The organism is Bacteroides sp. AM41-16, from assembly GCF_003603495.1.
Classification (GTDB): Bacteria; Bacteroidota; Bacteroidia; order Bacteroidales; family Bacteroidaceae; genus Bacteroides; species Bacteroides uniformis.
Genome location: NZ_QTNE01000007.1, coordinates 1324 through 58994 on the forward strand (window position 1 = coordinate 1324; position 57671 = coordinate 58994).

A 57671-nucleotide genomic window follows, 5' to 3' on the forward strand; every position below is an offset into this window, starting at 1 on the left:
CTTCTGTTTCCAGCTTGGAGAAAGACAGAGCTTTCTCCAGCTCTTTAATGCGCTTTTTTAATTGGGCATTTTCATCTTTGTAGGCTTCCTTGCTGCGATTGGACATATCTGGTGATTCTTGTTCAGAAGGCAAAGATAGCTCTTCTGCTAAATTTGAATACTTTTTAATCCAACTATTTAGCAAGGCAGGGCAACAAATGCCATGTGCCCGGCAAAAGGCATGCTTACTCATACCTGATTGGTAGTAAGAGTGAAGAAAAAACAGTTTTTCATCTTCACGATAAAGCTTTCGTTTTGAAGTCATAATAGTAACACATTTATTAGTTTGTAAATGTGTCTACCTATATCAGGATAAGACAGTAAAAACCGTTACATTCTGGAGTAACGGCTTTTACATTATAGGGTAAACATCCGGTAAATATAATCTGCTGATTATTAGCTTATATATTGTCGGTCGTAACCTTTAGATGCCTTTCGCTTTGAAGGCCAGCGCATACATTCGCATCTGCTTTACCATAGACAGCAGTCCGTTGCTACGGGTGGGCGACAAGTGTTCCTTCAGTCCTATTTTATCAATGAAATAGAGGTCGGCGTTCAGTATCTCATCCGGTGTGTGCCCGGAGAGTACTTTGATAAGCAGTGAAATGATTCCTTTCACAATCAGTGCGTCGCTTTCGGCCTGGAAAATAATTTTTCCGTCCACTTCGTCTGCCTGCAGCCATACGCGGCTCTGGCAACCTTCAATCAGGTTTTGTTCCGTCTTGTATTTTTCGTCGAGCGGTTCCTGCTCGTTTCCTAAATCAATAAGAAGTTGGTACCGGTCCATCCAATCGTCGAAATCATTGAATTCGGCAATTACTTCATCTTGTACTTCGTTGATACTTATCATGGAATTTACTATTTACGATTTACTATTTGATTGTCTATTTCTCATTGTAGATGACTTCGAGCAAGGTCTGTCCCACTGCGTTGAGAGTGCCCTTGTCGATGATGTCCATGGTGTCGTCTATCGTGTGCCAGAAGTCACCGAAGCCGGTGTCGCAGTTCGGGTCATAGTTGATGATGTCTACGCAGGGAATCTGCCGCAGGTTGTATACATACATATGGTCGTCTGTCACTTCGGTGCCTTTTTCTTTGGGGAAGAAGTTGCCGAAGCCCAGGCGGTGGGCTGTGTTCCATATCTTGTTCACGTACTTACCGGCGGTTCTTTGAGAGAACTGTTCCTTGTAGAAGGTGGCGTTCTTTCCACCCACCATGTCGAGCAGGATGCCGTAGCGGGCATTATAGCCGTCTACATGGGGTACTCGTCCCCAATATTGCGAGCCCAGGCACCAAGTGTCGTTCTTGTATGCACCTTGATAGAAGTAGGGGATGCCATAGTCTTCGGCGTCAAAGAAGATGATGTCGATGCCTATGGCTGGAGCCTGCTGCTGTAGTTGGCGGGCCACTTCGAGCAATACGCCCACACCGCTGGCTCCATCGTTCACACCCAGGATGGGGCTGTGATGCTTCGTCTTGTCGGCATCCTGGTCGGCATAAGGACGGCTGTCCCAATGGGCACAGAGCAGTACACGCCTTTTGCTTTCCGGATTATAGGCGCCGATAACATTGCGCGCTTTCAGGATGGTGTTGTCGTAAGCCACCAGGTCGGCATGCTGGTTGTATACTTTGGCGCCGAATTCTTCCAGCTTCTTGGCAAGGAATTCTCCGCAGGCTTTGTGGGCGGCGGTGTTGGGCACGCGCGGACCAAAATCCGCTTGGGTCTGTATGTATTGATATGCACTGTCTGCACTGAACTGAGGCACTTGGACAGTCGCTTTGGTCGCATCGCCCTCACTGTCATTATCGGCTGCAGACTTGCTGCTGTTGTTGCTGCATGCCACTATCGCTACAATCAGCAACAGCAGCAACGGGATGAATGTATAATTCCGTTTCATTCTCTTTCTGTATTAAAACTTAGTTTCACTTCTTTCTTTCCAACTTTCAGTGTTACCGCAGCGCCGTTTATCAGCGGTACATTCATGCTGACATGTCCGACGGGAAAATCGAAACATATCGGGTAATCGTATTCCTTCACCAAATCGGCCAATGCGCCATATAGGTCTTTTCCCAGGGACTTGTTCTCCTCGTATTCGGTGAATTGTCCGATGATGAGGCCGGAAAGCTTGTCGAGGACACCTCCCAGTTTGAGATTGTACATCATGCGTTCCACCGCATGTGGGCGTTCTCCCACATCTTCGATGAAGAGGATGGTGCCTTCGGCGGGAATATCGTAAGGAGTACCACGCAGCCCGTAGAACACAGACAAATTGCCGCCGCGCAACACGCCTTTTCCCTCTCCCTTATGATTTAGTTTGTGCCCCGGGCAGACATAACTGAATGCTTCGGTTCCTCCCAATGCCTGCCCGAATAGTATATCCTTCAGTGCTTGTGTGCAGAAGTCGTCTTCCGGTTCTACTGTGAGATGGCGCGCCATGGGGGCGTGCAACGACGCGAAGCCATTCTGCTGGAACAGATTATGGAGGGCGGTGATGTCACTGAATCCGATGAGCCATTTGGGATGCTGCCTGAACTTGGTAAAATCCAGTTTGCCTATCAGATGCACGGCTCCGTAACCGCCCCGACTACAGAATATGACTTTGGCTTCTTCATCGTCCATGGCTTCCTGCAGGTCCTCGAGGCGTTGCCGGATATTTCCTGCATACGTTCCGTTGGAACTCCCCGCGTGCTTTGCGAATACGACTTCCAGCCCCCAGGACTTCAAACGTTTGTAGGCGCCTTTCAGGAAAGATTTGTCAATCTTGCTGGAAGGGGAGAGAACAATGACACGGTCACCTTCCTGCAGATACGGAGGGAAAATAAGACTACCCATATATATTATCAATCTATTTTGGGCAAAAGTACACAATTCACCACAGATATCACAGATTAACACGGATTTTTAACAGAAGAGAGGGAGGTTATATATGATATATAATCAACAGAGTAATTCAAATTCTGTTCAAATCCGTGTCAATCTGTGTAATCTGTGGTGAACATATCAAAATGATATTAAACATATAAAATTTCAACGGGGCAAATGCTGTATTTCTCGACATTTTTTTAGATATTTGCTAAAAATCTAACGTTATGGAACCGATACGGAACTTTGCCCAGTTAACAGCCCACCTGAAAACCTTGAATAAGAGGAAACGTATTGCGGTAGTCTGTGCCAATGACCCTAATACAGAATATGCCATATCCCGTGCCTTGGAGGAGGGGATTGCGGAATTTCTGATGATTGGCGATTCTGCCATATTGGAAAAATATCCCACTTTGAAGAAATATCCTCAATATGTCAGTACCTTGCATATAGAAGATTCCGATGAGGCTGCACGTGAGGCGGTGCGTATCGTACGCGAGGGTGGAGCGGACATCCTGATGAAAGGCATCATCAATACCGACAATTTGCTACGTGCCATTCTGGACAAGGAACATGGTTTGTTGCCTAAAGGAAAGATTCTGACCCATCTGGCCGTGATGCAGATACCTACTTACGATAAACTGCTCTTTTTCTCCGATGCTGCGGTCATTCCCCGCCCGACACTGCAACAGCGCATTGAAATGATTTGGTATGCCATCCATACTTGCCGCCATTTCGGGATAGAGCAGCCACGCATCGCGCTGATTCATTGCACGGAGAAGGTTAGCGCCAAATTCCCCCATTCATTGGACTATGTGAATATTGTAGAACTGGCGGAAGCCGGAGAGTTCGGCAATGTCATCATCGACGGCCCGCTGGATGTGAAGACCTCTTGTGAGAAGACGAGCGGTAACATCAAAGGCATTGTATCACCGATTGACGGGGAGGCGGATGTGTTGATATTCCCAAACATCGAATCGGGCAATGCTTTTTATAAGGCTGTATCTCTGTTTTCTCATGCCGATATGGCCGGGTTGCTGCAAGGACCCTCATGTCCGGTGGTATTACCGTCGCGTAGCGATTCCGGTTTGTCCAAATATTACAGCATTGCCATGGCTTGCCTGACCAGCGGGGTGAAAGAACCTTGATTGTAATTAGTAATTTGTAGTTCGTAATTTGTAAATCGTAATCAATGAAAATACTGGCAGTAAATCCCGGTTCCACCTCGACAAAAATTGCTGTCTATGAGGATGAAACTCCCCGTCTGGTACTCAACATCCGGCATTCGGTGGAGGAGCTTTCCCAATTTCCCCGCATCATCGACCAGTTCGAATTCCGCAAGCACTTGGTGCTGGAAGCGCTGGAGGCCAATGACATTCCCTTTAAGTTCGATGCCATCGTCGGCCGTGGGGGATTGTTGAAACCCATTCCTGGCGGTGTGTATGCCGTGAACGATGCCATGTTGGACGATATGCTCCACGCCATGCGTACCCACGCCTGCAACTTAGGTTGTCTGATAGCCCACGAACTTGCCGCCATGCTGCCCGGCTGCCCCTCTTTCATAGCCGATCCCGGCGTGGTGGACGAACTGGACGATGTGGCACGCATCACCGGTTCGCCTCTGATGCCCAGCATCACCATCTGGCACGCCTTGAACCAGCGAGCCATCGCCCGGCGCTATGCTGCCGAGCGTAGTGCCCTGCAGCCCGAAGCTCCCGTGCATTACGAAGACCTCAATCTGATTGTCTGTCACTTGGGTGGAGGCGTTTCCGTAGGAGTCCACCGCCACGGCCGTGCGGTGGACGTGCCCAATGCCCTCGACGGTTTCGGTCCTTTTTCGCCCGAACGTGCAGGTACCCTGCCCGCCGGGCAACTGATAGACCTTTGTCACTCGGGGCGTTACACTACCGAAGAACTGAAGAAACGTATTTCCGGCAAGGCGGGACTTGCCGCCCATTTGGGTACTACCGACATTCCCGCCATAGAGAGGCGCATCGCTGAGGGAGACACCCATGCCGCTTTGGTGCTTGATGCCATGATTTACCGCATTGCCAAGGAGATAGGCGGTGCTGCTGTTGTGCTTTATGGCAAGGTGGACGCCATTCTGCTTACGGGAGGTATGGCACATTCCGAGTACATCACTTCGCGGTTGCAGGAGCGCGTGTCTTTCCTTGCTCCCGTCCACGTCTATCCCGGAGAAGACGAATTGGAAGCATTGGTAATGAATGCGCTGGGAGCTTTGCGTGGAGAGCTTCCGGTGCAGGTTTACCGATAATAATCATATCGCTTTTGTTCTTCATGAAAGTGTCATAACTCACCACAGATTACACAGATTCACACAGATAAATATGTCAGATATCAATAAACTAAAAAAATCTGCGTGAATCTGTGTAATCTGTGGTGAGTTATGACATATATGGAATCCCGGTTTACTTACCGTAATCGTCGTACATCATCAACAGATGTGAGGAGCTCCAGCTGAAATGGGGAGCTTTCAGGCGTTCGCCGGTATGGGTTCCGTAGTTCTCGTGGATGGGAGCACCCTCTTTCAGCCCACTCAGGCGGTCGAAGACTTGCAGCGTATATTCATCTGCCAGCCGGTTGTAGCCGTAGTTGCGCAGTCCGCGGATGGCAAAGTAGGTTTGGTCCAGCCAGATGGGGCCACGCCAGTAGCCGCGCGGATTGTATTTGGGATTGTCGGCGGCAATGGTCGGGAAGGGGATATACGTGGAGAACTTTGCCGTATCTTGAAGCATGGGCAGCATGCTGTCCACTTGCGCTTGTGTGGCAATCCGGGTCCACAACGGAGTGTAGGCTTCGCAGCCCGGCTCTTCGATGAATGAACCGTCCTTCAGGCGGCGATCGCAGAAGAAGTTGATGTTCTTGTCAAAGAAATAGTCGGCTACCTGGCTACTGTAGTCCGGTGCGTCGAAAGGTATCTTCAGCAGGCTGGAGAATTTCTTCAGCAGTTTGCATTCCAGTGCCAGATAAGCGTTCAAGTCCACACTCTCCTGATCCATACTCCAGGCATCCTCGTAGCCTTCGTTTTTCAGCATCACGGCGCCGTCAAAACGGATGGCGTTGTCCATGCCGCTTTCCCAGGCGGCAGCTTCCAGTGTTCCGTCGGTAGCACCGTACTCGCACATGCCATTGCGGTTGTGGTCGCGCTTCTCGTACCACCATCTATAATAGGAGAGCAGTTGCGGATACATCTCGGCAACGAAGGCGGTGTCACCCGTATGGGTAAATATTTCATCGACAGCCCAGCATACCAAGGGAGGCTTGCTGTCACGGGCATTGTTCTCGGAGGGGTCGGTGTAGATACAGTCGATAATCATGCCGTCCGGTTGCTGGTAGTCGAACATGGCTCGGATGTTGTTCTTGGCCAGTTCGGGGTCGAATTTGGCGGTTCCGGCACTGAAGCGCCAGCTATCCCATGCCCAAAAGCCGACGAAATAGCCTACGGCATGGCTCGGGATGATACCTTCGTGAAGCAATCCACCGCGGTGTGTCCGCCAATTGGAGATGAGCGTGGTGACGGCTTTCACGGCGATACGGTCATATTCGGGCTTCATGTCCTTGCGCAGTATCTTGGTGAGGTAACCTTCCCAACGTTCGGCATTGGCTTGCAGGGCGGGGGCGGGATTGTTGAGCAGGCTCGGCAGGTTTTGCAGGTTGGCAGTCATCTCTTTTTCGGAAGTGAAGAAAGAGATGGCTACGTTGACAGGGTAGCGCGGAGAGCGGACGAGGGCTGTATAGTTATTGTCGGTCTTGGCCAGCTCTACATTAGGAGTGAAGGTCACGGTTACGGTTTCGCCACTGGGATGACGGGCGATGACGGAGTTCTGTTCTACGCTGACGGTGATGTCTTTGCCCCATTGGCTACCGGAGAGCAGCAGGTCTTCAGCCGTGTCGGCTTCGATGCGCAGCAAGGCGGTCGAGGCACTTGTGAAGTTGAGCCGTTGCGTGATGCTCCCGTGGGTGGAATGTGCCGACATATAGAGCTCGCCGGGGTAATAGCAAGTGGAATCCGGAACAAAAATCTCTTGTGTATCTTTGGCAAAGCTTACGACGGCGGCTGACTGTGCCATCCACTGGCGGCGGAACATATCGAGGCTGAAGGGGCCGCAGAAGCCGTTGACCCATTGTTGCCGTTCGGGCAGCGTGAAGCCCATCCACGAGCCGGCGTCGGTGAACCAACCATAGCAGCGGTGCAGGGTGTCGGGAGTGTAGGAGATGTCCAGTATGTCGGCGAAGGCATACCGTTTCTCCGTAGTGCTTTTCATGCCGGGGGTGCAGGCTGCGATGCCTGCGGCCAACAATGTGAAGCAGAGTATGCGTATAAATTTGTATTTCATATGAATGAGGTATTTAACGGTTATTTGTGCGCTTGTTCCGCTGCATCATCCTCCGGTGCGAGAGGGGCGAGCGTGAAGCTGTATTTCCATTCGTGCGGAGTGATGGTGTACTCGGGATGAACTTGTGCTCCCCAGGTATTGTCACCGCCTACGCCCATCTGCTTGTGGTCGATGTTGAGCCATATCATATCTTTCTTCTGGATGCTTCCACCGTGGCGGCGCTCCATCTGTGAGGGACGGTATTCAATGTCCTCCATCGGGAAGTTCCAGGCGCTTACGCTCAACGGTTCCTCGCCCACTACCAGCATACCTTCACCGGCAGCATTGCGCAGGGCCACCCAGCGTACGTCACAATGATTGGCCGTCTCTTGGGCACGTACATACGGATGGAATTGTTCCCACACCGTGGCGTTGTAGAGGCCTATCAATGCTCCCGTCTTGCGGTCGGCGTACGTCTCTTGCGGACCACGGCCCAACCAGGTCATCATTTCATATTCGGCAGGGAGTATCATGCGCATGCCCAGACGAGGCATCTCGCTCAATGGCTTCTTGCCGGGGGTGAAGTGCATGGTTACCTGAACCTTGCCGTCGGGAGTGATTGTGTAGAGAGTCTGCAAATCAGCATCTTGTTCTTCCATGCGGTAGGTCGCAGTGACAGTAGCCGTTTGTCCGGCTTCTGCAACTTCGATGTTCTGCAGTTTGGCATCGCGTCCGGCGTTTCTCCAGGTGCCGCAGCGTATCAGGTGCCCATTTGGAATATCATTATCGGTCAACGGGCGCCAGAAGTTGGGTTGCAGCCCTTCCTTAATCAGATTCTTTCCGTTGTAGTTCAGCTCTGTCATTTCACCGTTTCGGGTAGAGAAAGCTACCTGGAAGTTATTGCCTTTCACGGTCAATGCTTCGTTGTTGCGGTTTACGGTCAACGTTCCCTCCACCGGCTGAACGGTTTTGGCTGACGGGACGGAAGGCAGTTCCCATTGTTCGATGGCAACCTCGTGTCCTTTCGGTACTAATGGCGCTTCGTGCTTGGTGAATGCACGAAGTGTGAGGAAATACTCCTTGCCGTCGGCAGGCAGCGCTTTCAGTGGCAATTCTATGTTGGCAGAGTTTTTGGGAGCAATCTTGGGGAAATCCATCTCACCGTTCTGAACGGTCTTGCCGTCGCATTCCACTGCCCAGCGGAGGGTATATCCTTCCAATCCGATGAAATCGTGCCAGTTGGTGACCTTTATCTTGTTCGGGGTGAAGGCAAGCGGTTCGAAGTGGATGTATTGCAATACCTTCTTCACTTCGTAGATGTGCGGGTGCGGGGTGCGGTCGGCAGCAACCAGGCCGTTGGCACAGAAGTTGGAGTCGTTGACGACACCTACAAATCCCATGTCGCCGCCAAAAGCCCAGATGTCGCGCTGGTTCTCGTCCTTGATGGCAAACGTCTGGTCCACCCAGTCCCAAATGAAACCGCCTTGCAGCTGGTCGTACTTGTAAATCAAGTCCCAGTAGTCCTGGAAGTTACCTACACTGTTACCCATGGCATGGGCATATTCGCAGAGAATCATGGGGCGGGCATCACGCTGGTTCACGTGTTGGCGCAACCTCCAGATGCGTGCGTACATGGGGCAATAGATGTCGCTCTTGGAGTTGTAGCCACCCCCTTCATATTGTACGGGACGGGTGGGGTCTATCTTCTTGGTATAGTCATACAGAGTTTCGAAGTGCTTGCCGTAGCCCGACTCGTTGCCCATGGACCAAGTCACGATGGCAGAGTAGTTGCGGTCGCGTGCAATCATACGGCTCATCCGCTGCATGAAAGGCACCTCCCAGTCGGGATAGTTGGCAAGGGTCTCATCCTTGTGGAACATCATGCCATGGCTCTCGATGTTGGCTTCGTCTACCATATAAAGTCCGAATTCTGTGCAAAGCTCGTACCACGCATAGTTGTTCGGGTAGTGGCAGTTGCGTACACCGTTCAGGTTGAACTGCTTCATCAGCTGGATGTCGTGTATCATGGACCCCACGGTGATGGTACGTCCCTTGTGCGGGTCGTGCTCGTGACGGTTCACCCCCTTGAAGAGGACGGCCTGGCCGTTAATCATCTGCATGCCGTTCATCATTTCCACGGTACGGAAGCCAAAAAGGTGCGTAAAGGATTCCTGCGGTTTCCCTTGTGCATCAAAGGTGCTGACTACCAGCGTGTAGGTGTTCGGTGTTTCGGCATTCCAGGCTCGTGCATTCGTGAACACTTGCTGCTGGGTAAACAAAGTGTCTGTGGCAGAGGTTATGGACTTTTTCCGGTCATAGATAACCTTGTCCCTGTCCATTACCTTCACTTCCACCGTTTCTCCGGCTTTAGGCTGATGGAGGAATACATCCAGCTTTAGTTCGCCATCCTTGTAGTTGTTTATCAGTTCCGCTGTCATCCGGAAGTCCTTGACGCGGCTCTGGGGGCGGGCGTAGAGATAAACACTCCGTTCGATGCCGCTGTATTTCCAGTAGTCCTGGCCTTCCAGGTAGGAACCGTCGCTATAACGGAATACTTTTACAGCTAGTCTGTTGTTGCCCTTCTTCAGCAGCTTGGTGATGTTGAAGTGCGACGGCAGGCGGCTGTCCTCAGCATAACCCGCCAATTCGCCGTTTACCCATACATAGTAGGCAGACTCCACTCCTTCGAAATCGAGGAAAACGTCCATGCCTTCCCAACCTGCCGGGACGGTGAATTCGCGGATATAAGCGCCTACGGGGTTGTAGTCGGCAGGCACGTAGGGCGGATTGGGTGGGAACGGATAACGGGTATCTGTATAGATGGGCGCATCGAACCCTTGCAGCTCCCAGCTTCCAGGAACTTCTATTTTGCTCCACTTGCGGGTACTGAATCCGGGCTTGTGGAAGTCTTTGGGGCAGAGGTCATTGTTCTTTGAGAAAAGGAATTTCCAGGTGCCGTCCAGCGTGATGCGGCGTTCTGTTGCAGGATTTACGTCGAACCGTACGTCGGCAGGCAAGGCACGTTGTTTCAGTGCGTTGGCTTCATTCGTGAATGGAGTGAAGTGGGCGTGCATCGGCTCTCTGTTCATTTCGTTGACTTGCGGGTTCTGCCACGGCTCGTTGTCGGCCAGGGCATCGGTGCAAAGCAGCGAAGAAAGGAGAAAGGTATAAAGTTTGGTTTTCATTATTAATAGGATTTAGTGATATAAAAATGGCTCTTGTCAGAGACCGGTGTCTGTCAAAAGAGGGTAAAAGCCCTATATCGAGCAGAACAATGTCACCAGGAACGGAACGCTGAAATCGACCACAAACCCGTGGAAGATGGAAACCACTACAAACTGCTGTCCGGCTGTCCGTGTGATGATGGGTAGTGTGGTGTCCATCGTCGTGGCTCCTCCGGCAGAGATGGGGGCAAGGTTTCCGAACCATCGTACCAGCAACGGGGCGGCTAGCAGTGTCAGAATCTCCCGGCTGATATTGGCAAGCAGGGCGATGGTGCCCAGCTCGGCTCCCTTGTATTCGGTAATGAAGATGCTGGAGAGCGAGTAATAGCCGAATCCCGAGCCTACGGCCAGACAGTCCGTTATAGAACGGTGTGTCAGAATCAGACTGACGGCTGCCGAACCAGCCAGTGTTCCCAGTATCGTCATGATGGGCAGGAATACCAGTCGCGGATTGAGTGAACGGAAGTTCTTCAGGGTCTGCGGGTCGTTGCCTACGCTCAACCCTACACTGAACATCAGCGCGCAAAGCGCGTAGTAGCTGATATTGGTTTCTGCAATATCAAAAGGCAGCAGATGGCACACACCACAAATCGTACCCAATACAAAAAAGCCCACAATGATAAGACTTCCTTTCATGCCCTGCCTCCTTTCCTTTTATACAAGGCTCTCCAGAGTGCCCAAGCAGCGATAACACTTCCCAAGGTCCCTCCCAGGGTGAGTATCACAGCTTCAAGACCTATGGTATGGAGCCCCTTGATGATTTGCTCGTTGCTTCCGACCTCGATGCCGAGGATAAACAGCAGCAGCCAGATGAGCAGGGTGATGATTTGGTGGATTTTCTTTAAGTCCCGTTTCCGTAAGAGATAGCCCAACAGCATTCCCGTGAGCATTAGTCCGATGATTGTAAACATATCTATGTCGTTTTTTAGTGGCAAAGATAGTATGGTCTATTTTTGCAGGTGCAAAGATAAAGCTTTCAAAGTAAACGAGGCGGCATTGCCGGGGCGAATGCCGCCTCGATATACTATTTGGAGAAAAGGATTATTCGTTTATTTCATTGTTGGTCTGAATCTCCATCAGAGGAATGGGCAGGAAGGAGTGGGTAGATGCACTGAATCCGGTTCTGCCGTCAGCCTTCATGGCTTCGTCCAGTTTGCCCCAACGACGGAGGTCGTAGAAGCGTGAGTTTTCCAGTGTGAATTCCACCAGACGTTCATGCTCAATTTGCGCTTTAACAGCAGCTTGGTCACTTCCGGTCATGGCAGGCAGCTTGCCGTGCACGCTACGTACTTCGTTAATCAATGGAATGGCTTTTTCTGGATGACCTTGTTCATTGTAGACTTCAGCCTTCATCAGCAATACATTGGCATAACGCATCAGTGGCATGTTGGTACCTACGTAGTTTTGTGCGTAGTCGCTCCAAGTTGAAGGCATGTATTTACGGTAATTATATCGGGTGGCGGAATTCTCATCATAGATGTCATCGTAATTGTACCCCAGGATGTGCCCGCCTTCGTAGTAATACGGATCATCAAACATCATGGAACCATAGGCACGGGCATCGTACATGTTACCTTCGGCAATGCGTCCTTCTTTCAGAAATTCGTTGTACATCATGTCGCTGACACGGATTTCGTCCCAACCGGACATGCTGCCCGGAGCCACCCAGAAGTGGAGTACGTGCTTGTGGAAAGTACCGTCGGCCGTACTGTTGGTAAACTGAAGTTCCAGAATGGACTCTTTGCAATTTTTGTTGGTTCCGTCGAACATGCTTCCGTAGTCGGACTCCAGTTCGTAGCCGGTCACTTTGTTGAAAGCGGCTTCTGCCAGCCCCAGGTATTCGGCCTTTTTGTCACTTTCTTCATAAGCACGGGTCAAGTAAGCCCATCCCAGGTAAGAGTAGGCTGCTCCTTTGGTTACACGTCCCGCTTCGGAAGAAGGGCGGTCTTGTGGCAGCATGCTGCCTGCTTTGTCCAGTTCAGTACAGATAAAGTCCCATGCTTCCGTTCTGGTAGACAATGCTTTGTGAGTCTGGGATTCTCCGGTCAGATATTCATTGCGGATAATGATTTTCTCCCAGCTCATAATCAGTTTGAAATGATAGTAGGCACGCAGGAACAGAGCTTCGCCCGTAAGATGGTTCTCGTCATCGGCACTCATCTTCTCACCGCTGGTCTGTACTTTGTCAATACCGTATAATACGTTGTTGGCGTAGTTGATGCCATTGTAATTGTTCATCCAGTATTCTTTGATGCTGGAGTTCTCATTGTTGTAGGTGAATCCGTACAATGCAGCCCATTCCGGATAGTTGTTGACGTCCTGGCCTTTTACCATCTCATCGCTACGGAAGGTTTCCACAACAAACTTGACTTCTGCAACCGTGTAAGAGCCGGTGCGGTTATCCAGCTGGCCATATACCGCTGATAGACCTGCCTCTACATCGGCTTTATCTCTCCAGTATTTGTCTGTAGAAAAGTCGGGAGACTCTGTCGTCAGGAAATCATCGCATCCTGCCAGTAAGGCGGCGCATAAGAAAGAGGCTATATATATAATTTTTTTCATTGTCTTCTTGTTTTTAATGGTGATTAGAATGTAACTTGCAGACCTACTACAAATGAGCGGGTGAACGGGTATACAAAGGAGTCTACACCGGTGTCCAGAATGCTTGAAGAGAATTCAGGGTCGATACCGGAATATTTAGTGATGGTAAAGAGATTCTCTCCACTGACATAGAGGCGGCATTTTTCAAGATACATTTTCTTAGCTAAAGCTCTGGACAAGCTGTATCCTAACTGCAACTGGCGAAGGCGGACGAAGTTACCGTTTTCGAGGAAGCGATCGGATTCACGGGTATTTTCATTCGGGTCACCCAGTACAGCTCTTGGCATACTTGTTCCTGCGTTTTGCGGTGTCCATGCATTCATGGTGCTTGTGAAGTAGTTTCTACCGGCGTCCATTCCTTCATAATACAGACGGTTTACGTTGTAGAGTTTGTGCCCCCATGCACTGCCAAACTGGAAGGAAAGGTCAAAGTTCTTATAGGAACCGCTGAATGACAAGTTGGCTTCCACCTTGGGAATACCGGAACCGGAATATACCTTGTCGCCGGAGTCGATGCTTCCATTGCCGTCTACATCCTTGAAGCGGATATCACCGGCTTTGGCACTCGGCTGGAGACGTTCGCCTGCACTGTTTACGTAAGCAGCAGCTTCTGCATCAGTCTGGAATATGCCGTCAGTCTGATACAGCCAGAAGCTGGCTACCGGATAACCTTTCAGTGTTTGGGTTACGAAGTGGCCGTCACCCTTCCAGGCAGAACCATAAAGTACCTGGTTCGGGTCTGCCTTCAACATTTCGTTGTGGATGGTAGAAAGGTTGAAACCGATATTATAGTCGAAACCGTTGATGTTGTCTCCATAGTTCAATTCAAGCTCGAAACCTTTGTTTACCATCTTTCCTACGTTGACAGTAGGATTGTAGATACCTGCAGAAGGCGGCATGACTTTTTCAATCAGTAAGTCTTCCGTTGTGTTGTAATAGTAGTTAAGGCTACCGCTCAACTTATTGTTGAAAAGACCGAAGTCGAAACCGATGTTTTTGGTATCGGTAGTTTCCCAACGCAAATCGTCGTTTACCAGATAGAGGTTGGACATGCCGGCCCAAGGATTACCACCTTGTATGTAGCTCATCCATTGGGTGTTGCTGTTACTCATTGTTGGCGCATAATAGTAGCCCAGTGCACTCTCGCTACCCAGGCGTCCCCAGCTGGCGCGGAACTTCAAGTTGCTGATAGGGGTGTTTTTGGGGAAGAAATCTTCCTCGCTGATTCTCCATCCCACTGCTACGGAAGGGAAGGTACCCCAACGGTTGTTTTTACCGAACTTGGAAGAGCCGTCGGAACGTACAGTCACTTGCAGCAAGTAACGGCTGGCGTATGAATAGTTGAAGCGTCCGAAGAAAGAAGCGCGGTTGTAATCGTAGAAAGTACCTGTGCCGGCAAATGTACCGCCGATACCTGCATCGATTGTGGGAGATGTCGGGTCGAAGAATCCGCCGGGAACCTCGCTGGAACTCAGACTGCCGCCTACTACATCATATTCGGTTTTCTTGCCTTCCACGCTGACAGAACTTTTATCCTGATGGGCGGAAATGATGGAGTTACCTACCATGGCAGTAACGGAGTGCTTGCCGAAGTCTTTCATGAAGGTCAATACATTCTCGAATGTTTGCTTACGATAGTATGAGTTGTACTCGTAGTTATAAGGATAGAGGCTCGGCTCTTGTGCATTGGCTTCGTATTTGGCACGATGATAACGGTCGTTGTAGTAGTAACCGTCGTACGTATAGCTTGTTTTGAATGTAAGCCACGGGGCGAGCTTCATGGTCAGACCGATATTGCCGGTAATGTCGTAGCCCGTATATTTTCTGTCTTTGTAATGGTCGTCTGCCATGACATTACGGTTGGTTGGGAATTCCATCTTGGTACCGTCTACCGACATGTCGGTCAGACCGTATCCGTATGTCTGGTTTTCGTCGTAAACGGGCACCAGTGGCGAAATGGAGTACATTTCTTTCAAGGAATACTGGGGCTGTTTGCTTTGTGTGACCTTGAAGTTCAAGCTCGCATCGAAATCAAAGATATATTTGTGCGCATTCAGTTTCAGGCGGGCATTATCCTGGATGTAAGAGTTACCCTTAAAGATACCCTTCTCGTCGGCATGCCCATAAGAAAGTGAATATTTGGCAACTTCAGAACCTCCGATGAGGTTTACATAATAGTTCTGTGCGATACCGGTACGGAGCATTTCATCCTGCCAGTTTGTATCGGCACCGGTAGGGTTCTGTCCATTCTTGTACGTAAGATAAGCGGGCTTGTTTGTTCCTGCATTCTCGTACATCATGTTGTGCACTTTCAAGTAGCCGTCTGCATTGAGCATGTCGAACTTCTTGGCTACCGAGTTGACCGTCATATACGTATTAAAGGAAACTTTCAGCTCTCCTTCCTTTCCGTTCTTGGTAGAAACGATGACTACACCATTGGCGGCCACAGAACCGTAAATGGCAGCGGCGGCACCATCTTTCAGGATTTCCATGGATTCGATATCCTGCGGATTGATGGTGTTGATGTCACCAGGATACCCGTCGATGATGTAAAGCGGCTCATTGTCACCCATAGTCTTGATACCACGGATTTTTACAGAAATGCTTGCACCTGCATTACCTCCCGATTTCAAAACGCTTACACCGGCAATTTTACCTTGCAGTGCTTCGGTTGCGCTGGTAGTGGCACGCTTCATCAAATCTTCCGCTTTCACCGAAGAAATGGCACCGGTCATATCACTCTTCTTCATCGTACCGTAACCTACGACTACGACTTCATCCAGCATTTCAGAATCATCTTTCAATGCTATTTTGATGTTCTTCTGCCCGTTGAGGGGAATTTCCTGGGTTACATAACCCACATAAGAGATTACCATAGTTGCTTTGGGAGAGACTGTCAACGTAAAGTTGCCGTCAACGTCGGTGATGCAACCATTACTGGTTCCTTTTTCCAGGACACTGGCACCGATAAGAGATTCTCCTTTGGTATCGGTTACGGTACCGGTTAGCTGGATGGTTTGCGCTAATGCACTTAGCGGCGCTAGACATACAAAGAGTAAGGCAAGTAGTAATACTCTTTGCATTGAGAAATACTGTTTAATTTTACCCATGTGTGATAAAGTTTTTTAAGGTTAATACTTTGTTTTTCACAAGGGCAAAGGAAGCGATATAATTAAAAGGTTGGCTATGACCTTTATCTATAAAATATCTACAAAGGGGGTTGAAAGTACTGTTATTTAATCTACAATCCGATTGCTAAATCGTTGAATAATAGTATTATATTCTAATATGATCTATCTACAAGAGAGCTTTTCTCTTTGGCTTCGTTTTTAGAAACTCTGAAGGTATTCAACCAAGTCTTCTTCTGTGGATAAGTTCAAAGATTTGCGTAAACGATACCGGTTCATATTGATTGTTTTGGGAATGGTACCGGTTATCATGGAGATTTCTTTGGTTGACAGATTGACGCGTAATAGAGTTGCTAGGTATTTTTCACCTTGCGTCAGATTAGGATGCTTTAGTGCGAGCCGGTCCAGGAATTCCTTGTTCTTTTCTTCTATATTCAGCAATAAGCTACTGTTTGTCTTATCTCCGCTTTGATATTGGCTGATGAAGGCATTCACTTTCTTCAGGTGGGGAATGAGTGTTTGGTTATCCATTTTATAACCCTCTTTAATCATTCCACGTATCTTGTCGAGTAGCTCATTGCGGCTTCTTAGGAACACGGCAAAGCTGGTAACCTCCTGGCGGCTGTCATCCAAAGCACTCTGCACGTTTTTCAGTTCCATTTCTTGCTGTTGTAGTTTCAGTTCGGATACTTCGCGTTCGGAGAGTTCCAGCTGATAGCGGGTTTCAATCAGTTGCAGGTCTTTTCTACGTTTATACCATTTATATAAGAAGATACTGACAGCCAAACCGAGAATAAGTATGCTGCCCAAGAGCCATAGATTGCGTTTCAGCAGTTCTATTTCATAGATTTGTTCCTGCATTTCAGTGGCATGCTTCTGGTCTTGATATCTTTTATAGGAGATTTCCTGCTCAATGTTACGCAGCTTGTTACTGCTTTGTAGCTCTTTGCTCAGGTGCTGCATTTTCTCCAGGTATTTATAGGCTTGGGCATAGTCACCTATAGCTGCATATACCATGGACGAATATTCGTAATTGTCGCAAATCAGTTCGCGGGCTCCGATGTTGTGGGCATACTCGTAGGCTTTATGCAAGGCTTCCAAGGCTTTGGAGTATTGCTTGTCATAGTAATACTGTTTCCCCATGTTGTTATAGTTTTCGCCAAGAGACCATTGGGCGTCCAGATTCTTGTTGATGGTGATGGCTTCCTGGATGAAAGAAAGTTTCTCTTCCGTATTTCCCCGGTACAGACAGAGGTTGTTCAGGTTGGTTGCAATCTCTTTCAGGTTTCGTTGGGCACGGTTGATGGCCAGCGCACGCTGGAAGAAACGCTCGGCAACGGTAAATTCACTCATGAAGTGGTGCATTACTCCACGTTCGTTATAGCATCCGGCCACAGAGGTGGAATCGCCGATGGATTTGAAGATGGAGGTTGCTTTGTCGTTCAGTTCAATGGCTTTGTTGTAATCGCCTAGTTTGCTGTATACACGCCCCATCAAGGAGCAGAGTTGTGCCATTTGTTTTTTGTTGGTGGGATGGATATATTTTTGGGTGTCATAAAGATTCTTGATACTTAGGTCGAAGTTCCCCAACAATTGTTCGGCTTGACAGTAGAGAATCATAGCTTGTGCGCGGACCTCACTGGGCTCATCTTCGGGAAACAAGGCAGAAGCCTGAGCTGCATAGTAGGAAGCTTGTTTGGGGTTGTTGTACAGGTATTTCTGTGCTTGGTCAATCAATTTCTGTGCTTGCTGCATGTCTTGAGCTTGCAGTGGGGCAGCTGCTGACAGAAGACATACGAGTAGTAGACATAGGTTTTTCTTCATGGCATCGTCTTGTTTCTGCAAATTTAATTAATTCTTCTTAGAAGTCCGGTTTCCCTCCAAAAAGATTTATCTTTGTGCCTCAAAGATAGCGATATATATGTTATTACCTTATTTGAATAAAGATTTGATAGAGGCAGGATGCGATGAGGCCGGTCGCGGCTGTCTGGCCGGTGCGGTCTATGCCGCTGCTGTTATTCTGCCAACGGACTTTAAGAATGAACTTTTGAACGACTCCAAGCAGCTGACGGAAAAGCAACGCTATACCTTGCGTGAAGTGATTGAAAAAGAGGCTCTGGCATGGGCGGTGGGCGTCGTCTCTCCCGAAGAAATTGACAAAATCAATATTCTCAATGCCTCCTTTCTTGCCATGCACCGTGCTGTTGACCAACTGAATGTCCGTCCGCAACATCTGCTGATAGACGGCAACCGCTTTAAAAAATATCGGGACTTGCCGCATACTACCGTAGTCAAAGGAGACGGGAAGTACCTTTCCATCGCTGCCGCCTCCATCTTGGCAAAGACCTATCGTGATGACTACATGAACCGCCTTCACGAGGAATATCCGTATTATGACTGGAATCATAACAAGGGGTATCCCACCAGAAAACATCGTGCCGCCATTGCCGAGCGGGGCACTACACCCTATCATCGCTTGACGTTCAATCTTTTGGGGGATGGGCAGTTGTCGCTGAACTTCGGACAATGATGCTGTTTAGAACCACTTAATCCTTCTGAACCATACGAATGTCACTGCTGATAATATTGCCGACAAAAGTATGATGAAAATAAACGCGTGCGGAAAACTCTCCAGGTGGATGTCCACATTCATGCCGTAGAAACTGGCTATCAACGTGGGAATCATCAGTGTAATGCTGAGGCTTGTCATACGTTTCATGATGGCATTCACATTGTTGGAGATGATGGAGGCGAAGGCGTCCATGGTTCCCGTCAGAATATCACTGTAGATGTTCACGGTATTGTATGCCTGCTTCAACTCGATGACCACGTCTTCCAATAATTCCAAATCCAGATAATTGGTGTCCTGAAAGATGTTTTTCAGCCGTCCTATCATCACTTCATTGCCACGGATGGAAGTGTTGAAGTAGACCAGCGTCTTCTGCAGCTTCATCAGTTGCAGGAGGTCTTCGTTGCGGATGCTTTTCTCCAGCTCTTTTTCGGCGGTGGCCACGTCGTTGTTTATCTGTTTCAGATACTTCAGGAACCAGACGGCGGAAGAGTAGATGATTCGCAGAATCAAATCCAGTTTATTGTTGACGACTATGTTCTTCCGGCGTGTGTGCTGGATGAAGTCCGGTATCAGCTCCGTGTGGTGATAGCAGACAGAAACGATGATTCCGTCATTGGTGATAATGCCGATGGGCACGGTGATGAACGGCACGCCGCGTTGGTTGCTCTGCATCGGGATGCGGAGGATGGTCAGCAGCCAGTTGTCTTCTGTTTCCGTACGCGGGCGCTCGTCCACGTCGGCTATGTCTTCCAAGAATGATTCGGGAACTTTCAGCTCTTCGGTAAGGAATTTGAAATCATCGTTGTCCGGGCATTCTACGTTGACCCAGCAGTTGGGTTGCCATTCGGCCTTTTCAGTGAAGCCGTTTTCACTGTAGAGATACTTTCTCATTGTTTGCCTCCTTTCAGCTTGGAACAGAGGCATTGCAGTCAACGTCTCCGTTCGTTTTATTGGTGAATACTATTGCACGTTCGTGGGTTTGAATCGTCCATATTTCTTGTTTTTTATTTTTTAAGCGTGGCAAAAGTACATAAATCATTTGAAACAGTACGCTTTAACAGCTGTTTTTTGTACCTTTGCAGCGCAAAAACAGGTTCCTACTATAAAGAACGTTTGTATCATACAAAAAGATTATACAATTAAATTCGATTAATATTATGAGTAAGAAAGCCCTTTTAATGATTCTTGATGGCTGGGGCATCGGCGATCAAGGTAAAGATGATGTGATTTTCAATACACCTACTCCGTATTGGGACAGTCTGTTGGCAGCTTATCCGCATTCCGAGCTTCAGGCAAGCGGTGAAAACGTTGGTTTGCCCGACGGACAGATGGGTAACTCTGAAGTAGGTCACCTCAATATCGGTGCCGGACGCATCGTTTACCAGGATTTGGTGAAGATTAACCGTGCTTGTGCCGATGGCAGCATCCTGAAGAACAAGGAAATTGTTTCTGCTTTCTCATATGCAAAGGAAAACGGCAAGAATATCCACTTTATGGGACTGACCAGCAACGGTGGCGTGCACAGCTCTTTTGACCATTTGTTCAAACTCTGCGATATTTCCAAGGAATACGGCATCGAGAATACCTTCATCCACTGCTTTATGGACGGTCGTGATACCGACCCGAAGAGCGGTAAAGGCTTCATTGAGCAGCTGACTGCCCATTGTGAGAAGTCTGCCGGCAAGATTGCTTCCATCGTGGGACGTTTCTATGCCATGGACCGTGACAAACGTTGGGAGCGTGTGAAGGTTGCTTACGACTTATTGGTAAACGGTGAAGGAAAGGTCGCTACGGATATGGTCCAGGCTATGCAGGAGTCCTACGACGAAGGCGTTACGGATGAATTCATCAAGCCGATTGTGAACGGTGGCTTCGACGGTACCATCAAGGAAGGTGATGTTGTAATCTTCTTCAACTACCGTAACGACCGTGCCAAGGAATTGACCGTTGTCCTCACCCAGCAAGATATGCCCGAACAAGGCATGCAAACCATTCCGGGCCTGCAGTTCTACTGCATGACTCCGTATGACGCCAGCTTCAAGGGTGTACATATCCTTTTTGATAAGGAGAATGTACAGAACACATTGGGCGAATATCTTGCTGCCAATGGCAAGACCCAGCTGCACATTGCCGAAACAGAGAAGTATGCACACGTGACTTTCTTCTTCAACGGTGGCCGCGAGACTCCCTACGATGCTGAAGAGCGCATCCTGGTTCCTTCTCCGAAGGTTGCCACTTACGACTTGAAGCCTGAAATGAGTGCGTACGAGGTGAAGGACAAGTTGGTTGAAGCTATCAAGACCCAGAAGTTCGATTTCATCGTGGTGAACTACGCCAATGGTGATATGGTGGGACATACCGGTATCTACGAAGCTATCGAGAAGGCAGTGAAAGCCATCGACGAATGTGTGAAAGACACCGTTGAGGCTGCCAAGGCAAACGATTATGAAGTAATCATCATCGCCGACCACGGTAATGCCGACCATGCTCTGAATGAGGATGGTACTCCGAATACTGCCCACTCTCTGAACCCCGTTCCTTTCGTTTACGTTACTGCAAACAAGGACGCCAAGGTTGAGAACGGTGTATTGGCTGACGTAGCTCCTTCTATCCTGCATATCTTGGGTATGGAGCAGCCGGCCGAAATGACTGGTAAGGATTTGATTAAGTAAGGCGTCAAAGCCGTAACAATATTTAGACGCGGATTATACGGATTCCACGGATGCTCTTAAAGTTGAGTCTGTGCAATCCGGATAATCCGCGTCTTTTTTCAATAGAACGATTATGATACAGATTGGTGATGTTGTGGTTTCTTTCGATGTCTTGCGCGAGAAGTTCTTGTGTGACTTGGGTGCCTGCCAGGGGATTTGTTGCATTGAGGGCGATGCCGGTGCTCCCGTAGAGCTGGACGAGGTGGAGAAACTGGAAGAGGTGCTTCCGCTGATTTGGGACGAGCTTTCTCCCGAAGCTCGCACCGTGATAGAGGAGCAAGGTGTGGTCTATACCGATTGTGAAGGTGACCTGGTGACTTCTATTGTGAACAACAAGGATTGCGTCTTTACCTGCTATGATGATAAAGGCTGTTGTTATTGCGCCATCGAAAAGGCTTACCGTGAGGGTAGGACCAACTTCTACAAACCCATATCCTGTCATCTCTATCCGATAAGGGTGGGGAACTACGGACTCTATAAGGCAGTGAACTATCATCGTTGGGATGTCTGCAAAGCCGCTATACTGTTGGGGCAAAAGGAAAATCTGCCCGTGTACAAGTTTCTGAAAGAGCCGCTTATCCGTAAGTTTGGTGAGGACTGGTATGCAGAGCTGGAATTGGTAGTGGAAGAGATGAAAAAACAAGGAATCCTATAGTTCTTCTGTGCGGAGACGGGCCTCTTCTTTGGAGGAGAAGAGGGATAAAGGAAAAGCCCCGGTCAGCAGGATTATCCTGCCCGTCCGGGGCTTCCTCGTTGTAAGATGTGAGGTTGGTTATTTATTATTTATTAAGCGTCAATATTTGCATACGTTGCATTCTTTTCGATGAAATCGCGGCGCGGGCCCACGTCTTCACCCATCAGCATGGAGAAGATATAGTCGGCTTCGGCTGCATTTTCAAGATGCACCTGCTTCAGCATGCGGTTTTCCGGATTCATGGTGGTTTCCCACAACTGTTCCGGGTTCATTTCACCCAAACCTTTGTAGCGTTGGGTGTGTACTGCGTTTTCCGAACCGCCGCCGTAAGTGTCGATGAACTTCTGGCGCTGCTGGTCTGTCCAGCAATACTCTTTCGCCTTGCCTTTGGTGCAAAGGTAAAGGGGAGGAGTGGCGATGTACAAGCAACCCTGCTGGATAACTTGCGGGAAGTAGCGGAAGAAAAGCGTCATAATCAGCGTGTCAATGTGAGAACCATCGACGTCGGCATCGGTCATGATGATAATCTTCTTGTAGCGCAGCTTGTCAATGTTCGCTTCTTTGCTGTCTTCACCGTCCACGCCGAAACGGATGCCCAGCGCCTGGATGATATTGTTTACTTCGTCGCTCTCGAATGCCTTGTGCCACATGGCCTTTTCCACATTCAGAATCTTACCGCGAAGCGGCAGGATAGCTTGGAACGCACGGTTACGGCCTTGCTTTGCTGAACCGCCTGCCGAGTCACCCTCGACGAGGAACAATTCGCATTCTTCCGGGTCCTTGCTGGAGCAGTCGGCCAACTTACCGGGCATGCCACCGCCGGACATCGGCGATTTGCGTTGTACGGATTCGCGTGCCTTACGTGCGGCGATACGTGCCTGGGCGGCAAGAATCACCTTGTCTACAATCAGCTTGGCTTCCTTCGGGTGTTCCTCCAAGTAGTAGGTGAGGGCTTCGCCCACAGCCTGGTCTACGGCACCCATCACTTCGTTGTTACCCAGCTTTGTCTTGGTCTGTCCTTCGAACTGAGGCTCTGCCACCTTGATGGAGATAACGGCAGTTAATCCTTCGCGGAAGTCGTCGCCTGCAATCTCTACCTTGGCTTTCTCCAGCATCTTGTTGTCTTCGGCGTATTTTTTCAATGTACGGGTCAGTGCACGGCGGAAACCTGCCAAGTGGGTACCCCCTTCAATGGTATTGATGTTGTTTACGTAAGAGTGTACATTTTCGTTATAAGAAGTGTTGTACATGATGGCTACTTCCACCGGTGTGCCTTGCTTCTCGGTGTTGATGTAGATTACATCGTTCATGAAGTGTTCGCGTGAGGAGTCCACGTAGCGCACAAATTCCTTCAGGCCTTCTTCCGAGTAGAAGATTTCCTTCTTGGCATTTCCCTCTTCGTCCTTTACGCGAAGGTCGGTCAGTGAAATCTTGATGCCTGCGTTCAGGTAAGCCAACTCGCGCATGCGGGTGGCAAGAATATCATAGTTGTAGACTGTTTCCGTAAAGATGGTATCGTCCGGCCAGAACTGCTGGCGTGTACCGGTAATGTCTGTTGTGCCCACTTCCTTGACGGAGTAGAGCGGATGTCCGCAGGAATATTCCTGCTGATAGATTTTTCCGTTACGGAAAACCTGGGTAGTCATGTGTGTAGACAAGGCGTTTACGCAAGATACACCTACACCATGCAGACCTCCCGATACCTTGTAGGAACCTTTGTCGAACTTACCTCCGGCATGCAGTACGGTCATTACAACTTCCAGTGCGGATTTCTTTTCCTTTTCGTGATAGTCTACCGGGATACCACGTCCGTTGTCTTGTACGGTGATGGAGTTGTCCTCGTTAATGGTGACTTCGATGTGGTCGCAATAGCCGGCAAGTGCCTCGTCGATGGAGTTGTCCACAACCTCGTACACCAGGTGGTGAAGCCCTTTGCTGCTAATGTCGCCAATATACATCGCGGGACGCTTTCTCACTGCTTCCAAACCTTCCAGTACCTGGATGTTTTCGGCAGAATAGCTCCCGTTATTGGAGTGAATCTGTTCTTCAGTCATAATCTTTTTTCCTTATTGTAATAACAGAGCAAATATAGTGAAAATCCTCGGGATATGGTGCTAAACAAACGGATAAATTCGGGTAGTTTACAGCTTTTTAGCACAGAAAAGAAACTTGTGTGGAAGCAGGTAAATAGAGAGGTATAAATGAGAAAGGCCGGACTAAAAAGTCCAGCCTTGTAATATCTTTTGTGTAACAGTCAACTTAAACCAGCTTGTTGATATAGATAGCCAATTTTGACTTCAGGTTGTTAGCCTTGTTCTTGTGGATTACATTAGTCTTAGCCAATTTATCCAACAGTTTTGTGATACCCGGATACATTGCTGTTGCTGCAGCTTTGTCTGTAGTAGCACGAAGCTTACGAACAGCGTTTCTCATGGTCTTGCCATAATATCTGTTGTGAAGTCTTCTTGTTTCTTCTTGTCTGATTCTCTTCAGTGATGATTTATGATTTGCCATCTCGACTAATCTTTTTTAATTCGTTTATTTTTTTATTTTGTAGCCCGTGGGGGAATCGAACCCCCCTTTCAAGAATGAAAATCTTGCGTCCTAACCGATAGACGAACGGGCCATCCTTTGATGAGCGTTTCCGCTCTTGCAAAGAGCCTTTATTTCTCGTTTGCGGATGCAAAGGTAGAAACTATTTTTGAATTACCAAAACATTCGCAAGAAAAAAATATAGCTTTTTGTTGCTTTTTGTCATAGGTTAGCGTCTTGTTTGTTGAAAATCAGTGTAATACGTGCTTTTGCTTTTTGCACTCCTTACCTTGTTTTTTTATTCTTCTCCTTTTGTTTCTCTTCTTTCGGGCTTTTTTTGTAGCTTTGTTATCAGATTGAAACCAGATAAAGAAATCGGGAATGTTACAGAAAACACTGGGAATTGTGCTGCATACCTTGAAATATAAGGATACATCTCTCATTGCAGACATCTATACGGAGGTGGCTGGCAGGGCTTCCTTCATGGTGTCCATACCCCGTTCGCGCAAGGCGGCGGTGAAGCCGGTACTCTTCCAGCCGCTGGCATTGGTGGAACTTGAAGCCGATTTCCGTCCTAATGCCACTATATATAAGGTGAAGGAGGCGAAGTCTCTTTATCCTTTCGCCACGCTTCCCTACGATCCCTACAAATCTGCCATCGCTTTGTTTCTTTCGGAATTCCTTTATCGCGCCGTCCGGGAGGAGGCGGAGAACCGTCCGCTGTTTGCTTATCTGTATCATTCCGTCATCTGGCTGGATGAATGCAGGGAGGGGTTTGCCAATTTCCATCTGGTCTTCCTGATGCGCCTTTCCCGTTTTCTCGGTTTGTATCCCAACCTGGAGGATTATCATGCCGGAGATTACTTCGATTTGCAGAATGCTTGTTTCACTCCCTTGCGTCCGCAGCTCCACTCCAATTACATCGCTCCCGAGGAGGCGGCCCGCCTGACACAGCTGATGCGCATGAATTATGAAACGATGCATCTTTTCACCATGAACCGGTTGGAGCGTACCCGCTGCCTGAACATTATGAATGAATATTATCGTCTGCATCTGCCGGATTTCCCGGTATTGAAATCACTTGAGGTATTGAAGGAGCTTTTTGATTGATTATCGTCGATGTAACGGCCCAATAAGTGTGCGCTGCCTTTATTATAGGAGTAGGGAGTTTTACTTACTGCTGTAAGGGTCGTTACGATAAGCTGTAACGGTCGTTACAATATAGGGTAACGACCGTTTCAATATAGGGTAACCGTCGTTACATCATTAGGTAACGGCTTTTACATCTTATGGTAAACGGTCGGTAAATATAATGCGTTGATAGATAGTGTATAATCTCTTGTGGGGGAGGATATGGATTGGTATGTAAAAAGCCGTGTTCAACAGACTTTGGACGCTGAGTCCCTCTGTTGAAGCACGGCTTATATGATAGGGGAAGTGTATTTCTTTATCCCAGCAACTCTTTTACTTTGGCTGAGATGGCGCGGCCTTCGGCAAGTCCGGCAAGTTTCTTGCTGGCTACACCCATCACCTTGCCCATGTCCTTGCCGCTGGTGGCGCCGACTTCGGCTATGATTTCCTTCAAGGCTGCCTCCAGTTCTTCGGCGCTCATCTGCTTGGGCAGATAGGTTTCAAGCACCTTTACTTGTGCCAGCTCATCGTCTGCCAAGTCCTGGCGACCTTGCTGTACATAGATTTCAGCGGCGTCTTTGCCTTGCTTGGTCAGTTTTTGGATAATCTTCAAAGCATCTGCATCGCTCAGGGTATCGTTGGCTCCGGGAGCGGTTTTGGCTTCAAGGAATACTTTCTTTACGTTTCTCAATGTTTCGAGAGCCACTTTGTCTTTGGCTTTCATGGCTGTTTTAATGTCTTCGCTGACTTTTTCAAATAAATCCATATTGTTATAGGTTTACTCCTGTTCCCCCGAAGGGGAGGAGGATGGTTTTACATATCGGGAACGGAAAAATCAGAAGGTGATGACTCCCCCTGCACCGCCTTCTGCCTCTTGCGCGGCTTCGGTGGCGAGCTGCCCTTCCTGCTCTGCCTTCATCTTGATGCTGTTCAGCGTGCTTTTGTCACGCAGATAGGTCGGAGAATTCTCTACCATGCTGATGATGTCGGCGTTGTCCATGTCTTCGGGATTGAAGAGATAGATATGGCGACGGCGGCTGCGCTGGGAACGGGCATTGGCATCCTTGCCATAGTACACTTCGCGGCGGTTGCGTCTCTGTTCCTCTTCCTCCTCCAGCTCGGCAAGGCGTTGCTGTTCTTCGGCGGTGCGCTGGGTGATGCGGTCGTCCATCTCCTTCATGTGGATGTCCTGGATACCGAAACCGGTGGCAAGCAGGGTGATTTTCACTTTCTGTTCCAGCTTGTCGTCAATGGCCATACCGAATTTGGTTTCGAAGTCGCGGCTGAAACGGTTCATGAACTCCTTCACCTCGTCCATCTCGCTCATCATCAGCTTGTATTGTGCACTGTAAGAGATGTTGAGGAGTACTTTCTTGGAGTTGAAGATGTCGTTGTTGTTCAGCAACGGCGAGTGCTGCGCGTTCTTGATGGCTTCGCTGACACGGTTGTCACCTTCGCCGTAGCCGGTACTCATGATGGCTACGCCGCCGTCCTTCAGCACTGTTTTCACGTCGTTGAAGTCGAGGTTCACCTTTCCATGCAGGGTGATGATTTCGGCAATACTCTTGGCGGCTACCGAAAGGGTGTCGTCGGCCTTGTCAAACGCGTCGTCTACGGATAGCTCGCTGTATATCTCGCTCAGCTTTTCATTGTTGATGACCAGCAGGGCATCTACGTGCTTGCTGATTTCCTCTACGCCATCCAGTGCCTGGTCTATCTTCTTGTCGCCCTCCCAGCGGAAAGGGATGGTGACGATGCCGATGGTCAGGATGTCCATTTCCTTGGCGGTTTGTGCAATGATGGGTGCGGCACCCGTACCGGTACCACCGCCCATTCCGGCAGTGATGAATACCATCTTGGTGCCGTCGTTCAGCATATTCTTGATGTCTTCGATGCTCTCTTCTGCTGCCTTGCGGGCACGGGCAGGGCGGTTTCCGGCTCCCAGGCCTTCTTTTCCAAGCTGTAACTTCACGGGCACGGGAGAGTCCTTCAACGCTTGGTTGTCTGTGTTGCACAGTACGAACGTCACGTCGTGTATACCTTCCCGGTACATATGGTTCACGGCATTGCCGCCACCTCCGCCTACACCGATTACTTTAATGATTTTCGGTGAATCGGTCGGGAAATCGAATTGTACTATATCTTCCATAATAACTTAATTTTCTGGCACATTATCACATTATTACTTCATATCGTCGTCCGAGAAGATTTCGTTGGAAAGCTTGTTGAAAGTCTTTTCGAACCAGCTGGGGCCTTCTTTCTTTTTCTTCTTCTTTTCTTCCTTTTCGCGCAGCTCCCTTTCTTTGCGCTCACGCTCCTTGCGTTCTTTCTCTTCCTTCTCGCGCTGTGCCTTGGCGGCGCGTGCGGCGGCTTCCTGCTCTTTCAGCGCTTCGTCGTCAACGAATATGTCGACCGGTTTGGGAGGAACATTGGAGGCAGGCTGCTGCACCGGCTTCACCTCTTGCAGGCAGCAATTCTCATTGCCGGCAGCCAGCAGGCCCAGCAGTGTGTTGTGCATGCCGTCCTTCTTGGGCTCGTCGCTGCGTGTGTGGACGGTGGTCTGTACGAACTTGGCGGTCTTTACCTTTTCAATCTTGCTCACTCTATGGAAGGCTTTCTCAAGATTCTTCAGATTGGCTCCTCCACCGGTGAATACAACACCGGAGAAAAGTTTGTCCTCGTAGCCGGAAAGTTGCAACTGGTTCCATACGTTGGCAAGAATTTCTTCTGCACGTGCTCCGATAATATTGTTCAGCAGGGCCAGTTCAAAGGTACGGCCGTCTTCCGACGTGCATACGGCAGGGGTCTCGGCGTCTTCTTCCTCCTCGTAGAGGGCATCACCGTATTGCAGTTTCAGCTTCTCGGCATCTTCCTCTTCCATTTGCAGGGAAGTGATGTCGTGGGTAATGTTGTTTCCACCCAGCGGCAGTACGCTGAGGTAGCGCAGGATATTGTTCTTATAGACCAGCACGGTGGTGGTGTCGGCACCGAAGTCCACCAGTGCACAGCCCGAACGCATCTCGTTTTCGGTCAGCACGGCTTTGGCCAACGCAGTGGGAGCCACGAGCAGGTCGTCGGCAATTTCCACTTTGGCTTGCTCGAAACTGTGTTCGAGGTTCTTCTTCAGCGAGGCACGCGCCACGATGTTGAGGAACTGCCCGGTGATGTATCTTCCGGCAACTCCTACGGGCTCCACATGCAGCGTGTTGTCTATCTTGTATTCTTGCGGGGCTACATCCAGCACACTCATGTCTACCAAGGGTACATCACGGTTCTCGTCGCAAATCTCGTCTACCAGTTCTTGCGAAATGATGCTCTCTTCCTCCAGCGTACGGCTTACCGCATTCCTCACCGTGCGCAATGATTGTCCGCCGATGCCTACATATACTTTGGCGATGGAGTTGTTCAACTGGCCTTCCAGCTTGTTGATGATGGAAGTCAGCGCTTGTGCGGCCTTGTCAATGTTGTAGATGGCCCCTTTGTGTATAAACGGGGATGCATCTTCGCGTGCATAAGCCAACACCTGGATACTTCCGTCACTGCTCTTCTTTCCTGCGATACCGGAAATCTTGGAAGAACTCAACTCGATAGCGGCGATGAAATCTGTTGTTGCCATATCTATTTATTTACTATTTTACTATTTACAATTTACTATTTGCTGCGCTTTGATAAAGAAGGACTATTAGTAAATCCCTTTCTCTACTCTCTCTTTGTGCAGATGATTTGATTATCAAATTCAACGCTGATACGGGAGTATTTGTTCCAACCCACCTGGTTCAATCCTCTTTCGTAGAATGCCTTTACACGTTTCAGCTTCTTCTCGAATCCGGCAATCTTGCCTAAATAGATAAGATGGTCGCCGACACGGGGCACTAACTCGATGTTCTTGCCGGGCAATACGTGAATTTGCTCTATCTGTGCATTCCAAAAAGAATTCTTTTGCAAAAATACACCAAACTTATATAAATCCCTCATGGCAAACGACTTTTCTACATTTCCGGTTACAACGGCGAGGTGTGCAACGCACTTTGCATCGGGGGGCATCACGGTACCTTTGTTGTCCAGATAGTAGTTTTCGCCGTTGGCGCTCATCACGCGCAGGATGGGGGTGCGCTGGGTCACTTCGATGCAGAGCTTGCCGCTCGGGGTTTTGTAGCACTCCACCTGGTCGATGAGGGGATGCTTGGCAAGTTCGCGCTCCAAGGTCTTGGTACGCACGCGTTCCAGGTCTTTCCCAATGGGGCTGATGCCTTTCTTTTCCAGCAGGGTAGCTACTTCCTTCTTCGTGATGAAGCCGGCATATACCGTGTCTTTTATCACCAGTTCCACGTCTTGGCACACCTGCGAGGTGGGCTTGCGGTTGAAAGCTGTGACAGCCACTACCAGGTAAGCAATGACAAGCAACAGAACGATAGAAAGTAGAATCCTTTTAACCATGATATTTTTCTGATAATAGTTGGGTGATTTGGGGCGCATAGTTGTCCAGGTCTCCGGCTCCCAGCACTACCAATACTTCGGTGTGCTTTTGGGCGAGGAGGCTGAGGACGTCTTCTTTCCTACAGATGCATTTCTCGATGCCGGGGCGGAGGTTGTCATAAATCAGCTGACTCGTCACGCCGGGAATCGGTTGCTCGCGGGCAGGGTATATCTCTGTCAGAATCACCTCGTCGGATAGGGAAAGGCTGTCTGCAAAGTCACGGTAGAAGTCGCGAGTACGGGTGTACAAGTGAGGCTGGAAGATGACGGTTATCTTCTTGTCTTGGTACAGCTCGCGGACGGACTTCACGCTTTGGGCTATTTCTGCCGGGTGGTGGGCATAGTCGCTGAGAAATACAATCCGGTCGTTCTTCAGCTTGAAGTCGAAACGGCGGTCCACTCCGCGAAAGCTTGCCATGCCTTGCTTGATTTCTTCGTCGGTGGCACCGCTGAGATGGGCGAGTGCCATGGCGGCAACACCATTCTCGATGTTGATGCTGACGGGAACCCCCAACTGAATATCGTTGATGCGGGTGTCAGGCGCCACGAAGTCGATGAAGATTTCACCGTTTCCGATGCGGATATTCTCGGCATGGAAGTCGCCTTCGTTGCGCGAGTAGGTATAGGTGGTGACGCCCGGTTGTACGTCGGCTTGCATTTCCAGTCCTTTGTGCAGAATCAGGGCGCCGCCCGGCTGGATAAGCGTGGTGTAGTGGCGGAAGCTTTCGAGATAGGCTTCTTTGGTGCCGTATATATCCAGGTGGTCGGGGTCGGTGGCAGTAATGACACTCATCCAGGGCGATAGCCAGTGGAAGGAGCGGTCGAACTCATCTGCTTCGATAACGGTATAAGGGCTGGTGGCGGAAAGCAGCAGATTCGTACCGTAGTTCTTCGAAATACCTCCGAGGAAGGCGGTGCAGCCCACGTGTGACTGGTGCAGCAGGTGGGCAGCCATGGTGCTGGTGGTAGTCTTGCCATGCGTACCTGCCACGCACAGGCCTTTACTGCTGCGGGTGATGATGCCCAATACTTGGGAGCGCTTATGTATGTTGAAGCCGTTTTCACGGAAATAGGTCAGTTCTGCATGCCCTTGCGGCACGGCGGGGGTATAGACCACGAGCGTGCTTGCCTTGTCTTTGCACTCCTCCGGAATAAGGTTGATATCCTCTTCGTAGTGTATCTGTGCTCCTTCCGTAATCAGACGTTCTGTCAGTTCGCTCGACGTACGGTCGTAGCCCGCTACTGTCTTTCCTTTAGAGAGGAAATAACGTATCAGCGCACTCATGCCGATGCCGCCGGCACCGACGAAATAAACGGAGCGAATGGCTTCAAGCCTCACCCCCTGCCCCTCCCCCGTAGGGAGGGGAGATGAGTTACTATTGCTTATATTTTTATTCATATTCAAATTTTTTCTTCAAACTCTTCTTCCAAAAGTATGATATTATAAAAAGAACGATAGCAGTACTATCTATTCCCCCCTCCCTACGGGGGAGGGACAAGGGGAGAGGCTCTTCAATACCTCCTTCGCAATAATTGTCGCCGAGTCCGGCAACGCTAGCTTGGCGATATTCTTGCTCAAGTCTTGCAGCTTCTCGGGGTTAGCGATTGTCTCCAACGCCACCGGCAGCAGCTTCTCTTTCGCTTCCACATCCTTCACATAGATAGCTGCATCCTTATCCACCAGCGCCAGCGCATTCTTGGTCTGATGGTCTTCGGCCACATTGGGTGAGGGAACCAGGATGACCGGCTTGTGCAGCAGGCAGAACTCGGAGATGGAACCGGCTCCGGCACGTGAAATCACCAGATCGGCAGCGGCATAGGCGTTTGCCATATCCTTAATGAAGTCCGTCACATACAGATTCGGAATGGCACTGATATGCGGGTTACGTACGGCTTCTCCCGTAGTGGCTGTAATGGCTTCTCTGACTTGGTCAATGTATATCTTGCCAGTCTGCCAGATAAACTGTACGTCGGGGTGGGTACGAATGATATCCAGGCCGGCGGTCAGTGTCTGGTTGATGGTGCGGGCTCCCAGGCTGCCGCCCAGAATGAGGATAGTCTTCTTTTCCGGGTTCAATCCGAAGTACTTTACGGCGTCTGCGTGCAGGATAGAATGTCCGAGCAGGTTCTGGCGCACCGGATTACCTGTCATGATTATCTTTTCTGCCGGGAAGAATTTTTCCATACCTTCGTAGGCCACGCAAATCTTGCATGCCTTCTGTGCCAGCAGCTTGTTGGTGACACCGGCGTAGGAATTCTGTTCTTGTATCAGCGTGGGAATACCCATCATGCCCGCCATTTTCAGCGTAGGACCACTGGCATAGCCACCTACACCGACGGCTACTTGCGGGCGGAACTCCTTGATGATGCTCCGTGCTTTCCACTGGCTTCGTATCAGTTTCAGCAGTACGGAGAAGTTCTTCCACAGATGTTTACGGTCGAATCCGGCAACGGGTAAGCCTATAATCCGGTAACCGGCATCTGGAACACGCTGCATTTCCATTCTTCCTTCGGCACCTACGAAGAGAATCTCCGCGTCGGGACACAACTCTTTTATGGCGTTAGCGATGGAGATGGCCGGAAAGATATGTCCTCCGGTACCGCCGCCGCTGATGATAAGCCTCACCCCCTTCCCCGTAGGGAGAGGGGTAGAGTTACTTTTGGTTGTATAGTTGTTCGCCTCTTTACTCATATTCTTGTTCTTTTTTATTTTTGTATTATTGGCATGCTCTCCATTACTCAATTATTCTTTTCTCCCCTCCCTACGGGGGAGGGGTTGGGGGAGAGGCTGTTATTCAAACTCCGCATCACTGTTCAGTACCTTTGCTGTCGGCTCGGCGGCTGTCTGTGCTTCGCTATCGGCCGGTTGTTCCGGGTTCTCGGCATTTCCGGCATCTATCAGCATCGGCACTTGCGCATCATGCATCCGCTGTTCCTCCAGCTTGGCTGTATAGCGGCTGACACTCAGTATCATGCCGATGTAGGCACAGTTGATGAAAGTGGATGTACCACCCTTGCTGATGAGTGGAAGCGGTTGTCCCGTGACGGGTGCCAGACCTACGGCAACCATCATGTTGAACAGCGCCTGCGTGACGAGCAGCAAGGCTATTCCGGTAATGAGGAAAGCGGGGAAAGTGCGGTCGCATTTTTTGGCGATACGGCCCACTCGCACCAATAGGCAGACATAAAGGAACACAACGACTATTCCGCCTACCAGTCCCAGTTCCTCGATGATGATGGCATAGATGAAATCGGAGAATGCCTGGCTCAGAAAATCACGCTGTACGGAGTTTCCCGGGCCCTTGCCTACAACGTTGCTCGTAGCTACGGCAATACGGGCATGTGCCACTTGCCCGTCGCCGTCGATGTCGAATTTGGCGGCAGGAACTTCCTCCTTGTTGGTAAAGTCTGCAATACGGGATTTTACAGTGGTGAAGCGGTGCCCCATCGGTATATTTTCCAATGTCTTGTCTGGTGTGGCCAGCAGGAAGGCGACAAAGACTGTTACGAATGCCACAATTCCTCCTCCCAGTATCAGCAGTTTCCTGGCAGATACCCGCCCGATGAACATCATCAGGTAGACCGTTCCGAAGAGCAGCATTCCCGTCGAGTAGTTTTCTGGCAGGATAAGGCCACAGACAATGCAGGTAATAATCATGATGCGCTTAAAGGCTTTCGGACTTGCACCGTCTTCATCCTGCCCTTTCGAGAGGATAAAGGCGGTAACGATGACAACGGCCATCTTCGCTATTTCTGACGGCTGGAACTGAATGCCCATGAAGGTCATCCAGCGGGCTGCGCCGTTTACGCGGTCGCCGGTAATGAATCCCATCAGCATCACAAAAGCCAGCAGTCCGATGGATATCGGAAGCAGGAATACCGGGAACACCTGAAACCATTTATAGGGGATGTTGTGTACCAGTACTACAATGACGGCGCCTACCATCAGGAGGATGCTGTGCTGCGTAATCGGTCCCCAATGGTCGCCACTCTTGTAGGTCAGCGTACTGGCAGCACTGAATACCTCTGTGATGGAGATGAGGCAAAGGAAAAGGAAAATAATCCAAATCACTTTATCGCCTTTGAATATGCTCTTTAATAAATCCAATGCTTCGCAAATTAAAAATTAATAATTAAAGAATTAAAAGTTGCCGTTCTTGTTACGGGATGCGTAATAGGACTGTTGCGGCATCCGTATCTTATAGTGCTCTGACACATGCTTTGAACTGATCGCCGCGGTCCTCATAGCTCTTGAAGAGGTCGAAGGAGGCACAGCAAGGACTGAGCAACACGGTTTCACCTTTCTTTGCCAGCTTGAAGGCTGCTTCTACGGCATCCTGCATGCCGGTCTGCACGTCGGCTACGGGCAGTCCCAGACGGTCGAAGAAGGCGTGCAGCTTTTCGTTGTGCAATCCCAAATAGACCAGGGCAGAGCACTTTTCGCGTACGAGGTCTTCGATTTCCGTGTAATCGTTTCCTTTGTCTTTACCGCCGAGGATAAGTACGGTTTTGCCGGTCATGCTTTGTAGGGCATACCAGCAGGAATTTACGTTCGTAGCCTTGGAATCGTTGATGAAGCTCACGCCGCGTACGGTGGCTACTTTCTCCAACCGGTGTTCCACTCCCTTGAAGTCGGACAAGGCTTTGCGGATATATTCTTTCCGGATGCCGGCCAAATTGGCCGAGATGCCGGCGGCTAACGAATTGTATAGGTTGTGTGTGCCGTGCAGCGCCAGCTCCTCTTGCTCCATATTGAAGGCTATCGGTTCGTTGATTTCCACTTCACCGTCTTCCACGTATGCGATGGCCCCGTCTTCCTTCACGGCAGCGAACGGGTAGAGATGGGCGCGCAGGCCATGCTTGTCCAGCTCGCGCTTGATGATGGGGTCGTCGTTCCAGAAGATAAAAGCGTCTTCCGATGTCTGGTTTTGGGTGATGCGGAATTTGGCGTCCACATATTTCTGCATACAGTGGTCGTAACGGTCCAAGTGGTCTGGTGTGATGTTCATCAGTACGGCAATGTTGGCACGGAAGTTATACATATTGTCCAGCTGGAAGGAACTCAGCTCAATGACGTAGTAATCATGCTGCTCCGTGGCTACCTGCAAGGCCAGGCTGTTGCCGATGTTGCCGGCGAGGCCGACGTTCAGGCCTGCACTCTTGAAGATGTGATAAATGAGCGAGGTGGTTGTAGTCTTTCCGTTCGAGCCGGTGATACAGACCATCTTTGCGTTAGTGTACCGTCCCGCAAACTCTATCTCAGAGATGATGGGCGTACCTTTTTCCTTTAATTTCATAATGAGCGGAGCGTCGTTGGGAATACCGGGGCTTTTCACTACTTCGTCAGCATTCAGAATCAGCTCTTCTGTGTGGTGTCCCTCTTCCCAGGCAATGCCGTATTTATCCAGCAGTTCCTTGTATTTGTCTTTGATGGCGGACATGTCGGAGACGAACGTGTCGAATCCTTTCACTTTGGCCAGTACGGCAGCGCCTGCGCCGCTTTCGCCAGCTCCTAATACTACAATTCTACTCATACTTTTTTAATTAAGAATTAAGAATGATGAATGAAGAATCGCTATGCAGCGAGATGATGTACAGCTAAATTCTTCATTCTTCATTCTTAGTTCTTCATTTGTTTGTTATCTAATTTTTAATGTTATAATCGTTATCGCTGCCAATACAATCGTCACAATCCAGAAGCGGATGGTGATTTTGGATTCGTGGAACAGCTTGTCCGGTTTGGTGAATACTACGCTGCATCCCGGCTCTATCAGGCTCATGGAAGTGCGGAAGTGGTCGTGTATCGGTGTTCTTTTGAAGAGACGTTGTTTCACGCCTTTCCGCTTGCCTGCCTTGTAGTAGAGGCGTTGCAGGATGACCGAAAGGTTCTCCACCAGGAAGATACCGCAAAGGATGGGTATCAGCAGTTCCTTGTGAATAATGATGGCGTATACTGCGATGATTCCTCCAATGGTCAGACTGCCCGTATCGCCCATGAATACCTGGGCCGGATAGGCATTGTACCACAAGAAGCCGATAAGTGCACCGATGAAGGCACAGATAAAGATTACCAGTTCTTCCGAGCCGGGAATGTACATGATATTCAGGTAGCCGGCATATTCAATGTGGCTCGATACGTAGGCGAGTATTCCCAAGGTCAGTCCGATAATGGCAGAGTTCCCTGCCGCCATTCCGTCCATTCCGTCATTCAGGTTGGCTCCGTTGCTGACGGCGGTAACTACGAAAATCGTGATAATCACAAACAGTATCCAACCTGCTGTCTGGGCATGTTCACCCATGAAGCCCACTAGGTCGGCATAGTCGAAGTTGTTGCTCTTGAAGAATGGGATGGTGGTCTGTGTTGCCTTGATTTCCTTGGCGGCATGCACCACTTCTATCTGTCCGTCCGGTTTCTCTATTTCTATGTTCTCGCGGATAACCACCTGCGGACTGAGGTAGAGAGTCAGTCCGACGATAAGTCCCAAGCCTACCTGACCGATGATTTTGAACTTACCGTGCAGGCCTTCCTTGTCCTTCTTGAATATCTTGATGTAGTCGTCGGCAAAGCCCAGCGACCCCAGCCAGATTGTGGTAATCAGCATCAATATCATATAAATATTGCTCAATTTGCCCAGTAGTAGGCAAGGAATGAGTATGGCAAAAATAATGATGACACCGCCCATGCTGGGTACTCCCACCTTGTTTACGCCGAACGGGTCGATGCTGGCATCACGTTGCGTTTCAGTAATCTGCTTGCGTTTCAGTAGATTGATGAACTTATCTCCCCAGATACTCGAAATGAGCAATGCCAGAATGATTGCCATCAACGAACGGAAGGATGTATAGCCAAACATGCCCGCACCGGGGAAGTCATATTTGTCTAACCATTGAAATAAATAGTATAACATGATGTTAATTATTTAATTGTTTAATGTGCTAATGTGCCAATATGCTAATTGATAGTCTGGTATATCTGCTGGTAAAGGAATGAATATCCTACATGACGCATGGCAATTAGCACATTAGCATATCAGCACATTATTTCATTTAATATCTCTTTGTCGTCAAAATGGTGTTTCACGCCTTTAATCTCCTGATAATTCTCATGCCCCTTGCCTGCAACGAGAATCACGTCTCCCGGCTGTGCCAGCATGCAGGCTGTCTTGATGGCTTCGCGGCGGTCGGTGATGCTGATGGTTTTCTGCATGTCGTCTTTATCCAGTCCCGCCAGCATGTCGTTGATGATGTCCTGCGGCTCTTCAAAGCGCGGGTTATCGGAGGTGATGATGACCCGGTCGCTCAAGCGGGCGGATTCTTTGGCCATGATGGGACGCTTGCCTTTGTCGCGGTTGCCGCCGGCGCCCACAACGGTAATCACTTTCCCTTTTCCTTCCAGCACTCCGTGAATGGCGTTCAATACATTGACCAGGGCGTCTGGAGTATGCGCATAGTCCACAATGGCGGTGTAGCCTTTCGGTGAACGGATGGCATCGAAGCGGCCGGTTACCGGATGCAGCGTGCTGAGGGCAACCAGTACATCCTCTTCTTTCTTGCCAAGCAATACGGCAGTACCGAATACCGCCAGCAGGTTGTAGGCATTGAACTTTCCGATGAAACGTACTGCCAGTTCGTGATTGTTGAAGTCGAGTAACATTCCCTCGAAATGAGACTCCAAGACTTTGCCTTTGAAGTCGCTAAGACTACGCAAAGAGTAGGTGTATACCTTCGAACGGGTATTCTGCGTCATCACAAGTCCGTTCTTGTCATCCAGGTTGGTCAGGCTGAAAGCTCCTTTTGGCAGTTCGTCGAAGAACTTTTTCTTGGCTTTGAGGTAGTTCTCCACCGTTTTATGATAATCCAGATGGTCGCGGGTCAGATTAGTGAAAATACCGCCGGCAAACTTCAGACCGCTGATGCGCTTCTGGGCAATGGAATGGGAACTGACTTCCATGAAGGCATACTTGCAGCCGGAATCTGCCATTTCTCCGAGCAGGCGGTTCAGGGTTATCGGGTCCGGGGTGGTGTGTTCGGTCGGTACGGGCAGGTCGTCGATGTAATTGCATACAGTGGAAACCAGTCCGACCTTGTAGCCGAAATAGCGGAAAGTATTATATAATAAGGTGGCAACGGTTGTTTTTCCGTTGGTTCCGGTCACGCCGATGAGTTCCATCTTGGATGTAGGGTCGCCATAGAAAGTGGTAGCCACTTTCCCTACGGCATCTTCACTGTCTTTCACCTGAATGTAGGTGATGCCGGCCTTAAGCTCTTCCGGCAATTCTTCACACAATACTGCAACAGCCCCTTTATCGATGGCAGCCGGAATGTAGGCATGCCCGTCGGTCTGCGTACCACGCATGGCCATGAACAGATGTCCGGTTCCTATCAGGCGGGAATCTATATTCACCCCCGTTATCTCCATGCTTGTACTTCCGGTAATCCGGACCGGCTGTATTGTTTGCAACAAATCACTTAATCTCATACCTTATTATATATAGTGTATATCCAAATCTTGTTTATTCTCATGTTAACGTAGTGTCAGGGCTATGGTTTGTCCTTTCACTATCCGGCTACCGCTTGCTATGGACTGGTTCCTCACCCGTCCTACGCCGTTTAGCCTTACTTTCAGTCCTTTACTCTCTAAAAGGTAGACAGCATCTTTCGCTCCCATACCTACCACGCTGGGCACGGTGCCCGAGGCCGGTTCCTGGTCTTGCAGGATGACTGCCGACGGAGCTGCTTGTGTATGCCCCCACTGTTCCTTTTTCTTTTGTCCGGCGAACTGTTTCTGAACGGGCACTTTCAAATCATTCAGTACAAGGAGTGCTTCGTTCATCTCTCCGGCTTTCACGGGAGGAATCACATTGGTGGTACTGTCTATGGCACTGCGTATGTCAAAACGCAGGTCTTTGGCATAAACTCTTTCTGCTATTTTCCCAAAGACACTACCTGCCATCAGACCGCCTGAAGCTGGTAACCCAGGCTTCTGAATGGAAACGATGCAACTGTATTTGGGTGCTTCCGAGGGGAAATATCCGCAGAAACTTACAAGGTAATTCACCCGTCCCGACTTATATCCGGCGGCTCCTTGTGAAATCTGTGCCGTACCCGTCTTGCCCGATACGGAGAATTGCTTGCTGCCGGCGGGTTTTGCCAGACCTTGCGATACCACTTTCCGAAGGATTTCGCGGATCTGTGTCAGGGTATGGTCGGAACATATCTTGGGATTGATTACTTCCGTAGGATATTCTTTCACTACCTCACCGTCCTTTACCGCTGCTTTCACAAACTTGGGGCGTACCATGACCCCGTTGTTGGCTATGGCATTGTAGAAGGTCAGTATGTTCATAGGAGGTACCTGAGTCTCGTAGCCGATACTCATCCACGGCAAAGTCGTTTTGGCAAAATAACGCTCTTTGGGTCCTTTGATGTTGGGCTTCCCTTCACCGGGTATTTGCAGATGAAGCGGCTGGTCGATGCTCATGCGCTTCAAACCGTCCACGAACTTCTGCGGATTATCCTTGTAGTGCTTGTCGATGAGGTAGGAGACGCCCACATTGGAAGAAACTTCCAGAATACGTGTCACATCTATCTTTCCATAACCTCCCCGGTGCCAGTTGTGGTCTCTCATCTTGCTGCCGTACATATTCATAATACCGTTGCCCGTGTCTACCTCGGTATCCGGGGTTATCTTGCCATCTTCCAGTGCCACCATAATGGAGGCTGTCTTGAAGGTGGAGCCCGGTTCCAACATATCGCTGATGGCATTACTGTTCATTTCGTAGTAATTGCCGTCTCCGGCTTTCATCATGTTGACAATGGCCTTTACTTCTCCGGTAGCCACTTCCATCAGTACGGCTACCCCGACATTGGCATTGATTTCCTTCAACTTGTCTACCAGGGCTTTTTCGCAGATGTCCTGCATGCCTACGTCGAGGGTGGATATGATGTCACAACCGTCTACCGGGGGAAGGTCTACGATATTCAGGTATTTATTCATCACCTTCTGACGGTGGGTAATACCGTTCCGTCCTTTCAGCAGGGTGTCGAAGGCCAGTTCAATGCCGTTACGGGCTCCCATGGCTGTATCGGCATAGAGACGGCCCAGGGTTTGGGCTGCCAAAGAACCGAACGGCTTTTTACGCTGGTTGTATATCTGTTCGTGGAACCCGCCTCTGTACTTGTTCATCTTGAATACGGGTAACCGCTTGGCTTCCTTATACTGAATGTAAGAGATGCGCCGGTTGCGGTTGGGAAGAATGTTGTAGTTCCGGCTCTTCATCTCCCGCCCCTTGCGCAGATGGCTTTTGAAGGTGGCGGCACTGATGTCCGGAAAAATCTGATGAAGCCCGATACAGATGGAATCGAAATTGGCTTTCCAGATAGAATCCTTGCGCTGCTGGTCCTTTTTGCGGCGCTTCTCGTCCCTTTCGCCGGACATGAAGTCCATATATATTTTATATTCCGGCAGCGAACTTGCCATCAGTTTGCCATCCGAGGACAGGATATTTCCCCGGTTGGGCTTCACCGTTACATTCTCTTTTACGAAGCGGTCGGCTACATCGTGCCAGTACTGTCGCTCGGCAAACATAATCATGGCGCCTTTCACAACAATAGCTATCCCCACCAACCCCATGAGTAGGACGACGAAGAAGTAACGGGTCATTATGTTTTTTTTATTTACAGCCAATGTTATTTACGATTTAACGATTTACGATGTACTATTGAAATTACTTTAATCCTCAATTCTCCATTATTTTAGTAAGTACGGTGGATTAGTGGAAGTCTGCAAATCGCTTTCTTTGGTGGCGATGTATTCCTCGATGCGTGATTGGCGGCTCCGCTCCATCAATTCCGAACTGCGTGTCAGGGCATCGTACTTGATGTCTATCAGCTCTTTTTTAAGATTGTCTATCTCTATCAGTTGCAGTTGGCATTCGTAACGGTTGTTGATGTAAATAATGATAAGCACCATGATAAGGAACAACAATCCGGCTTGGCGGCGGAAGAAGTCTGTGGCCAGAATGTCGCCTCCGATGATGTTCTTCAGTGAGGTGCGTTTTTTCACCTTTTCCGTATTCTTTTCTTCTTGCTTCTTTTCCATTGCTAGTCACTAATCATTCATTACTCTTTCTGCAATTCTCAGCTTGGCGCTGCGCGAACGCGGATTGCGCTCTATCTCTTCCTCGTCCGGTACAATCACTTTGTTGTTGACTAGCCGGAACGGGGTCAATACGTTCCCGAAAAAATCTTTTTCGGCCTTGCCTTCCACGTTGCCGGTTTTCATGATATTCTTCACCATACGGTCTTCCAGGGAGTGATAGGTTATCACCACCAGGCGGCCTCCCGGCTTTAGCGCTTCTGTTGCCGCATACAGCATTTCTTTCAGTGCTTCCATTTCCTGGTTTACCTCAATGCGCAATGCCTGGAATACTTTTGCCAGTTCTTTCTTCTCGCGTTCGCGGCCGAAGAGTGGCTTGACGATTTCCAAAAATTCGCCGATGGTGGCAATTCTCTGCGTAGCCCGTGCCTTAACGATGACAGATGCCAGTTTCCGGCTGTTCTTCAGCTCGCCGTACAGATAAAAAATATCGGCCAGCTTTTCTTCTTCGTAGGTATTCACGATGTCGGCAGCGGTCAGGCCGGCACGCTTGTTCATACGCATATCCAGTGCCCCGTCGAAGCGGAAGGAGAATCCCCGTTCGCTGTCATCAAAGTGATGGGAAGATACGCCGAGGTCGGCAAGTATGGCATCCACTTTTTCGATGCCGTGATAGCGTAGGAAGTTGTGCAGGTAGCGGAAGTTGCTGCGTACGAATGTAAAATGCGGGTTGTTCACAATGTTGCGTTCCGCATCCTCGTCCTGGTCGAAGCTCAGCAGCCGGCCGCCGTCTTCCAGGCGGGACAGTATCTCGCGCGAATGTCCTCCTCCACCAAACGTTACGTCTACATACGTGCCGTCCGGACGGATGTTCATTGCATCTACGCTCGGCATCAGCAATACGGGGATGTGATATGTTGTTTCTTCTTTCATCATCTGTTGTTTATAGCTTATTTTCGTCACAACAAATATTTTCGTCTCCCAGCAGTTCTTCAAGAGCCTCGCTGAACTCGTCGGGGTTCATGAATGGTTGGTCGGCACGTTCCTTAGCCCAGATTTCTATTGTGTTGTCCACACCAATGAAGCGGACATCACTTTGTATACCCGCCATTTGCAGGTAACGTTTTGGGAGCAGGATGCGTCCGTTCCCGTCAGGGGTCATAACTTCCGCGTCACTTACGAACTGGCGGAAAATCATTTGTTGTTTGGCGTTCCATTTATTCAGCCGGCAGCGAAGTTGGTTTTGAGTGGCAAACCATACACTTTCCGGGTAGAGCACCAGGCAATCCTGATACACGTCCTTACGCAACACGAGTCTTTCTTCAGAAGCGGCTTGCAGCTGTTTCCGGAAGGTGGCCGGGATGAAAACTCTTCCTTTTGCATCCGCCTTAGCCTCGATATTACCTAAAAATTGTATCATTTCTCACCTTATTATAATAAGCGACGGTAAAAATACACATTTCCCCACAATTCCCCACAATCTTTTAACTAAAATCTTAGGAAGAAGTTTTCAACACCTTGTTGATAGCTTATTCATTTGATAATGAAGCTGCTTTTGAAACGCTTTGCTGGTGGGGGATTCGTGTAGTCTCTTTTGAAAAGATTCGGTTGAGGATGACGGTCTTTGGTTTGAAAGTCGCTTGTTGGTGGAATGGTGTCTTGGGTGGGAAACTTCTTTCCCAGCTTTGCGGATATCTAAACCAAGACTTGGTTTCTCTATCCCCAGGCTTGGTTTGGAAAAACCAAAGTTTGGGATAAAGCTCTTTCTTAACTCTTTCTTGTTTTAGTATTAACTTCTGAAACTTTTTTTGTTAACTTCCCGTCTATTTTGTGAACGTTACTACTTACCGGAAGATGATGGGAGGGAGGAGTGATAATATTCCCCCTGGAGTGGTTGATTATTACATTCATCCACAGAATCCAGGGGGGATAAATGTTTTTTTACTGTATGCTGTTCAGCAAGTCTAGCTTGCCCTCGTTCACCAGTTTTAGAATGAGTTCGCCAAACAATGTGTTTTGCCATGCAAACCAGGCGCGGGTGAACTTGGCGGGATTGTCTTTGTGGAAAGACTCGTGCATAAAGCCGGTTCCGGCTTCTGTATCCATCAACATCTTCACGCAAGTTTTAATCTCTTCATCGTTCTGGCTTGTGAAGGCTTTCATCATGATGCTCATCGGCCAAATCATGTCGTAGCCGATGTGCGGACCTCCAATGCCTTCGCCTGCCGTACCTTTGAAGAAGTATGGGTTATCCTCGCTCCATACGAAACGACGGGTGTTCTGGTAAATAGGATCGTTGATGTCCACATCGCCCAGATAGGGCAGTGCGATAAGGCTCGGTACATTGGCGTCGTCCATCAGAAGGTGGTTGCCGAAACCGTCTACCTCGAAGGCATAGATGGTGCCGTATTTGGGATGGTTGTAGGTAGCGTATTTTCGTAGGGCGGTTTCTACTTCTCCGGCCAGGTCGGTACATTCTTTTGCAAGCTCCGGGCGGTTATTGACTTCAGTCAGAATCTCGGCTGCCTTACGCAGCGAAGATACGGCGAAGAAGTTGGAGGGTATCAGGAATTGGAAGGTGGTGGCGTCATCGGAAGGGCGGAAAGAAGATGCAATCAGTCCGACCGGTTTCACCGGATTGCCCCAGCCGTCGTTGGTCATCGTGTCCAGTGCGCGTTCAGTTACCCGCTGGAAATGGTAGGAACCGCGTCCGTCACGGCGCTGTTGGTCGCGGAAGGTGGTCAGGATGTTTTGGATTGCTTTTATCCACTCGGCATCGAAGATGCTTGTATCACCGGTCGTTTTCCAGTAATGGTAGGCAAGGCGTAGCGGATAACACAGTGAATCGATTTCCCATTTACGCTCGTGCACCTCGTCGTTCATGTCGGTAAGGTCGGTTTTCCAGTGTCCGTCGGGGATGGGGCCGTCGTTGAAGGCGTTGGCAAACGGGTCTACATTAATCAGCTTGAATTGGCGGTTGATGACTCCTGCAAGCATCGTCTTCAGTTCCTTGTCTTCATTGGCCAGCTGTACGTAGGGCCACACCTGCGCACCTGAGTCGCGGAGCCACATGGCATGGATATCTCCGGTGTAGACAAATGTGTCGGGCTTCCCGTCTTTCTTGTCCTTGCGGAAATGGACGGTGGTGTCCAGCGTGTTGGGAAAGCAGTTAGTGAACATCCATGACAGCTTCTGATTTTTCAGCAGCTGCTGTATCCGTTGAATTTGTTCTTCTACGGCTTTGGAACGGAACAGTCGTTTTGATTCTACCGGTCGGTTGTCTTTCTTGATAGCGTCGGAGGCGCATACGTGGTTACTCATGGCCGGCTGTACGGCAAAAACGGCAGGAGTAGCCATTGTCATTGCTGCAAATGTGCAGGCTGTAATGATTGTCTGTTTCTTCATGTTGTTTATTAATTACTCGGTTTTTCTTTAGGTATCTTGGTTTGTGTCCCATGATTGCCCAAAGATAAGCATATTTACTTTTTTATCCGGCCAATTAATAAACAATTCTTAGGTTGCCGTATTCTCTTATCTGAAATCTTTCAGTTCCTGTTGCAGTTTCTGGCGGGTAAAGAAGATGCGGCTCTTTACTGTTCCAAGTGGGAGGTTCAGCTTTTCTGCGATTTCACGGTACTTGAAACCGGAGACATGCATGGAGAAAGGTATCTTGTACTCACGTGGCAAGGCATTGACAATGCGGTGCATTTCCTTCAGGTCGTAGGCGCCTTCTGTGCTGTCGAGTGTGAGGTCGTGCGGCGTGTTCAGATGATAGAGATTGTCTGTGGTATCTACAAATGTCTGGTCACGTACCACTTTACGGTAATTGTTGATGAAAATATTACGCATGATGGTATATATCCATCCTTTAAAGTTGGTATCAGGTGTGTACTTCTCTTCATTGTCCAGAGCTTTCAGGGATGTCTCTTGAAGCAGGTCGTTGGCCTCTTCGCGGTCGGAGGTTAATTTATATGCAAAGCGTAATAAGTCGTTTTGAACTCCGAGTAGGTCTTGGGTAAATGTTCTATTATTCATAATGGATGTTTTTTAAATTATTGTTCGTTTTATTGATGATGCAAAGCTACGGATGATTTCTCTTTTTGATAGACGGAAATCAAACTCTCTTTGGGGTAAAATCTAACAATTGGCAGTTTTCGGGTGGCTTTGGTTAGCTTTCAGTGCCTCGGATAGGTGGAAAAGTGGGATGTAGCCAGAGATTGCTATCCTGATTTTTGTAAATAATATTGTCGCAAAGCGTAACGGCTTGAATGAGTTTGTGTACGAAATACAAGGGGCGAGACCATGAAAGGCAGACGCGGGATTGTCCCGACCTGCCTTTCTCTCTTTTGATACAACTAAAATCTGTACTCTTCTTAATTTATGGAAATCACTGGTTTTATATGCTGAGTGCTTAAACAAAATCCTTCAAGTCTTGTTGTAGTTTTTGGCGGGTGAAGTAAATGCGGCTCTTTACCGTGCCTAAGGGCAACCCTAGCTTCTCTGCAATTTCGCGGTATTTGAAGCCGGAGACATGCATGGAGAAGGGAATCTTGTACTCCCGTGGAAGGGCGTTGACAATGCGGTGCATCTCTTTCAGGTCATATGCGCTTTCTGTGCTTTCAAAAGCGGCGTCGCGCGGCAGGTTCAGGTGATAGAGATTGTCCGTGGTATCCACGAAAGTCTGGTCACGCACCACTTTGCGGTAATTGTTGATGAAGATATTGCGCATGATGGTGTATATCCATCCTTTGAAATTAGTATCGGGCGTATACTTCTCTTCGTTATCCAGAGCTTTCAGGGATGTTTCCTGCAAGAGGTCGTTGGCTTCTTCACGGTCGGAAGTAAGTTTGTATGCAAAACGCAATAAATCGTCTTGAACTCCGAGCAGGTCTTTTTTAAATGTTATATTGTTCATATGTGCTATGTTTTTTTTCGTTAATCTTGATATTGCAAGTTTACGGAAGTTTTCTCTTTCAGGCAGACGGATTTCAAACATACTTTAGGGGAAAAACTATCAATTGACAGTTTTTAGGTGCTATTTGATAGATTTCGGGTGCAGTTTTCTGTCATTTTTTTGCGATTAATTAAAAAGATGAGTTAATTTTGCGCATTCATTTCATCAAAAGAAGAATGGCTGACGACTCTTTATTTTTGATTGACATAGACAAGATACTTCGGGAAAAGGCTCCGAAGCAGTCTAAGTATATCCCCAAGTTCGTGGTTTCTTATTTGAAGCACATCGTTCATCAAGAGGAATTGAATGTCTTTTTGCGGGAGTCGAAAGATAAAGTCGGTGTAGATTTCCTGAAAGCTTGTCTGGAGTTCCTTGATGCCAATATTGTGGTAAAGGGGGAGGAAAATCTGCCTAAAGAAGGGCTTTATACTTTTGTGTCCAACCATCCCCTGGGTGGGCAGGATGGAGTGGCACTGGGTTATGTCCTGGGCTCCTTTTATGGTGGCAAGGTGAAATATATGGTCAACGACCTGCTGATGAACCTGCACGGACTGGCGCCGCTTTGCATCCCCATCAACAAGACGGGAAAGCAGGCCAAAGACTTCCCCAGAATGGTGGAGGCGGGATTTGCTTCGGACAATCAGCTCATCATGTTTCCCGCAGGGCTTTGTTCGCGTAGGCAGAATGGGGTCATCCGTGACTTGGATTGGAAAAAGACCTTTATCGTGAAGAGTGTCGAAGCCCACCGTGATGTAGTTCCCATCCACTTCGAGGGGCGGAACTCCAACTTCTTTTATAATCTTGCCAATTTTTGTAAGATGTTGGGCATCAAGTTCAATATCGCCATGCTTTACCTGGCAGATGAAATGCTGAAGAATCGCCATAAAACATTTACCATCACCATAGGGAAGCCTATCCCCTGGCAAACTTTCGACAAATCGAAAAGCCCGGCCGGATGGGCGCAATATGTGAAGGATATTGTATATAAATTGTAGAGAGACCGTATTTATATTAAAGAAGAACTACTAACAGAAAAATATGGAAGATGTTATTGCACCGATAAGCAAGGAGCTGTTGAAAGCGGAGTTGACTGAGGAAAAGCGTCTGCGCATGACCAATAGAAGTCATAATCAGATATATATCATTACTGCCCAAGACTCTCCGAATACAATGAAGGAGATCGGCCGTTTGCGCGAGATTGCATTCCGTGCTGCGGGAGGAGGAACGGGCAAGTCTATGGATATTGATGAATATGACATCATGGACAACCCGTACAAGCAGTTGATTGTCTGGAATCCGGAAGCAGAAGAAATTTTGGGTGGATACCGTTATATCTTAGGTACGGATGTGCGTTTTGATGAACATGGTGCCCCTATTCTGGCAACTGCCCATATGTTTAACTTTTCGGATAAGTTTTTGAAGGACTATCTTCCTACGACCATCGAGTTAGGACGTTCGTTCGTTACGTTGGAGTATCAGTCTACGCGTGCAGACAGTAAAGGTCTGTTTGCGTTGGATAATCTGTGGGATGGTTTGGGCGCACTGACCGTAGTCATGCCCAATGTGAAGTATTTCTTCGGAAAGGTGACTATGTATCCCAGCTATCATCGTCAGAGTCGTGATAAGATTCTTTATTTTCTTCGGAAACACTTTGCGGATAAGGACAACCTGATTACTCCGATGAAGCCGTTGCTTCTGGAATCGGACGAGAATGAATTGGCGGCTCTCTTCTGTAAAGACTCTTTTAAGGAAGACTATAAGATTTTGAATTGTGAAATCCGTAAGGCGGGGTATAATATTCCCCCGCTGGTGAATGCCTATATGAGTCTCAGCCCTACCATGCGTATGTTCGGTACAGCCATCAATTACGGTTTCGGAGATGTGGAGGAAACGGGTATCCTAATTGCCGTGGACGAGATTTTGGCAGAAAAGCGCATTCGCCACATCGAGTCGTTCATAGCGAGCGAACCGGAGGCGTGCAAGCTTACGTCGGGAGCAAATAAGGTTGTATCATAGGACTATCCGGAGGAATGTTTGTCGTCTGTTATACCGCTGGCAAGCTATTCCCGTTTATTTTCCTATATAAATCGAGTGCAAATACATCCGTCATTCCGGAGATGTAATCCAATACCGCCTGTATTCTTTCGTAGAGTGCAGGCGCTTTTATGTTGTACTGGCCCGATACGCGATTGATGAGCAGTTGCGAATATGCCTTTTCCGGAGAACGCACGGCGTCAATCATCAGTTCGAGCAGGGTACTGATGATGCGGAAACCGGCAAGTTCAATGTCCAGTACATCGCGTGAACGGTAAATCCTCTTCAGGGAGATGTCTGCACAGTGCTTGTAGGCATTGGCTGGTACCTCGGATATATGGTTGATGAGGCTTCCTTCAAATTCTCCTTTCAGAATCTTTTCTTCATTGTCTACAAAGGCTTGCACGCATTCGCCGATAAGCAGTCCGATAACGCTGGAACGCAGATAGGCTATTTGTTCATTGGTGTCACTTACTATCTCCATCGTTTTGAGCCGGTGTGCTTGGCGCTCTTTCGAGAAATAAGAAAGAAGCAACTCTTTGGTTTCTTGTGTAGTCAGAATTTTCAGTTTGTGAGCATCCTCAATATCCATCATCTGGTAGCAGATGTCATCGGCGGCTTCCACCAGATAGACCAGCGGGTGGCGGGCATATTTCAACGGGGCATCGTTCTGCTTCTCCATACCCAACTCTTCTGCTATGCGGCGAAAACTTTCTTCCTCTGTGATGAAGAAACCGAATTTTGACTTTTTGCCTGCAAGACTCGATGAAAAGGGATATTTCACGATGCTTGCCAAGGTGGAGTAGGTGAGTACAAATCCTCCCTGTCGCCTTCCCTCAAACTGGTGGGTAAGCAGGCGGAACGCATTTGCATTCCCTTCAAAGTGGGTAAGGTCCTCCCATTGGGAAGGTGTCAGTTGGCCCTTCAGGGACATTCCTTTTCCTTCAGAAAAAAAGGTGGAAATAGCTCGTTCTCCCGAATGTCCGAAAGGAGGATTTCCCAAGTCGTGTGCCAGGCAGGCGGCGGAAACGATGGAGCCTATTTCGGTGAGGTAGCTGTCTTGCAGTTCCGGACGGCGGGCAATGAGAGCTTTCGATACATCGTTGCCTAGTGAGCGGCCTACACATGATACTTCCAAGCTGTGTGTCAATCGGTTGTGGACGAATACACTACCGGGAAGAGGGAATACCTGGGTTTTGTTCTGCAGACGGCGGAAGGGAGCAGAGAAGACAAGGCGGTCATAGTCACGTTGGAATTCCGAGCGGTTTTCATGGCGTTCCTGGTGAAACTCTTCCAGTCCGAAGCGTTTGGCAGATATGAGCGTATTCCAATTCATCATGATGTTATTTGAGATTTGACGATTTACTATTTACGATTGAAGTTACTATTATTTAACTGCAAATGTATCACTATTTTGTATAAAAAGCCGTATTTTCGCCCAAGTTTATAGTAAAAGGAAGATGAATTGCGAAACTTGAATTACTCGAATTGTAAGAATAGAAGTAGCCCCAATCGTAAATAGTAAATCGTCAAATCGTAAATAACATCATGTTGAACGTACAAATCATCAATAAATCAAAGCATCCGCTTCCGGCTTATGCCACTGAGCTGTCTGCAGGAATGGATATCCGTGCAAACCTTAACGAACCTATTTCGCTGGCTCCGATGCAGCGGTGTCTGGTGCCTACGGGCCTTTATATCGCTCTTCCGGAAGGATTTGAGGCGCAAGTGCGTCCGCGTAGTGGATTGGCCATTAAGAAGGGGATTACCGTGCTGAACTCCCCTGGAACGATTGATGCCGATTACCGTGGTGAGGTTTGTATTATTCTCGTCAACCTTTCTGCAGAAACCTTCGTCATCGAAGATGGGGAGAGGATTGCACAAATGGTGATAGCGCGTCACGAACAAGCTCTTTGGCAGGAAGTGGAAGTGCTGGATGAGACGGAGCGCGGTGCCGGAGGTTTCGGGCATACGGGTAAAAAATGAATGGATATTGTTCCGTTTTACGGGTTAAGAATTTATAATTAAATAGATGAGAATCAGAGTAAAAATAATACTTGCGTTGTTGATAGGTACCTTCTGCTTTACTACGTACGGAGTGCAGGCTGCCAACGTTCAAGCTTCAAAGGAGAAAATGAGCGGGTACGGTCGGTCTGAAAAGGCACGGAAGGAATTGAAGAAACGGAAGAAGTCGAAGAAAGCCGACGTTTCGCTCGTAAAGGAGCTTACCCCCGAACAGCAGCGCCGTTACGACTACTTCTTTCTTGAAGCCGCCCGTCTGAAAGTCCAAAAAGACTATGATGCGGCTTTCGATGTCCTGCAACATTGCCTGACGATAAACCCGAACGCATCATCGGCTTTGTATGAGATGGCCCAGTATTATATGTACCTCAAGCAGGTGCCGTTGGGACAAGCCGCCTTGGAAAAGGCGGTGGAGAATGCTCCCCATAATTACTGGTATGCCCAGGGACTTGCCAATCTGTATATGCAGCAAAACGAAACGGAGAGAGCCGCTGCCTTGTTGGAAAATATGGCGGTACGTTTCTCGGATAAGCTGGACCCGCTATACAACTTGCTGGAGATTTACAACCGCCAGGAAGAGTATGACAAAGTTATCGGTATACTGAACAAGCTCGAGGAACGGATGGGCAAGAATGAACAGCTCAGTATGGAGAAGTTCCGCATCTATCTGCAAAAGAAGGACGACAAGAGCGCCTTTCATGAAATAGAAAGTCTGGTAGAAGAGTATCCCAACGATATGCGCTATCAGGTTGTGCTGGGGGATGTCTATATGCAGAACGGGAAAAAGCAGGAAGCTTATGAGATTTACAAGAAGGTGCTGGCCGAAGAGCCGGACAATGCAATGGCCATGTACTCATTGGCTTCTTACTACGAAGAGACCGGACAGAAGGAGCTGTATGAACAGCAATTGGACACGCTGTTGCTGAACAAGAAAGTGGCTTCGGACACCAAACTGAATGTGATGCGGCAGTTCATCGTGCAGAACGAGCAGGCAGGCAAGGACAGTACACGTGTCATTACGCTCTTCAACCGCATCATGGAGCAGGAGCCCGATGAGGCGCAATTACCTTTGCTGTATGCCCAATATCTTCTTTCCAAAGGAATGAACAAGGAGGCAGGGCCGGTTCTGCGCCAGGTTCTGGCGATAGACCCTACCAACACAGCGGCTCGTATGACATTGCTGGGGGAAGCTGTGCGCCAGGAGGATTACAAGGAAATAATGAATTTGTGCGAAGCCGGTGTGGAGTCCAATCCCGATATGTTGGAGTTCTATTTCTATCTGGCCATTGCCTACAACCAGGCGGAACGGACGGATGATGCCCTTGCCATCTGTCAAAAGGCTTTGTCGCACGTCAAGGACGACAGCAAGAAGGAGGTCGTATCAGATTTTTATGCCATTATCGGTGATGCTTATCACACCAAGAATCTGCATGCGGAAGCTTATGCGGCTTATGATTCCGCTTTGGTGTACAATCCTTCAAACATCGGTGCCTTGAATAACTACGCATATTATCTTTCCGTGGAGCGCCGCGACTTGGACAAGGCGGAAGAGATGAGCTACAAGACAGTGAAAGCCGAGCCGAACAATTCCACCTATCTCGATACATATGCATGGATATTGTTTGTTAAAGGTAATTATGCCGAGGCGCGTCTCTACATAGATGAGGCGATAAAGAATGATAAAGATAGCAGTGACGTGGTCTTGGAACATTGCGGAGATATCTATTACATGACTGGCGATGCGGAAGGTGCCTTGAAATACTGGAAACAAGCCTGGGATAAGGGCAATCGCTCTGATACGTTGAAACAGAAAATACAAAAAAAGAAATATATATCAGATGAAACTAAACCTGCTGAATGATATGGCAAGGATATGCCGCCTGTTGTCCTTGCTGTTGTTGCTGGCTGTGGGGCTTGCCGGTTGCAAGACTTCGCGTCACTCAAGTTCTCTGTCCGGAGAATCTGCCTGCCTTTCCTCCAAAGTGCAGCTGACGGTACCCCATAAAGATGCCACCCTTACTGTGAACGGTACGATGAAGTTGAAGAAGGAAGAATGCATGCAGATTTCCTTTCTGATGCCGATACTTCGTACGGAGGTGGCACGTATGGAAGTCACCCCGGATGAGATTCTGTTGGTAGACCGTATGGGAAAACGTTATGTCCGTGCAACACGTAAGGAACTGAAGGATGTGCTGCCCAAGAAGGCGGATTTTGCCCATTTGGAGAAACTGCTTTATGCTGCTTCCAAACCCAATGGCAAGAAGGTGCTTACCGGCAAGGAACTCGGGATACCCTCTCTGGAAAAGGGAAAGATTGAACTTTCCAACTTCTCGGATAAGCCTTTTGCACTGACTCCTACCCAGCTCTCACAGAAATATAAAGAGGTGGAGCTGGAAGAACTGCTGGAAATGCTGATGGACCTTTGATTAGTTGATAATTGTCAGATAATCCCTCATAACTTATAACTCATAACTTATGAAGCTTCTCCTTCTCTTCTTTCTCCTCCTTTTGCCGGTTTCTCCGCTCCTAGCCCAGTCCAACAAGCTGATTAAGGAACTGGAAAGCAAGCGTGGTGCCTTGCAGAAACAGATAGCAGAGTCGGAAACGCTGTTGATAACCACCAAGAAGGATGTGGGAAGCCAGTTGAACGGTCTTGCTGCACTGACCGGACAGATAGAAGAGCGCAAACGCTATATTCTGACTATCAATAATGATGTGGAATCCATAGAGCGCGAGTTGTCTTCATTAGAACGTCAGTTGACCCGCCTGCAACGTGACCTAAGGGACAAGAAGAAGAAATACGAATCGTCCGTTCAATATTTGTATAAGAACCGCTCCATTGAAGAGAAGCTGATGTTCATTTTCTCTGCCAAGAGCCTGGCACAGACCTATCGACGCATGCGCTATGTACGTGAATATGCTACTTATCAGCGCCTGCAAGGCGAGGAAGTGTTGAAAAAGCAGGAGCAGGTGAACCGTAAGAAGACTGAGCTTCAGCAAGTGAAGGTTGCCAAGGAAGGATTGTTGAAAGAACGTGAAGAGGAGAAAGTCAAGCTGGAAGCGCAGGAGAAGGAACAAAAGTTGTTGGTAGCCAATCTGAAAAAGAAACAGCGGGGCTTACAGAACGAACTGAATAAGAAACGCCGTGAAGCCAATCAGCTCAATGCACGCATTGACCGTCTGATAGCGGAAGAAATAGAGAAAGCGCGTAAGCGTGCGGCAGAAGAAGCGCGCCGTGAGGCAGCCGCACGTAAAAAGGCTGGTGAAAAAAACGAAAAAACGGCAACTGCCTCTACGCCCGCAAAGCCGAAGGCACAGCCTTTGGAAACTTACTCCATGAGTAAGGCAGACCGTGAATTATCAGGGAACTTTGCTAATAATCGCGGTAAGTTGCCGATGCCCATCACCGGCGCGTATATCATTACCAGCCATTACGGCCAGTATTCTGTGGAAGGTTTGCGCAATGTCAAGCTGGACAATAAGGGCATCGATATACAAGGGAAACCGGGTGCCCAAGCCCGTGCCATCTTCAATGGTAAAGTGGCGGCTGTCTTTAAACTGAACGGACTGTTCAATATCCTTGTCCGTCACGGGAATTATATATCAGTCTATTGCAACTTGTCATCGGCCTCGGTGAAGCAGGGCGATGATGTTACCACCAAACAGACTCTCGGACAAATCTTCTCGGATGGGGCCGACAATGGTCGTACGGTGCTACACTTCCAATTGAGGAAAGAGAAGGAAAAACTGAATCCGGAGCCGTGGCTGAACAGATAATGATAATTTAAATTTTTACTTCTTCCAGCAGCTCCAGATACATCCCTATCGCCTCCTCTATCTCCTTGACAAAGATAAATTCATCGGCAGTGTGTGAACGGGCACTTTTCCCCGGTCCCATCTTCAGAGAAGAGAATGGCATCAGTGCCTGGTCGGACAAGGTCGGTGAGCCGAAAGGAGTACGTTTCATGGCAATAGCCTTTTGCACTACCGGATGCTCCGGAGCTACGTGTGAAGAGCTTAGCCGGAAGGAGCGGGCTTTGGCTTCACACGTGATGTGTTTCTGTATTTCATCGAATAGCTCCTGATTGCTATAACACTCGTTGCTGCGAATGTCTACGACAAAAGTACAACGGTCGGGAATGACGTTATGCTGTGTACCGGCGTTTACCATGGTTACGCTCATCTTCACGGGACCCAGCAGGGAAGATTCTTTTGGGAAACGGTAATCACGAAACCAGGCAATATCATCCAATACCTTATATATAGCATTATCTCCCTCGTTTCGGGCTGCATGTCCCGATTTTCCGGTAGCAGTTACGTCCAGCACCATCAATCCTTTTTCTGCAATGGCAGGTTGCATCTCTGTCGGCTCGCCTACAATGGCAAACTGTATGGGAGGGAGTTCCGGCAATACGCATTCTATTCCCCCCTTGCCTGATACTTCCTCCTCACACGAGGCAAGATATATCAGATTGTAGGCCTGAGTGGTGCGGCACAATGTCAGGAATACTTGCAGCAGGCTGACTACACTGGCTCCGGCATCGTTGCTGCCCAGCCCGTAGAGCTTTCCATTACTTTCCAGCGTTGGTTTGAAAGGATCTTTCCGCCACCCGTTGACGGGTTTTACGGTGTCGATATGGGAATTCAGCAGCAAGGTCGGTTTCTTTAAGTCGAACATCGGGCTGAGGCACCATACATTGTTGCCTTTACGTCCTGTTGCCATGCCTTGCATTTCGATATAGTTCTGCAGATAATCTGCCGCCTTCTCCTCGTCGCGGCTCAAGGAAGGAATGGCTATCAGTGATTTGAGCAATCCGATTGCTTCGGAAGTTAAAGTCGGTATATCGTAAATCATATTCGGTAAATAAATAATCTGGCCGCAAACTTACGGATAAAAAATGAAAAGGACGCCAAACCGACGTCCTTTCTGTTTTTTCAATATTGTTTAGAAGAAGCAACTGAGTGATATCATCAAGTTGCGGTTTTTGTTGCCTGAATCTTTAATGTTCTCTACCAGTCCCCAGTCATAACCGATGGAAATCTGATATTTCTGACTGAATTCGACTCCGGCTTTTAATCCGAGACCGAAATCAAAACGCTTCATGGCATCATCCCCGAATACATTGGTGGAGTTATCATCAAACTCATATTCGTCAAGAATATCTCCTTCTGCCTTGGCTTTGCCAAAAAGACCGATGGCTAAATAAGGACCGGCATTGCCGAATATGGCAAAGTTCTCATTCACTGCATATTTATAGCCAATGTGTACAGGAATTTCCAGGTAGTAGGGATTGAACTTGATAGAAGCAGCAGAGCCTCCGTCTATTTTGGCTCCTTTCAGCGTAAGTAATGCACCCATATCGAGGTAGACTCCTTCTGAAATTTGAGGCAATCCTACTTCAGCCTTTACCCCAGCATGAAAGCCTATTTTACTGTCGAAACCGGTAATGGAGAAGTTACTGGAGTTCATGCCGACTGTTGCTCCCCATCTGAGGTTGTCTTGAGCATTGATGCTTGCTAAACCTATGGTCAGCATAGCCATTAAAAGCAATACTTTTTTCATGTTCATTGAATTTGATTTAGTTTGTATATCACCACAAATATATAGATATTTAATATATTTCTATTGTTTTAATGGTAAAGAAAGTATCTTTTGTGGATAATTTGCTAACGGATGGTCGGATACTTTAAAGGTAAAGTTTGAATAATTACCCGCTAATATCAAATTAGTTTCAAATGAAACCACTACCTTTGTACCGTATTTACCAATATCAAAAGTTATGACTTATCATCATTTATCTGTCCTGGTGCATCGCCAGGCAGAGAAGTATGGAGACAAAATAGCCCTGAAATACAGGGACTATGAAACTGCACAATGGATACCCATCTCTTGGAAAGAGTTCTCACAGACTGTACGCCGGACTGCCAATGCAATGGTGGCTTTGGGAATAGAGCCACAAGAGAATATCGGTATCTTCTCGCAGAATAAACCCGAATGTCTCTTTACTGATTTCGGTGCATTCGCCAACCGGGCGGTGACTATACCTTTGTATGCTACCAGCTCACCGGCCCAGGCACAGTATATCATCAACGATGCACAGATACGTTATCTGTTTGTAGGCGAGCAGTTCCAGTACGATGCCGCTTTCAGCGTGTTCGGATTTTGCCAGTCTCTGCAGCAGCTCATCATCTTCGACCGTGCTGTGGTGAAAGATCCGCGCGACATGACTTCCATCTATTTTGATGAATTTATGGCAATGGATGAAGAGTTGCAGCACAATGCCATTGTAGAAGAACGTACAGCAGCTGCCTCAGATGATGACCTCGCCAATATCCTTTATACTTCCGGTACTACCGGTGAGCCGAAAGGTGTCATGCTCCATCATTTCAATTATAGAGAGGCTTTCCGCATTCATGATATCCGATTGCCTTTCATGACAGACCAGGATGTTTCCATGAACTTCCTTCCGCTGACCCATGTATTCGAAAAGGCATGGACCTACCTTTGTATACATCGGGGAGTGCAGGTCTGCATCAATCTCCGTCCACAAGATATCCAAACTACTATTAAAGAGATACGCCCTACACTGATGTGCAGTGTACCCCGTTTTTGGGAGAAAGTCTATGCCGGTGTGCAGGAGAAGATTTCCCAGGAAACCGGTCTGCGTAAGGCGATGATGTTGGATGCCATCAAGGTGGGCAGGACGCATAACATTGATTATTTGCGCCAAGGAAAGACTCCTCCGATGATGCTTCATCTGAAATACAAGTTCTACGAAAAGACCATTTATGCTCTGCTGAAGAAGACGATAGGTATTGAGAACGGTAATTTCTTTCCTACGGCAGGTGCTGCTGTGCCCGATGAAATCTGCGAGTTTGTGCATTCTGTAGGTATAAACATGGTGGTGGGCTATGGTCTGACGGAATCTACGGCTACCGTTTCCTGCTTCCTCAACGAAGGCTATGAGATTGGTTCCGTAGGTACGGTGATGCCTGATGTGGAGGTGAAGATTGGCGAGAACAACGAGATACTTCTTCGTGGTAAGACTATCACTACCGGCTACTACAAGAAACCGGAGGCAACGGCTGCTGCCATCGACCGTGACGGTTGGTTCCACACGGGTGATGCCGGTTATTTGAAGGATAGCCATCTGTATCTGACGGAGCGTATCAAAGACTTGTTCAAGACCTCCAACGGAAAATACATTTCGCCGCAGGCATTGGAAACGAAGCTGGCTATTGACCGTTACATTGA

Annotated in this window: 47 protein-coding genes and 1 tRNA gene (1 of these 48 running past the window's edge); 13 read left to right on the forward strand and 35 right to left on the reverse strand. The window is 48.6% G+C overall.

The genetic code is table 11. The features are described from left to right. The 4 genes from DW896_RS08025 to DW896_RS08040 all read right to left on the reverse strand — a co-directional run. Window positions 1–304 (reverse strand): transposase (locus tag DW896_RS08025; protein ID WP_243634823.1); only part of this gene is annotated, 304 nt, incomplete at its 3' end. 159 nt (window positions 305–463) lie between these two features. Further along, window positions 464–886 (reverse strand): SufE family protein, encoded by a 423-nt coding sequence (locus DW896_RS08030; protein ID WP_034523308.1) that lies wholly within the window; start codon window positions 884–886, stop codon window positions 464–466. Between the two features lie 37 nt (window positions 887–923). After that, the gene (locus DW896_RS08035; protein WP_005830510.1) at window positions 924–1937 is read right to left on the reverse strand and encodes a M28 family peptidase; all 1014 of its coding nucleotides are present in this window, start codon (window positions 1935–1937) and stop codon (window positions 924–926) included. Then, entirely contained in the window at window positions 1934–2872 is a 939-nt protein-coding gene (locus tag DW896_RS08040) for an LD-carboxypeptidase (RefSeq protein ID WP_005830507.1), read from the reverse strand. Before DW896_RS08040 ends, DW896_RS08035 begins: the two co-directional genes overlap by 4 nt. 257 nt (window positions 2873–3129) lie before the next feature. Between DW896_RS08040 and DW896_RS08045 the strand changes: the two genes are divergently transcribed. Beyond that, complete coding sequence (locus DW896_RS08045; protein WP_005834523.1) at window positions 3130–4050, forward strand: phosphate acyltransferase; 921 nt, start codon at window positions 3130–3132, stop codon at window positions 4048–4050. 44 nt (window positions 4051–4094) lie between these two features. Further along, window positions 4095–5177 carry a butyrate kinase gene (gene buk / locus DW896_RS08050; RefSeq protein WP_005830498.1) on the forward strand — a complete coding sequence of 361 codons (1083 nt, stop codon included), beginning with the start codon at window positions 4095–4097 and terminating at the stop codon, window positions 5175–5177. 154 nt (window positions 5178–5331) lie between these two features. Here the strand turns inward: buk and DW896_RS08055 are convergent, their stop codons facing one another. The 7 genes from DW896_RS08055 to DW896_RS08085 form a co-directional block, all read right to left on the reverse strand. After that, the gene (locus DW896_RS08055) at window positions 5332–7260 is read right to left on the reverse strand and encodes a trehalase family glycosidase (protein WP_008662663.1); all 1929 of its coding nucleotides are present in this window, start codon (window positions 7258–7260) and stop codon (window positions 5332–5334) included. 20 nt (window positions 7261–7280) lie between these two features. Then, window positions 7281–10424 (reverse strand): glycoside hydrolase family 2 TIM barrel-domain containing protein, encoded by a 3144-nt coding sequence (locus DW896_RS08060; protein WP_057097765.1) that lies wholly within the window; start codon window positions 10422–10424, stop codon window positions 7281–7283. Between the two features lie 72 nt (window positions 10425–10496). Further along, entirely contained in the window at window positions 10497–11099 is a 603-nt protein-coding gene (locus DW896_RS08065) for a lysine exporter LysO family protein (protein ID WP_005830487.1), read from the reverse strand. Beyond that, window positions 11096–11374 (reverse strand): LysO family transporter, encoded by a 279-nt coding sequence (locus DW896_RS08070; protein WP_057097774.1) that lies wholly within the window; start codon window positions 11372–11374, stop codon window positions 11096–11098. The genes DW896_RS08065 and DW896_RS08070 overlap by 4 nt, the downstream gene beginning before the upstream one ends. A gap of 130 nt (window positions 11375–11504) precedes the next feature. Beyond that, entirely contained in the window at window positions 11505–13025 is a 1521-nt protein-coding gene (locus DW896_RS08075) for a RagB/SusD family nutrient uptake outer membrane protein (protein ID WP_057097764.1), read from the reverse strand. 23 nt (window positions 13026–13048) lie between these two features. Next, on the reverse strand, window positions 13049–16174 hold the full coding sequence (locus tag DW896_RS08080; protein WP_098031811.1) for a TonB-dependent receptor: 3126 nt from the start codon (window positions 16172–16174) through the stop codon (window positions 13049–13051). 219 nt (window positions 16175–16393) lie between these two features. Beyond that, window positions 16394–18016 (reverse strand): tetratricopeptide repeat protein, encoded by a 1623-nt coding sequence (locus tag DW896_RS08085; RefSeq protein ID WP_119993131.1) that lies wholly within the window; start codon window positions 18014–18016, stop codon window positions 16394–16396. Between the two features lie 97 nt (window positions 18017–18113). Between DW896_RS08085 and DW896_RS08090 the strand changes: the two genes are divergently transcribed. After that, the gene (locus tag DW896_RS08090) at window positions 18114–18722 is read left to right on the forward strand and encodes a ribonuclease HII (protein WP_119993108.1); all 609 of its coding nucleotides are present in this window, start codon (window positions 18114–18116) and stop codon (window positions 18720–18722) included. A 6-nt stretch (window positions 18723–18728) separates the two neighbouring features. Here the strand turns inward: DW896_RS08090 and DW896_RS08095 are convergent, their stop codons facing one another. After that, window positions 18729–19655 carry a magnesium transporter CorA family protein gene (locus DW896_RS08095; protein WP_005834540.1) on the reverse strand — a complete coding sequence of 309 codons (927 nt, stop codon included), beginning with the start codon at window positions 19653–19655 and terminating at the stop codon, window positions 18729–18731. Between the two features lie 266 nt (window positions 19656–19921). Between DW896_RS08095 and gpmI the strand changes: the two genes are divergently transcribed. After that, entirely contained in the window at window positions 19922–21436 is a 1515-nt protein-coding gene (gene gpmI, locus DW896_RS08100; RefSeq protein WP_005830427.1) for a 2,3-bisphosphoglycerate-independent phosphoglycerate mutase, read from the forward strand. A gap of 112 nt (window positions 21437–21548) precedes the next feature. Next, complete coding sequence (locus DW896_RS08105; RefSeq protein WP_005830425.1) at window positions 21549–22130, forward strand: DUF3109 family protein; 582 nt, start codon at window positions 21549–21551, stop codon at window positions 22128–22130. A 131-nt stretch (window positions 22131–22261) separates the two neighbouring features. Here the strand turns inward: DW896_RS08105 and gyrB are convergent, their stop codons facing one another. The 3 genes from gyrB to DW896_RS08120 form a co-directional block, all read right to left on the reverse strand. Continuing rightward, window positions 22262–24223, reverse strand: a complete 1962-nt coding sequence (gyrB, locus tag DW896_RS08110) for a DNA topoisomerase (ATP-hydrolyzing) subunit B (protein WP_005830422.1) — start codon at window positions 24221–24223, stop codon at window positions 22262–22264. A gap of 205 nt (window positions 24224–24428) precedes the next feature. After that, window positions 24429–24683: a 30S ribosomal protein S20 gene (gene rpsT, locus DW896_RS08115; RefSeq protein WP_016272441.1), complete on the reverse strand. Its 255-nt coding sequence runs from the start codon at window positions 24681–24683 to the stop codon at window positions 24429–24431. Window positions 24684–24723: 40 nt separating this feature from the next. Continuing rightward, window positions 24724–24795, reverse strand: a tRNA-Glu gene (locus DW896_RS08120). A 287-nt stretch (window positions 24796–25082) separates the two neighbouring features. On the opposite strand from DW896_RS08120, the gene recO reads away from it, so the two are divergent. Next, entirely contained in the window at window positions 25083–25811 is a 729-nt protein-coding gene (gene recO / locus DW896_RS08125) for a DNA repair protein RecO (RefSeq protein WP_005834546.1), read from the forward strand. A 337-nt stretch (window positions 25812–26148) separates the two neighbouring features. Here the strand turns inward: recO and DW896_RS08130 are convergent, their stop codons facing one another. The 17 genes from DW896_RS08130 to DW896_RS08215 form a co-directional block, all read right to left on the reverse strand. Continuing rightward, entirely contained in the window at window positions 26149–26598 is a 450-nt protein-coding gene (locus tag DW896_RS08130; protein ID WP_005830410.1) for a GatB/YqeY domain-containing protein, read from the reverse strand. 69 nt (window positions 26599–26667) lie between these two features. Further along, complete coding sequence (ftsZ, locus tag DW896_RS08135) at window positions 26668–27981, reverse strand: cell division protein FtsZ (RefSeq protein ID WP_005830408.1); 1314 nt, start codon at window positions 27979–27981, stop codon at window positions 26668–26670. 33 nt (window positions 27982–28014) lie between these two features. Further along, complete coding sequence (ftsA, locus tag DW896_RS08140) at window positions 28015–29448, reverse strand: cell division protein FtsA (RefSeq protein ID WP_008662688.1); 1434 nt, start codon at window positions 29446–29448, stop codon at window positions 28015–28017. Window positions 29449–29531: 83 nt separating this feature from the next. Beyond that, window positions 29532–30269 (reverse strand): cell division protein FtsQ/DivIB, encoded by a 738-nt coding sequence (locus tag DW896_RS08145; RefSeq protein WP_005830403.1) that lies wholly within the window; start codon window positions 30267–30269, stop codon window positions 29532–29534. Further along, window positions 30262–31707: a UDP-N-acetylmuramate--L-alanine ligase gene (gene murC, locus DW896_RS08150; protein WP_050756852.1), complete on the reverse strand. Its 1446-nt coding sequence runs from the start codon at window positions 31705–31707 to the stop codon at window positions 30262–30264. Before murC ends, DW896_RS08145 begins: the two co-directional genes overlap by 8 nt. A 69-nt stretch (window positions 31708–31776) precedes the next feature. Then, entirely contained in the window at window positions 31777–33000 is a 1224-nt protein-coding gene (murG, locus tag DW896_RS08155) for an undecaprenyldiphospho-muramoylpentapeptide beta-N-acetylglucosaminyltransferase (protein WP_008662690.1), read from the reverse strand. 99 nt (window positions 33001–33099) lie between these two features. Next, complete coding sequence (locus DW896_RS08160) at window positions 33100–34416, reverse strand: FtsW/RodA/SpoVE family cell cycle protein (RefSeq protein ID WP_005834555.1); 1317 nt, start codon at window positions 34414–34416, stop codon at window positions 33100–33102. A 91-nt stretch (window positions 34417–34507) separates the two neighbouring features. Then, on the reverse strand, window positions 34508–35842 hold the full coding sequence (gene murD, locus DW896_RS08165; RefSeq protein ID WP_009037698.1) for a UDP-N-acetylmuramoyl-L-alanine--D-glutamate ligase: 1335 nt from the start codon (window positions 35840–35842) through the stop codon (window positions 34508–34510). A 105-nt stretch (window positions 35843–35947) separates the two neighbouring features. Then, window positions 35948–37216: a phospho-N-acetylmuramoyl-pentapeptide-transferase gene (mraY, locus tag DW896_RS08170; protein ID WP_005830392.1), complete on the reverse strand. Its 1269-nt coding sequence runs from the start codon at window positions 37214–37216 to the stop codon at window positions 35948–35950. A gap of 122 nt (window positions 37217–37338) precedes the next feature. Next, window positions 37339–38787, reverse strand: a complete 1449-nt coding sequence (locus DW896_RS08175) for a UDP-N-acetylmuramoyl-L-alanyl-D-glutamate--2,6-diaminopimelate ligase (protein WP_009037699.1) — start codon at window positions 38785–38787, stop codon at window positions 37339–37341. Window positions 38788–38832: 45 nt separating this feature from the next. Continuing rightward, window positions 38833–40971 (reverse strand): penicillin-binding protein, encoded by a 2139-nt coding sequence (locus DW896_RS08180; protein WP_005830388.1) that lies wholly within the window; start codon window positions 40969–40971, stop codon window positions 38833–38835. Window positions 40972–41058: 87 nt separating this feature from the next. After that, window positions 41059–41409: an FtsL-like putative cell division protein gene (locus DW896_RS08185; RefSeq protein ID WP_005830386.1), complete on the reverse strand. Its 351-nt coding sequence runs from the start codon at window positions 41407–41409 to the stop codon at window positions 41059–41061. Between the two features lie 9 nt (window positions 41410–41418). Then, on the reverse strand, window positions 41419–42339 hold the full coding sequence (gene rsmH / locus DW896_RS08190) for a 16S rRNA (cytosine(1402)-N(4))-methyltransferase RsmH (protein ID WP_008662693.1): 921 nt from the start codon (window positions 42337–42339) through the stop codon (window positions 41419–41421). Between the two features lie 10 nt (window positions 42340–42349). Beyond that, entirely contained in the window at window positions 42350–42826 is a 477-nt protein-coding gene (mraZ, locus tag DW896_RS08195; protein WP_005834563.1) for a division/cell wall cluster transcriptional repressor MraZ, read from the reverse strand. A 521-nt stretch (window positions 42827–43347) separates the two neighbouring features. Beyond that, window positions 43348–44769, reverse strand: a complete 1422-nt coding sequence (locus DW896_RS08205) for a glycoside hydrolase family 125 protein (protein WP_085931532.1) — start codon at window positions 44767–44769, stop codon at window positions 43348–43350. 168 nt (window positions 44770–44937) lie between these two features. Beyond that, the gene (locus DW896_RS08210) at window positions 44938–45441 is read right to left on the reverse strand and encodes an RNA polymerase sigma factor (RefSeq protein ID WP_005830374.1); all 504 of its coding nucleotides are present in this window, start codon (window positions 45439–45441) and stop codon (window positions 44938–44940) included. 376 nt (window positions 45442–45817) lie between these two features. After that, window positions 45818–46321 carry an RNA polymerase sigma factor gene (locus DW896_RS08215; protein WP_008662699.1) on the reverse strand — a complete coding sequence of 168 codons (504 nt, stop codon included), beginning with the start codon at window positions 46319–46321 and terminating at the stop codon, window positions 45818–45820. Between the two features lie 215 nt (window positions 46322–46536). On the opposite strand from DW896_RS08215, the gene DW896_RS08220 reads away from it, so the two are divergent. Both DW896_RS08220 and DW896_RS08225 read left to right on the forward strand, forming a co-directional pair. Beyond that, window positions 46537–47355: a 1-acyl-sn-glycerol-3-phosphate acyltransferase gene (locus tag DW896_RS08220; RefSeq protein WP_005830371.1), complete on the forward strand. Its 819-nt coding sequence runs from the start codon at window positions 46537–46539 to the stop codon at window positions 47353–47355. Between the two features lie 43 nt (window positions 47356–47398). Beyond that, the gene (locus DW896_RS08225) at window positions 47399–48376 is read left to right on the forward strand and encodes a GNAT family N-acetyltransferase (RefSeq protein WP_005830370.1); all 978 of its coding nucleotides are present in this window, start codon (window positions 47399–47401) and stop codon (window positions 48374–48376) included. A gap of 28 nt (window positions 48377–48404) precedes the next feature. On the opposite strand, the gene DW896_RS08230 is transcribed toward DW896_RS08225, so the two are convergent. Then, window positions 48405–49733: a deoxyguanosinetriphosphate triphosphohydrolase gene (locus tag DW896_RS08230; RefSeq protein ID WP_009037700.1), complete on the reverse strand. Its 1329-nt coding sequence runs from the start codon at window positions 49731–49733 to the stop codon at window positions 48405–48407. A gap of 212 nt (window positions 49734–49945) precedes the next feature. Here DW896_RS08230 and dut point away from each other — a divergent pair, with 212 nt between their 5' ends. The 4 genes from dut to DW896_RS08250 are packed head-to-tail and all read left to right on the forward strand — an operon-like array spanning window position 49946 to window position 54193. Next, window positions 49946–50380 carry a dUTP diphosphatase gene (dut, locus tag DW896_RS08235; protein WP_025831605.1) on the forward strand — a complete coding sequence of 145 codons (435 nt, stop codon included), beginning with the start codon at window positions 49946–49948 and terminating at the stop codon, window positions 50378–50380. Between the two features lie 46 nt (window positions 50381–50426). After that, complete coding sequence (locus tag DW896_RS08240; protein ID WP_034529262.1) at window positions 50427–52277, forward strand: tetratricopeptide repeat protein; 1851 nt, start codon at window positions 50427–50429, stop codon at window positions 52275–52277. Then, the gene (locus DW896_RS08245) at window positions 52255–52842 is read left to right on the forward strand and encodes a DUF4292 domain-containing protein (RefSeq protein WP_008662710.1); all 588 of its coding nucleotides are present in this window, start codon (window positions 52255–52257) and stop codon (window positions 52840–52842) included. Before DW896_RS08240 ends, DW896_RS08245 begins: the two co-directional genes overlap by 23 nt. 49 nt (window positions 52843–52891) lie before the next feature. Further along, on the forward strand, window positions 52892–54193 hold the full coding sequence (locus DW896_RS08250; protein ID WP_008662711.1) for a murein hydrolase activator EnvC: 1302 nt from the start codon (window positions 52892–52894) through the stop codon (window positions 54191–54193). A 7-nt stretch (window positions 54194–54200) separates the two neighbouring features. Here DW896_RS08250 and DW896_RS08255 read toward each other — a convergent pair whose 3' ends face one another. Both DW896_RS08255 and DW896_RS08260 read right to left on the reverse strand, forming a co-directional pair. Further along, a complete protein-coding gene (locus tag DW896_RS08255; protein ID WP_008662712.1) occupies window positions 54201–55271 on the reverse strand; it encodes a M20 family metallo-hydrolase in 1071 nt (356 codons plus the stop codon). Window positions 55272–55361: 90 nt separating this feature from the next. Beyond that, on the reverse strand, window positions 55362–55979 hold the full coding sequence (locus DW896_RS08260) for a porin family protein (protein ID WP_005834577.1): 618 nt from the start codon (window positions 55977–55979) through the stop codon (window positions 55362–55364). 217 nt (window positions 55980–56196) lie between these two features. On the opposite strand from DW896_RS08260, the gene DW896_RS08265 reads away from it, so the two are divergent. Further along, window positions 56197–57671, forward strand: the 5' portion of a protein-coding gene (locus tag DW896_RS08265) for a long-chain fatty acid--CoA ligase (protein ID WP_057256311.1). The gene runs 331 nt beyond the window's last position; 1475 of the gene's 1806 nt are visible here — the first part of the coding sequence; the start codon lies at window positions 56197–56199; its stop codon lies off the right edge, out of view.

Bases quoted from the DNA above. Each gene is read 5' to 3' on its own strand.
- buk (WP_005830498.1), top strand. From the start codon at position 4,095: ATGAAAATACTGGCAGTAAATCCCGGTTCCACCTCGACAAAAATTGCT.
- DW896_RS08240 (WP_034529262.1), top strand. From the start codon at position 50,427: ATGAGAATCAGAGTAAAAATAATACTTGCGTTGTTGATAGGTACCTTC.
- DW896_RS08075 (WP_057097764.1), bottom strand. From the start codon at position 13,025: ATGAAAAAAATTATATATATAGCCTCTTTCTTATGCGCCGCCTTACTG.
- DW896_RS08070 (WP_057097774.1), bottom strand. From the start codon at position 11,374: ATGTTTACAATCATCGGACTAATGCTCACGGGAATGCTGTTGGGCTAT.
- mraZ (WP_005834563.1), bottom strand. From the start codon at position 42,826: ATGATACAATTTTTAGGTAATATCGAGGCTAAGGCGGATGCAAAAGGA.
- mraY (WP_005830392.1), bottom strand. From the start codon at position 37,216: ATGTTATACTATTTATTTCAATGGTTAGACAAATATGACTTCCCCGGT.
- DW896_RS08085 (WP_119993131.1), bottom strand. From the start codon at position 18,016: ATGAAGAAAAACCTATGTCTACTACTCGTATGTCTTCTGTCAGCAGCT.
- DW896_RS08065 (WP_005830487.1), bottom strand. From the start codon at position 11,099: ATGAAAGGAAGTCTTATCATTGTGGGCTTTTTTGTATTGGGTACGATT.
- DW896_RS08210 (WP_005830374.1), bottom strand. From the start codon at position 45,441: ATGAATAATAGAACATTTACCCAAGACCTACTCGGAGTTCAAAACGAC.
- DW896_RS08055 (WP_008662663.1), bottom strand. From the start codon at position 7,260: ATGAAATACAAATTTATACGCATACTCTGCTTCACATTGTTGGCCGCA.
- DW896_RS08180 (WP_005830388.1), bottom strand. From the start codon at position 40,971: ATGACCCGTTACTTCTTCGTCGTCCTACTCATGGGGTTGGTGGGGATA.
- DW896_RS08255 (WP_008662712.1), bottom strand. From the start codon at position 55,271: ATGATTTACGATATACCGACTTTAACTTCCGAAGCAATCGGATTGCTC.
- DW896_RS08105 (WP_005830425.1), top strand. From the start codon at position 21,549: ATGATACAGATTGGTGATGTTGTGGTTTCTTTCGATGTCTTGCGCGAG.
- rpsT (WP_016272441.1), bottom strand. From the start codon at position 24,683: ATGGCAAATCATAAATCATCACTGAAGAGAATCAGACAAGAAGAAACA.
- DW896_RS08145 (WP_005830403.1), bottom strand. From the start codon at position 30,269: ATGGTTAAAAGGATTCTACTTTCTATCGTTCTGTTGCTTGTCATTGCT.
- murD (WP_009037698.1), bottom strand. From the start codon at position 35,842: ATGAGTAGAATTGTAGTATTAGGAGCTGGCGAAAGCGGCGCAGGCGCT.
- rsmH (WP_008662693.1), bottom strand. From the start codon at position 42,339: ATGAAAGAAGAAACAACATATCACATCCCCGTATTGCTGATGCCGAGC.
- gyrB (WP_005830422.1), bottom strand. From the start codon at position 24,223: ATGACTGAAGAACAGATTCACTCCAATAACGGGAGCTATTCTGCCGAA.
- DW896_RS08090 (WP_119993108.1), top strand. From the start codon at position 18,114: ATGTTATTACCTTATTTGAATAAAGATTTGATAGAGGCAGGATGCGAT.
- DW896_RS08220 (WP_005830371.1), top strand. From the start codon at position 46,537: ATGGCTGACGACTCTTTATTTTTGATTGACATAGACAAGATACTTCGG.
- DW896_RS08175 (WP_009037699.1), bottom strand. From the start codon at position 38,787: ATGAGATTAAGTGATTTGTTGCAAACAATACAGCCGGTCCGGATTACC.
- ftsA (WP_008662688.1), bottom strand. From the start codon at position 29,448: ATGGCAACAACAGATTTCATCGCCGCTATCGAGTTGAGTTCTTCCAAG.
- gpmI (WP_005830427.1), top strand. From the start codon at position 19,922: ATGAGTAAGAAAGCCCTTTTAATGATTCTTGATGGCTGGGGCATCGGC.
- DW896_RS08250 (WP_008662711.1), top strand. From the start codon at position 52,892: ATGAAGCTTCTCCTTCTCTTCTTTCTCCTCCTTTTGCCGGTTTCTCCG.
- murG (WP_008662690.1), bottom strand. From the start codon at position 33,000: ATGAGTAAAGAGGCGAACAACTATACAACCAAAAGTAACTCTACCCCT.
- ftsZ (WP_005830408.1), bottom strand. From the start codon at position 27,981: ATGGAAGATATAGTACAATTCGATTTCCCGACCGATTCACCGAAAATC.
- DW896_RS08080 (WP_098031811.1), bottom strand. From the start codon at position 16,174: ATGGGTAAAATTAAACAGTATTTCTCAATGCAAAGAGTATTACTACTT.
- DW896_RS08095 (WP_005834540.1), bottom strand. From the start codon at position 19,655: ATGAGAAAGTATCTCTACAGTGAAAACGGCTTCACTGAAAAGGCCGAA.
- DW896_RS08060 (WP_057097765.1), bottom strand. From the start codon at position 10,424: ATGAAAACCAAACTTTATACCTTTCTCCTTTCTTCGCTGCTTTGCACC.
- DW896_RS08045 (WP_005834523.1), top strand. From the start codon at position 3,130: ATGGAACCGATACGGAACTTTGCCCAGTTAACAGCCCACCTGAAAACC.
- DW896_RS08185 (WP_005830386.1), bottom strand. From the start codon at position 41,409: ATGGAAAAGAAGCAAGAAGAAAAGAATACGGAAAAGGTGAAAAAACGC.
- DW896_RS08040 (WP_005830507.1), bottom strand. From the start codon at position 2,872: ATGGGTAGTCTTATTTTCCCTCCGTATCTGCAGGAAGGTGACCGTGTC.
- DW896_RS08230 (WP_009037700.1), bottom strand. From the start codon at position 49,733: ATGATGAATTGGAATACGCTCATATCTGCCAAACGCTTCGGACTGGAA.
- DW896_RS08245 (WP_008662710.1), top strand. From the start codon at position 52,255: ATGAAACTAAACCTGCTGAATGATATGGCAAGGATATGCCGCCTGTTG.
- DW896_RS08225 (WP_005830370.1), top strand. From the start codon at position 47,399: ATGGAAGATGTTATTGCACCGATAAGCAAGGAGCTGTTGAAAGCGGAG.
- murC (WP_050756852.1), bottom strand. From the start codon at position 31,707: ATGAATAAAAATATAAGCAATAGTAACTCATCTCCCCTCCCTACGGGG.
- recO (WP_005834546.1), top strand. From the start codon at position 25,083: ATGTTACAGAAAACACTGGGAATTGTGCTGCATACCTTGAAATATAAG.
- DW896_RS08215 (WP_008662699.1), bottom strand. From the start codon at position 46,321: ATGAACAATATAACATTTAAAAAAGACCTGCTCGGAGTTCAAGACGAT.
- DW896_RS08260 (WP_005834577.1), bottom strand. From the start codon at position 55,979: ATGAAAAAAGTATTGCTTTTAATGGCTATGCTGACCATAGGTTTAGCA.
- DW896_RS08130 (WP_005830410.1), bottom strand. From the start codon at position 26,598: ATGGATTTATTTGAAAAAGTCAGCGAAGACATTAAAACAGCCATGAAA.
- DW896_RS08035 (WP_005830510.1), bottom strand. From the start codon at position 1,937: ATGAAACGGAATTATACATTCATCCCGTTGCTGCTGTTGCTGATTGTA.
- DW896_RS08205 (WP_085931532.1), bottom strand. From the start codon at position 44,769: ATGACAATGGCTACTCCTGCCGTTTTTGCCGTACAGCCGGCCATGAGT.